General features: G+C 45.8%; 42 protein-coding genes, 2 tRNA genes, 1 other RNA gene and 2 pseudogenes. 35 read left to right on the top strand and 12 right to left on the bottom strand.

Translation table 11 applies throughout. From position 1 onward, the window contains the following. The first annotated feature begins 470 nt into the window (after window positions 1–470). Together GJV44_RS00920 and GJV44_RS00915 are read left to right on the top strand one after the other, a co-directional pair. Window positions 471–546, top strand: a tRNA-Glu gene (locus tag GJV44_RS00920). Between the two features lie 63 nt (window positions 547–609). Beyond that, window positions 610–686, top strand: a tRNA-Asp gene (locus GJV44_RS00915). A gap of 1,008 nt (window positions 687–1,694) precedes the next feature. Here the strand turns inward: GJV44_RS00915 and GJV44_RS00910 are convergent. The 3 genes from GJV44_RS00910 to trxA all read right to left on the bottom strand — a co-directional run bounded on the left by GJV44_RS00910 (window position 1,695) and on the right by trxA (window position 4,444). Then, window positions 1,695–1,961 (bottom strand): type B 50S ribosomal protein L31, encoded by a 267-nt coding sequence (locus tag GJV44_RS00910; RefSeq protein WP_226806650.1) that lies wholly within the window; start codon window positions 1,959–1,961, stop codon window positions 1,695–1,697. 722 nt (window positions 1,962–2,683) lie between these two features. After that, window positions 2,684–3,946, bottom strand: coding sequence for a transcription termination factor Rho (rho, locus tag GJV44_RS00905; RefSeq protein ID WP_226806649.1), 1,263 nt, complete (start codon window positions 3,944–3,946; stop codon window positions 2,684–2,686). A 171-nt stretch (window positions 3,947–4,117) separates the two neighbouring features. Then, the gene (trxA, locus tag GJV44_RS00900; RefSeq protein ID WP_226806648.1) at window positions 4,118–4,444 is read right to left on the bottom strand and encodes a thioredoxin TrxA; all 327 of its coding nucleotides are present in this window, start codon (window positions 4,442–4,444) and stop codon (window positions 4,118–4,120) included. A 238-nt stretch (window positions 4,445–4,682) separates the two neighbouring features. On the opposite strand from trxA, the gene ffs reads away from it, so the two are divergent. The 6 genes and pseudogenes from ffs to GJV44_RS04530 form a co-directional block, all read left to right on the top strand. Further along, an RNA gene (gene ffs, locus GJV44_RS00895) (signal recognition particle sRNA small type) lies at window positions 4,683–4,781 on the top strand. Window positions 4,782–4,971: 190 nt separating this feature from the next. Further along, a pseudogene (gene dnaX, locus GJV44_RS00890) lies at window positions 4,972–7,128 on the top strand (DNA polymerase III subunit gamma/tau); the annotation flags it as partial. Window positions 7,129–7,260: 132 nt separating this feature from the next. Continuing rightward, complete coding sequence (locus GJV44_RS00885; protein WP_226806646.1) at window positions 7,261–7,587, top strand: YbaB/EbfC family nucleoid-associated protein; 327 nt, start codon at window positions 7,261–7,263, stop codon at window positions 7,585–7,587. A gap of 75 nt (window positions 7,588–7,662) precedes the next feature. Further along, a complete protein-coding gene (gene recR, locus GJV44_RS00880; protein WP_226806846.1) occupies window positions 7,663–8,259 on the top strand; it encodes a recombination mediator RecR in 597 nt (198 codons plus the stop codon). Window positions 8,260–9,052: 793 nt separating this feature from the next. Next, on the top strand, window positions 9,053–9,820 hold the full coding sequence (gene surE / locus GJV44_RS00875; RefSeq protein WP_226806645.1) for a 5'/3'-nucleotidase SurE: 768 nt from the start codon (window positions 9,053–9,055) through the stop codon (window positions 9,818–9,820). Between the two features lie 517 nt (window positions 9,821–10,337). Continuing rightward, window positions 10,338–10,460 (top strand): annotated as a pseudogene (locus GJV44_RS04530) (LysM peptidoglycan-binding domain-containing protein); the annotation flags it as partial. 331 nt (window positions 10,461–10,791) lie between these two features. Here GJV44_RS04530 and GJV44_RS00865 read toward each other — a convergent pair. Beyond that, a complete protein-coding gene (locus GJV44_RS00865; protein WP_226806643.1) occupies window positions 10,792–11,499 on the bottom strand; it encodes a Bax inhibitor-1 family protein in 708 nt (235 codons plus the stop codon). 147 nt (window positions 11,500–11,646) lie between these two features. On the opposite strand from GJV44_RS00865, the gene ndk reads away from it, so the two are divergent. The 13 genes from ndk (at window position 11,647) to GJV44_RS00800 (ending at window position 27,642) form a co-directional block, all read left to right on the top strand. Beyond that, window positions 11,647–12,072, top strand: a complete 426-nt coding sequence (ndk, locus tag GJV44_RS00860) for a nucleoside-diphosphate kinase (RefSeq protein ID WP_226806642.1) — start codon at window positions 11,647–11,649, stop codon at window positions 12,070–12,072. 57 nt (window positions 12,073–12,129) lie between these two features. Then, the gene (gene rlmN, locus GJV44_RS00855; protein ID WP_226806641.1) at window positions 12,130–13,260 is read left to right on the top strand and encodes a dual-specificity RNA methyltransferase RlmN; all 1,131 of its coding nucleotides are present in this window, start codon (window positions 12,130–12,132) and stop codon (window positions 13,258–13,260) included. Window positions 13,261–13,443: 183 nt separating this feature from the next. Then, on the top strand, window positions 13,444–14,178 hold the full coding sequence (locus GJV44_RS00850) for a helix-turn-helix domain-containing protein (protein WP_226806640.1): 735 nt from the start codon (window positions 13,444–13,446) through the stop codon (window positions 14,176–14,178). Window positions 14,179–14,561: 383 nt separating this feature from the next. After that, on the top strand, window positions 14,562–15,881 hold the full coding sequence (gene ispG / locus GJV44_RS00845) for a flavodoxin-dependent (E)-4-hydroxy-3-methylbut-2-enyl-diphosphate synthase (RefSeq protein WP_226806639.1): 1,320 nt from the start codon (window positions 14,562–14,564) through the stop codon (window positions 15,879–15,881). A gap of 43 nt (window positions 15,882–15,924) precedes the next feature. Next, window positions 15,925–17,262 carry a histidine--tRNA ligase gene (gene hisS / locus GJV44_RS00840; protein WP_226806638.1) on the top strand — a complete coding sequence of 446 codons (1,338 nt, stop codon included), beginning with the start codon at window positions 15,925–15,927 and terminating at the stop codon, window positions 17,260–17,262. 1,221 nt (window positions 17,263–18,483) lie between these two features. Further along, window positions 18,484–19,818 carry a ribosome biogenesis GTPase Der gene (gene der / locus GJV44_RS00835; protein ID WP_226806637.1) on the top strand — a complete coding sequence of 445 codons (1,335 nt, stop codon included), beginning with the start codon at window positions 18,484–18,486 and terminating at the stop codon, window positions 19,816–19,818. Between the two features lie 126 nt (window positions 19,819–19,944). After that, window positions 19,945–20,181 carry an RNA chaperone Hfq gene (gene hfq / locus GJV44_RS00830; protein WP_226806636.1) on the top strand — a complete coding sequence of 79 codons (237 nt, stop codon included), beginning with the start codon at window positions 19,945–19,947 and terminating at the stop codon, window positions 20,179–20,181. A 74-nt stretch (window positions 20,182–20,255) separates the two neighbouring features. Further along, window positions 20,256–21,368, top strand: coding sequence for a GTPase HflX (gene hflX / locus GJV44_RS00825; RefSeq protein ID WP_226806635.1), 1,113 nt, complete (start codon window positions 20,256–20,258; stop codon window positions 21,366–21,368). Window positions 21,369–21,551: 183 nt separating this feature from the next. Then, window positions 21,552–22,877 (top strand): FtsH protease activity modulator HflK, encoded by a 1,326-nt coding sequence (gene hflK, locus GJV44_RS00820; RefSeq protein WP_226806634.1) that lies wholly within the window; start codon window positions 21,552–21,554, stop codon window positions 22,875–22,877. An 11-nt stretch (window positions 22,878–22,888) separates the two neighbouring features. Beyond that, a complete protein-coding gene (gene hflC, locus GJV44_RS00815; RefSeq protein ID WP_226806633.1) occupies window positions 22,889–23,788 on the top strand; it encodes a protease modulator HflC in 900 nt (299 codons plus the stop codon). Window positions 23,789–24,002: 214 nt separating this feature from the next. Continuing rightward, the gene (locus GJV44_RS00810; protein ID WP_226806632.1) at window positions 24,003–25,151 is read left to right on the top strand and encodes an ATP phosphoribosyltransferase regulatory subunit; all 1,149 of its coding nucleotides are present in this window, start codon (window positions 24,003–24,005) and stop codon (window positions 25,149–25,151) included. A gap of 78 nt (window positions 25,152–25,229) precedes the next feature. Further along, window positions 25,230–26,594: an adenylosuccinate synthase gene (locus GJV44_RS00805; RefSeq protein WP_226806631.1), complete on the top strand. Its 1,365-nt coding sequence runs from the start codon at window positions 25,230–25,232 to the stop codon at window positions 26,592–26,594. Window positions 26,595–26,994: 400 nt separating this feature from the next. Beyond that, complete coding sequence (locus tag GJV44_RS00800) at window positions 26,995–27,642, top strand: hypothetical protein (protein ID WP_226806630.1); 648 nt, start codon at window positions 26,995–26,997, stop codon at window positions 27,640–27,642. Between the two features lie 586 nt (window positions 27,643–28,228). On the opposite strand, the gene GJV44_RS00795 is transcribed toward GJV44_RS00800, so the two are convergent. Further along, complete coding sequence (locus tag GJV44_RS00795) at window positions 28,229–29,029, bottom strand: outer membrane protein assembly factor BamD (protein WP_226806629.1); 801 nt, start codon at window positions 29,027–29,029, stop codon at window positions 28,229–28,231. 17 nt (window positions 29,030–29,046) lie between these two features. Between GJV44_RS00795 and GJV44_RS00790 the strand changes: the two genes are divergently transcribed. The 10 genes from GJV44_RS00790 to GJV44_RS00745 all read left to right on the top strand — a co-directional run bounded on the left by GJV44_RS00790 (window position 29,047) and on the right by GJV44_RS00745 (window position 42,117). Continuing rightward, window positions 29,047–30,087: an RluA family pseudouridine synthase gene (locus GJV44_RS00790; protein ID WP_226806628.1), complete on the top strand. Its 1,041-nt coding sequence runs from the start codon at window positions 29,047–29,049 to the stop codon at window positions 30,085–30,087. A 2,513-nt stretch (window positions 30,088–32,600) separates the two neighbouring features. Next, window positions 32,601–34,199, top strand: coding sequence for an ABC-F family ATPase (locus GJV44_RS00785; RefSeq protein WP_226806627.1), 1,599 nt, complete (start codon window positions 32,601–32,603; stop codon window positions 34,197–34,199). After that, window positions 34,196–35,224 (top strand): asparaginase, encoded by a 1,029-nt coding sequence (locus GJV44_RS00780; protein ID WP_226806626.1) that lies wholly within the window; start codon window positions 34,196–34,198, stop codon window positions 35,222–35,224. Before GJV44_RS00785 ends, GJV44_RS00780 begins: the two co-directional genes overlap by 4 nt. Window positions 35,225–37,315: 2,091 nt before the next feature. Continuing rightward, a complete protein-coding gene (rpsF, locus tag GJV44_RS00775; protein ID WP_226806625.1) occupies window positions 37,316–37,699 on the top strand; it encodes a 30S ribosomal protein S6 in 384 nt (127 codons plus the stop codon). Between the two features lie 42 nt (window positions 37,700–37,741). After that, a complete protein-coding gene (gene priB / locus GJV44_RS00770; protein WP_226806624.1) occupies window positions 37,742–38,071 on the top strand; it encodes a primosomal replication protein N in 330 nt (109 codons plus the stop codon). Further along, on the top strand, window positions 38,052–38,327 hold the full coding sequence (gene rpsR / locus GJV44_RS00765) for a 30S ribosomal protein S18 (protein ID WP_226806623.1): 276 nt from the start codon (window positions 38,052–38,054) through the stop codon (window positions 38,325–38,327). Before priB ends, rpsR begins: the two co-directional genes overlap by 20 nt. Window positions 38,328–38,353: 26 nt before the next feature. Beyond that, complete coding sequence (gene rplI / locus GJV44_RS00760; RefSeq protein WP_226806622.1) at window positions 38,354–38,806, top strand: 50S ribosomal protein L9; 453 nt, start codon at window positions 38,354–38,356, stop codon at window positions 38,804–38,806. Between the two features lie 116 nt (window positions 38,807–38,922). Then, window positions 38,923–40,302: a replicative DNA helicase gene (locus GJV44_RS00755; RefSeq protein ID WP_226806621.1), complete on the top strand. Its 1,380-nt coding sequence runs from the start codon at window positions 38,923–38,925 to the stop codon at window positions 40,300–40,302. 165 nt (window positions 40,303–40,467) lie between these two features. Beyond that, window positions 40,468–41,094, top strand: a complete 627-nt coding sequence (locus GJV44_RS00750; RefSeq protein ID WP_226806620.1) for a DUF47 domain-containing protein — start codon at window positions 40,468–40,470, stop codon at window positions 41,092–41,094. Between the two features lie 12 nt (window positions 41,095–41,106). Then, a complete protein-coding gene (locus tag GJV44_RS00745) occupies window positions 41,107–42,117 on the top strand; it encodes an inorganic phosphate transporter (RefSeq protein WP_226806619.1) in 1,011 nt (336 codons plus the stop codon). 600 nt (window positions 42,118–42,717) lie between these two features. Here the strand turns inward: GJV44_RS00745 and GJV44_RS00740 are convergent. Genes GJV44_RS00740 through GJV44_RS00710 form a run of 7 tightly spaced genes read right to left on the bottom strand, consistent with a single transcriptional unit; the run spans window position 42,718 to window position 49,836 of the window. Continuing rightward, a complete protein-coding gene (locus GJV44_RS00740; RefSeq protein WP_226806618.1) occupies window positions 42,718–43,608 on the bottom strand; it encodes a polysaccharide deacetylase family protein in 891 nt (296 codons plus the stop codon). 20 nt (window positions 43,609–43,628) lie between these two features. After that, window positions 43,629–44,669 (bottom strand): bifunctional UDP-4-keto-pentose/UDP-xylose synthase, encoded by a 1,041-nt coding sequence (locus GJV44_RS00735; RefSeq protein WP_226806617.1) that lies wholly within the window; start codon window positions 44,667–44,669, stop codon window positions 43,629–43,631. Next, window positions 44,666–45,622, bottom strand: coding sequence for a formyltransferase (locus GJV44_RS00730; RefSeq protein ID WP_226806616.1), 957 nt, complete (start codon window positions 45,620–45,622; stop codon window positions 44,666–44,668). The genes GJV44_RS00735 and GJV44_RS00730 overlap by 4 nt, the downstream gene beginning before the upstream one ends. After that, window positions 45,619–46,578 (bottom strand): glycosyltransferase, encoded by a 960-nt coding sequence (locus GJV44_RS00725; RefSeq protein WP_226806615.1) that lies wholly within the window; start codon window positions 46,576–46,578, stop codon window positions 45,619–45,621. The genes GJV44_RS00730 and GJV44_RS00725 overlap by 4 nt, the downstream gene beginning before the upstream one ends. Continuing rightward, entirely contained in the window at window positions 46,575–47,714 is a 1,140-nt protein-coding gene (locus GJV44_RS00720) for a DegT/DnrJ/EryC1/StrS family aminotransferase (protein WP_226806614.1), read from the bottom strand. Before GJV44_RS00720 ends, GJV44_RS00725 begins: the two co-directional genes overlap by 4 nt. Window positions 47,715–47,753: 39 nt before the next feature. Continuing rightward, on the bottom strand, window positions 47,754–48,125 hold the full coding sequence (locus GJV44_RS00715; protein WP_226806613.1) for an SMR family transporter: 372 nt from the start codon (window positions 48,123–48,125) through the stop codon (window positions 47,754–47,756). A 19-nt stretch (window positions 48,126–48,144) separates the two neighbouring features. Then, window positions 48,145–49,836, bottom strand: coding sequence for a glycosyltransferase family 39 protein (locus GJV44_RS00710; protein ID WP_226806845.1), 1,692 nt, complete (start codon window positions 49,834–49,836; stop codon window positions 48,145–48,147). 372 nt (window positions 49,837–50,208) lie between these two features. On the opposite strand from GJV44_RS00710, the gene GJV44_RS00705 reads away from it, so the two are divergent. From GJV44_RS00705 to GJV44_RS00690, 4 genes are all read left to right on the top strand, one after another. Beyond that, window positions 50,209–50,415 (top strand): hypothetical protein, encoded by a 207-nt coding sequence (locus GJV44_RS00705; RefSeq protein ID WP_226806612.1) that lies wholly within the window; start codon window positions 50,209–50,211, stop codon window positions 50,413–50,415. A gap of 1,367 nt (window positions 50,416–51,782) precedes the next feature. Further along, window positions 51,783–53,114 carry a homoserine dehydrogenase gene (locus GJV44_RS00700; RefSeq protein ID WP_226806844.1) on the top strand — a complete coding sequence of 444 codons (1,332 nt, stop codon included), beginning with the start codon at window positions 51,783–51,785 and terminating at the stop codon, window positions 53,112–53,114. 54 nt (window positions 53,115–53,168) lie between these two features. Further along, a complete protein-coding gene (thrC, locus tag GJV44_RS00695; RefSeq protein WP_226806610.1) occupies window positions 53,169–54,620 on the top strand; it encodes a threonine synthase in 1,452 nt (483 codons plus the stop codon). A 1,359-nt stretch (window positions 54,621–55,979) separates the two neighbouring features. Beyond that, on the top strand, window positions 55,980–56,267 hold the full coding sequence (locus GJV44_RS00690) for a hypothetical protein (protein ID WP_226806608.1): 288 nt from the start codon (window positions 55,980–55,982) through the stop codon (window positions 56,265–56,267). The last annotated feature ends 1,404 nt before the right edge of the window (window positions 56,268–57,671 follow it).

Here is a 57,671-nt window from a genome sequence, read left to right as displayed (position 1 = left end):
TACGGTTAAGTAAATATAGTATATTGCGTTAAATATACTGATTTTAGTATAATGTAGATAAAAACGATGGTACGATATATATATTAGAAATATATATATTTTTTATAAAACCACATGATATAATAATTTATATTATCGACGAATGCGGTGTAGTACTTCTACTGAAGTAGACGTGATAAACCGACTTCAGTAGAAGTAAATTGAGCAGTCTATAGTTAACAAAATACATGACGCGCCTCGACATGCGCAATAATTAAATTTATTTAAAATTACGCTAAAAAAATTCTTGTAGATTATGAAGTAGATTTCTGAGTGTACTCTCAGTTTTTATTGAAAACAACAGTAGATTTTTTAGAAGTAAAAAAAATTATTATGTTCATAAATAAATAAAATCATCATTAAAAATGATAAAAAACTTTACAAAAAAACAAAAAATCGTTATAATTCAGCTGTTCTTAATGTAAAAATTTGTCCCCTTCGTCTAGAGGCCTAGGACATCACCCTTTCACGGTGAGTACAGGGGTTCAAATCCCCTAGGGGACGCCAAATTTCTAGCACATCATTAAGCAAACGTGTTTAGAAAAAACAAGAGCTATATAGCATTACATTGGAGTGGTAGTTCAGTTGGTTAGAATACCGGCCTGTCACGCCGGGGGTCGCGGGTTCGAGTCCCGTCCACTCCGCCAAAGTTAAAAAAATCTCTTGTTTATTCGGTATTTATTTTTTATTTCCAAGACTCTAAATTTAGGCTTAACTACCTCAGTTCTATCTTGCTCCTATTTTCTCGATAAGTACGAAATATCAGAGCATTCACACTCAAGCAGGTCGAAGAGTGTTCTAATTATCTAATACAGTAGAGTTAGTCGGATATGTTGCGGAAACCTAACTTCAGATTAATTGAATTCACACCTGTGCATATTGATGGCGCTATTACATATACTATCAGCCGAATGACAGCTAGGTACACATAAACGCGTTTCTAAACCAAAATTGTCTTGCTTATATCGGTTAATAGAGTTAACAAGTTTTAAAGCTTAGTGTCTATATTTTACCAATATTTTATTACAGCGTGCGCTCTGGATTTCCCTTTAGTACACTTCAATGCAAACAAGAAAAATAATTTAGCGGGTAGCGATAATGTATCGAGAGTACCATAAGAAAAAAGCGTAGTTTATCTACCGATGGAGCCTGGGTAATTTACTCATATCGGGGGTCGTATTATCGATATGTAATTCATGCAGGCAGCCCTAAACTTCCTTTAAGGAATCGGTCTCCTTATAGAGGAATAACTTACCGACTATGTTCGGTAGTTGTTAATCTGAATACCAAGTAACGCTCTCTATCATTTGTATAGCACTAAAGCTAGTCTATATAGACTGCTTCTTCTTTTTGAAGAATTATATTTGAATAAGCTGTATGCTCATATAAGCGTCATCAATTATTGGCATAGCTAACTCCGTGTGGTTCGTTAGTAGCACAGAAGGCCATGAGTAAAAGACAGGCTGATACGTGTCGATTCACAACCGAATGTATGATCGGCCATCTAGCCGGACTCTTAATAGCATCGCGAACCGACATTAAGGAAGAAAAAGGCAGTTTCGGCTGATTTTAATGAAAAAAATATTCTAGTTTTTAGCACTGCGACGAAGAGCTGGCACTCAGCACTAGAGCAACCACCCCCCCCGATCGCTGCGCTACTTTGTAATCTTTATACCTGCACGGCTACCAAATTTCTGACGAAACTTTTCAACGCGTCCGGTTGTATCGATAAACTTATTCTGCTCACCTGTGTAGAAGGGGTGCGATTCAGAGGATACCTCAACTTTCGCGAGAGGGTACGTCTTTCCGTCAAGATCGATCGTCTCACGCGTCTGGATTGTTGAACTGATAATGAATGTTTTACCATTAGACATGTCCTGGAATACGACCTCGCGGATATCCGGATGAATGTTTTTCTTCATAATACGTTCCTTAGTTTTAAGCGACGGTCTTATTGCACTACGTTACTCTGTTAACAGTTTACTATCAATGCGCGAGTTATTTTGATAAAAATAGTAGAATTATTAATTAAAATCAGTGAATTGATAAATTTTTTAAGCAGCTTAATGTTGGCTCAATTATCAAATAATAGCGCACAAGCAGCTGATACAGCTTTCGGATGCTGCTTAGAGAAAGCATAAAACTCCAGGGGTACGCAGGGAGGGGCAAGCTGGAGCTTCTTCGTACGCATATACGTGACTTACTCATTGGTATCTAGCAAAGAATACCAATGATGCATTAGCGACAAATCAGCATGTTGCTTTTTTAAAAATTTGTAAATCAGGATCTGGAGGTAGATACGTTTATTCCGATGCGCAAACTATGCTCTACGTCACTAGTAAAGCTCGACTTTAGTTGAGTGAAGACTCTCATTAGCCAATCTACACGAATAAGACGAATAAGACGATCGAGATTAGCCTTGCCGCACAGCTTCTCTTCTCTCCTCTCTTAGCCAATATCTCTTGCTACGCTCTAGTATTGCTAACTCTCATTTCCTGCAGTACTTCAGAGTTCGGGTGTCCTTGTGTTACCGCTGGATGAAATCTGCGCTGATAATTAATAAAAATATTGTGCTCGGTTCATAAATAGAACGTTTATGCACATAACAGCGATTTGTGGATTGACAAGCGGTGAGAGGCTATTTTTAACCGCCTCGGCGCATCATATCAAAAAACTCCGAATTACTCTTAGTCTGTTTCAGCTTGTCAAGCAGAAACTCCATAGCTTCAATTTCATCCATATCATGGATAAACTTGCGTAACACCCAAATCTTCTGCAGGATTTCCGGCTTGATTAGTAATTCCTCGCGACGGGTACCTGATTTATTTAGGTTAATCGACGGATAGACCCGCTTCTCCGCGAGCCGTCTCTCTAGATGAACTTCCATATTTCCGGTTCCCTTAAACTCTTCATAGATCACATCATCCATTCGACTGCCAGTTTCAATCAGCGCAGTGCCAATAATTGTTAGCGAACCGCCTTCTTCTACGTTGCGCGCCGCACCAAAAAAGCGTTTCGGGCGTTGTAGCGCATTAGCGTCGACTCCTCCGGTCAAGACCTTGCCCGACGCAGGAACGACTGTGTTGTAAGCGCGTGCGAGCCGCGTGATTGAATCTAATAGAATTACCACGTCGTGCTTCATCTCGATTAGTCGCTTAGCCTTCTCAATTACCATCTCAGCAACCTGCACATGGCGCGAGGCTGGTTCATCGAATGTAGATGCAATTACCTCGCCGGCCACTGAGCGCTGCATTTCAGTCACTTCTTCCGGGCGCTCATCAATAAGTAGAACAAATAATGTCACATCTGGATGATTCGATTGAATCGAATGCGCGATGTGTTGCAGCATAACAGTCTTGCCAGATTTAGGCGACGCAACTAGCAGTCCGCGTTGGCCTTTACCGATTGGTGCAATCATGTCGATAATTCGACTTGTAATATTTTCCTCGCTACGCATATCACGCTCGAGCAACAGCGGCTTATTTGGATGCAGCGGCGTAAGGTTCTCAAACATACTTTTGTGTTTCGAGGCCTCGGGCGGCTGTCTATTGACTTTGTCAACTTTAACCAGCGCGAAATACCGTTCGCCATCTTTCGGTGTACGTACCTCGCCTTCGATAGTGTCGCCGGTGTGTAGGTTAAAGCGGCGGATTTGCGATGGACTAATGTAGATATCGTCGGTACTCGCCAAATATGATGTCTCGGGCGAGCGCAAAAAACCAAAACCATCTGGTAATACTTCCAGGGTGCCGTCGCCAAAGATTGTTTCGCCAGTTTTGGCACGTTTTTTTAGAATTGCGAACATTAACTCCTGTTTGCGCAGGCGATTCGCGTTTTCGATTTCTAAGGCATTAGCCATTTCAATCAAAGCGGATACGTGTTGCGACTTGAGCTCGGATAGATGCATACAAGAGTCCCGCCAGGGAGAGAGGAGAAGCGACAGAAGGGGAGGAGGTCGTCGGGCGACAAGCTTGATTAGAGCGCTATACGTTTTGCAATGTATCACGCTTTTCTAGTTCTAGAATAGCATAGCATTGCTAACGCGAGCACTGTCACTGTACGCGCGCTATCGAAAGTCTTAGATATGGCTATCGATCAGCGCTGTAATTTGGGCTTTCGACAGCGCGCCGACCTTCATTTGGGCTACCACGCCGTTCTTGAATAAGACCAAGGTCGGGATACCCCGTACACTAAACTTGACTGGTGTCGACGGATTTTGATCGACATCGATCTTCGCGATCTGCAGGCGGTCACCGTAGTCACGTGCTACCTCGTCTAGTAGCGGTGCGATTATCTTGCACGGGCCGCACCACTCTGCCCAGAAGTCAAGTAGAACAGGCTTTTCTGCCTTGAGCACATCATTCTCGAAAGAAGCATCAGTAATGTGCTTGATTTGTTCGCTCATTATCGTGTTATCTCTAAAAGTCCGGGGGGATCGGCTTCAATGATAGCCTGTGCCCGCCCTAATCTCTAAAAATCTACTCGGCAGGCATATCACTGCCTAGTAGTAGTTTTTCGCGAAACGCAATAGCCGGAACTACCCTCGCTTATTCGCGCAGGTTTTTCCATGCTCATATTAACGTAATTCGCCCCTCATCGTGCGCAGTAGCGCTGAAATACAATCCAGTGCTATAATAGCTTATGACGGGCCTCCTCGCATGGAGGAGCAGTGAACCTGGTCAGGTCGGGAACGAAGCAGCCATAGCCGCTTTCCGCCAGTGCCGAGGGTTGGGCTCGTCACCTGCCTCCCCCTTTTTTTGTGATCACTAGATCTAGTGCTTTTAATTCCATATTTTCTGGTGCTAAGAGGATACACAGAATTTATTGGTATTATGCGCTAATGTTCGCATACGAACTTTGTTCTCTAGCGGACATATCCATAACCAATAGTAGTTAGCCGATAATCTCGCGTATTGCTGATATAATTTTACAATGACTTATCAAGTTCTCGCACGAAAATGGCGACCTAAGAATTTTGCCTCGATTATCGGTCAAGAGCATGTTGTGCACGCCCTCACCTATGCATTAAAAGTACAACGAGTGCATCAAGCGTATTTTTTTACTGGAACGCGCGGCGTTGGCAAGACGACTCTATCGCGCATTTTAGCCAAAGCGCTTAATTGCGAGACCGGTATCACCGCCATTCCGTGCGGTCTATGTGCGGCGTGTCATGAAATCGACGAAGGACGCTTCGTTGACTATGTTGAAATGGATGCGGCTAGCAACCGAGGTGTTGACGAGATGGCGGTACTGCTTGAGCGTGCTGTTTACACACCCGTTAATGCGCGATTCAAGATCTATATGATCGACGAAGTGCACATGTTAACCAATCACGCGTTCAACTCAATGCTTAAAACGCTTGAAGAACCGCCAGAGCATGTAAAGTTTATTCTCGCAACGACAGACCCACAGAAGATTCCTGCCACTGTGTTATCTCGCTGTTTGCAGTTTAACCTCAAACAGATGCAAGCCGGTCATATCGCCTCACACCTAGAATATATTCTAGTCGAAGAAGGCATCAGTTTCGAGGTGCAAGCCTTAAAATTATTATCGCGGGCCGCGGCTGGTAGCATGCGCGATGCGCTGTCGTTGACCGATCAAGCAATTGCATATTCAGCAGGCGCTGTAACCGAGCGGGTTGTTCGAGATATGCTAGGGTTGCTAGACCAAACCCATCTAGTGCGTCTGCTAGACGCTATCATTGCGCGTGATGGTGCTACTGTGCGCTCGGTAGCTGACGAGATGGCGTCTTGCAGCTTGTCGTTCTCAACTGCGCTGCAGGATTTATCTAGCCTGCTACATCGGATTGCGTGGGCGCATGTAGTACCTGATTCGGTGTTGGATGAATCGCCGGAAGAGGCCGAGGTTCGGCGTTTTTCGAAAAAATTAACGCCTGAAGCTGTACAGCTTTATTATCAGATCGCAACGATTGGTCGTTCCGAATTAAAGCTAGCCCCAGACGAGTATGCTGGTTTTACGATGGCGCTGTTGCGCATGCTTGCATTTGGTACTATCGATACAACGCGTAGGTATTCGCCAAAAATCGACTCGTCTGGGGCTGGCTCTGGGGCTGGCTCTGGGACTGGCGGCAGCCCAATAGCAAATAATGTACACGCCTTCGGCGACGCGCGACATCAATCTGCTCAAAGCTTATATAGCACTGAAGCAGTGCTATCCCCCACTATTTCTTCTAACAATACTGGGTCACTGAAAACAGCCGTACGTTCGAACGACCTATCTTTATCTGCGAATGACCAAACTGACACAGATCAAATTATGCAAGCAGAAAAAGCTTACACAGCAATGAAGCTGTGTACGCAATCTACACAAATGAGCAGTGTTAGCACTAATGTAACTGACATAGGGGCCGTCCTTGGAATTCTGATAGACAACAAAGAAACCCGAATCTTAAGCAAGCGCTCCTGTATATCAGAAGCCGCATTAGTAGAAATTCAATCTGAGGCGATAGAGTCAGCTGCTATAAAAGCGTTATCCGTGTCAGAACGGCTCTTTATAGCTGAGCATCAGTCAACTAGCAGCAAGGACTTGCAGCGAGACGCTGCAAGTCCTTGCAATGCAGCTTTCAGCGCAAGTGCTGCGCAAACCACTGTTCGCTCGCCGGTAATATCAGTGACACCTTGGGATGACGTGCCGCCGGATGACACGTATGTTTCGCTATCTGTGCATGAAGACAACTTCAATGTAAGCAGACTTAATTCTTCTGCGCTGACGGATAATTTGTCGATTAGCGCTCCGGATATGTCTCTTACACCGCTCGGATACGACGGCGACTGGCCAACATTAGCTGAATCGCTACCACTCCGTGGTATTTCTTACCAACTTGCGCTTCACAGTGAGCTTGTAGCATGTAATAGTAACGAGTTAGTATTGTGCGTATCGGTGCCACAATATGCTGATATGGCAAACGCTGAAAAGTTACAGCTCTCCATCGAGAGAGTCTTAGATAGGATAGTTCGTGTAATTATATCAGTTGGCCCTACACGATACACAGCTGCGGCTGTAGTGATTGCGCGACGCGCAGAGCAACAGCAGAAAGCCGAGCATGAGATTAATACTCACCCGTTCATACAGACGCTAATCCGCGAATTTGACGCGACGATTGTACCGGGTTCGATTCGCCCGCTTAACGCTGACTACCACGCATCTGCTATATGATCGGCTAATGTAGCATTCCCCCTCTCTATTTGAAGGATTTTGATCATGATGACAAGCCAACTCGCCGGCTTAATGAAGCAAGCGCAGCAAATGCAGGAAAATATGAAGAAACTACAAGAACAGCTCGCGCAGATCGAAATCGAAGGCCAGTCCGGCGCTGGCCTCGTGAAAGTAACAATGGCTTGCAAAAACGAAGTGCGTCGTGTCACGATCGATCCAAGCCTGTTAGCTGATGACAAGGATATGCTGGAAGACTTAGTAGCCGCCGCGTTTAATGACGGGGTGCGCAAAGCAGAGGCGACAGCACAAGAGAAAATGTCTGGTATGACTGCCGGGCTTCCCCTACCACCTGGTCTTAAGCTACCATTCTAAGCCTAGGCGGGCTATCGATAAAAGATATATTCTATTTAAATTCTAAGCATGCGTTAGTTTTCGATGCATATAAATATAAAGCCGTTGTCCGCCCTAGCGGCACTAATCGCAGGGCTGCGAATATTACCTGGTGTAGGACCAAAGTCCGCACAGCGCATCGCCTATCACTTAATACAGCGCGACCGAGACGGAGCGAGGAAGCTTGGGCAGTCTCTACTGCATGCGACACAAGTTCTTAAGCATTGTACCCGATGTAACTCATTTACTGAAAGTGATGTATGTGAGCTATGTAGCAACCAGCAGCGCGATCCAATGTTGCTATGCGTGGTTGAAACACCTGCCGATCAAATCATGCTCGAGCAAACACTCGCATATTGTGGCCTGTATTTTGTGTTAATGGGACGATTGAGCCCACTCGACGGAATTGGGCCACATGAGATCCACTTTAATCGATTAATGGACCGGGCAACTGATGGAATAGTCAGTGAGGTTGTGCTAGCCACTAACTTTACAAATGAAGGCGAGGCAACTGCCCATTACTTAGGTCAGATACTCAAGGCACGTGGATTAAAAGTCTCGCGACTAGCTCGTGGTGTACCTGTTGGCGGTGAGCTCGAATATGTCGACGCCGGCACGATAGCACGTGCCGTATTGGATCGCCACTCGGTCTAATTCAACTATCTGCTCAATAACAGAGCATGCTTTAATTTAACGCATAAGCAGCGCTTTATTTGTTGTGCATACGGCTGCGCAGCATAAAGATGCGATCTATAATGCAATTTTCTAGTGTGCAGTCGAGTACATATCTTTTCGACTACCGCAGTATGATTTAATAGATCGTGCGGTATAAATATCCTCCAGAATATAGGTCTGCTTAATAAGCAGCACAGAAATAATGCTGTAACTTTAGGATTTTGATTGCTAATAAAATCCAAACGAGGGCTGGCTGCCCATGCAATGCTGTAAAGCATTCGCTCAGCATGAATGCTGGCCATCAGTTCAATACTTGGATGGTGTATTTAGCAGATTTTCTACTTTCATTGGCACCGTACGTGTAGAGTGTTGTCAGCCTGTCTCGGGATTACCCGAGCGTTAGCTCCTCGCTACCGCTTTTAATAATTGCGAGGGGTAAGCCGCTGTTAGTGTTTAGTACTTACTATTGTTTAGATATGCCGCAGCACTTCTGAGTTTGCTAATGTATGGCGGGGATTATCCTATAGGTCAGTATAAGTACAGCAGACAATATGAAGTTGATGATATGTGGGCAGGTCATGCGGGTACGACTATCTATAAAGTCGCAGGAATCAAAAAGGCATCGATATTGCAATATATGCCACAACAATTTTTTAGTTTAAAGCGCGTGCTTATTATTAACTATTTAGAACGCTCTTTCATACAATCTATGATTGAGTTATGTGCCCAATAGGCTATTCGTTAGCAAAACATCCTCGGTTTCAATAACTTGATGAAAATCCTGCTTAGTAATGATGATGGTTATCTAGCGCCTGGGCTCACGGCGCTACATCAGGCGCTTATTCCCTTCAGCGATGTAGTCATAGTTGCACCGGAGCATAACTGCAGTGGCGCATCAAGCTCGCTAACACTGTGGCGACCCCTGTCCGTCTTCACTGCTGGAAATGGATCGCGATATGTGAACGGCACACCAACTGATTGTATCCATATAGCACTTACCTCTTTAATTGATGGAAAGCCAGATTTAGTGATTTCTGGTATTAACAATGGGCAGAATATGGGGGAAGATACGCTATATTCGGGTACTGTTGCGGCAGCTATTGAGGGATTTTTATTCGGCATACCGTCAATCGCGTTCTCGCTGGCGGAAAAAGATTGGGCACATCTGGATTCAGCAGCACGCGTAGCATCGGATATCGTTCAATATTGGTCACGTATTCAATTACCTGAGCATATGTTACTCAATGTAAATATCCCGAGCCGGATGTATGCTGGAATGGGTAGTTGGTGTGTCACGCGGCTTGGTAAACGACATCCATCAAATCCAGTAATCCGGACAAGAAATCCACGCGGAAATCTAGTCTACTGGATTGGGGAAGCCGGGGCCGTGTTTGATGCGAGCGAAGGAACAGACTTTCACGCGGTAGCGGCTGGTAATATCTCTCTTACGCCGCTGCAATTAGATTTAACTGACACGAGATTGCTTCCGTCGCTACGTGCATGGACAGAAGGTTGGCGACAACCTAGGCAGATGACATAAGCAATGTGGGTGTAATCGTGCCCCCTGGGGGGCTTTAAGCGACTACTACATTCAGATATTAGGCAGTATTGTGATCTTACTCTACTTTATAGGTAATATATTTTGATTGAATGGAAAAAATATTATTTTTCTCGAAAAATAATCCACTATGCCTTCAAAATATATCCACTGTTACAGATATCATCAGTTTGGCCTGCTAAAGACTCAACCTGTTTTATGCTATCTTATAGCCTCGAAAAGCTCCTGAGAAATATGTTACTACTGCACGCGCAGTAGTAATTGCAATCAGAGTTGCATGTTTTTTTATTCCCCTAACATTAGGGGTCATTTGATGCTAAATAGTCTATTACAGAATAAAAGTATGGATGTGAGTCCAGCAATAATCCAGCGCATGCTTTATATATTTTCCGCACTACTAGTTCTAACATCTTGTTCAACTCGGCTGGATCCCGCTTTTATTACAGAGCACAGTTCTATGCCGATTTTTACTAATAGTACTGCAGTACTGTCTGCACTATTAGATCAGCCTCCTCCAGGATACTACCGCGTAAAGTCAGGTCAGACGTTGTACAGCATCGCGCTCGAAAATGGGAAAAACTATCGCGATATCGCAGCGTGGAACAATCTGACGAACCCGAACTAGATTAAAGTTGACTAGATGTTGTCAGTAAGCCCACCGTATACTTTACCAGTCCACGAAAGAAGACCTTACAAAGCCGAGGGCGGCGGTTTCGAAGTTTAATCTAAACGATTTTTTGACAAAACGTTTCTAGACAACATCATGTTGAATTCTGGCTCCTCTTCCTAAGAGGAGCCAGAGAGCGGCGAAAATTATTAAAATTTTTTAGAGTCGATAGCGATAATTTTCGCGCGCTCTGTTTATTATTATGGTAATTAATTTATTAATCTACGCACTTTAGTTTCGATATACGCTGTATACGCGCTCGTGCTGTATCTAGAATTTCAATAGTTTAGTCACGATTGTCACTAAAAATACCAAGCATCGCTACTAGATTCGTAAACACATTGTATAAATCTAAATAAATCATTAGCGTCGCGCTGATATAGTTTAATTCGCCGCCATTAACTACGCGTTGCACGTCACACAGCATGTAAGCCGAAAAAATAATAATTGCTAAAGCTGACACCGTGAGCATCAATGCTGGTAGGTGCATAAATATATTCGCAACTGTAGCTAGAAGTAAAACAAGTACACCGACAAACAACCACTTCCCCCATAATAAAGAAAAATCACGCTTGCTTAATGTAGCCACTGTTGCAATAACAGCAAAAGTTAGGCTAGTTCCACCGAAAGCAAGCATAATCAGCGACACGCCGTTTGTGAAGCCGAGAATAAAGCTCAGCAGACGCGACAGCATTAGTCCCATAAAAAAGGTGAAGCTCAGTAGAACGAGTACACCTATTCTACTGTTCTTGGTCTGCTGAATCGCAGACATAAAGCCAAATGAGATTGCAAGGAAGGCTAGTGCGCTCATTATCGGCGAAGTGGTAGCGAATAAAGTAAAGCCAGTTGTAACTCCGACCCACGCGCCGAAAACGGTCGGAACCATCGACAGCGAAAGTAGCCAGTACGTATTGCGGAGTACACTATTTCGTTTTTTAGTCGACACAGGCGAGTCGGTAGTAAGTGCAGGCTCGTAATTACGAGAGTCAGCCATATTTTTCCTTGGGTGAGTTGACTTGCAGACGCGTTTTAGTACAGCTACGGTGACGGTGTTTATAAGAGTTTAGTATGATGATACACTGGCTCGTGCTAGAATCAAATATTGTATTAATTTCGTAACATCTTATTTTTCAGAGCTTTTATGGCGATCGAGCGTACCCTGTCAATTATCAAGCCCGATGCCGTTGCAAAGAATGTAATCGGTCAAGTCTATAGCCGGTTCGAGAATGCCGGGCTCAAAATAATAGCCGCTCGCATGGTCCATTTATCGAACTCGGATGCGGAAAAGTTTTATGCAGCGCACAAATATCGACCTTTCTTCAAAGATCTAATCAGCTTTATGGTATCGGGGCCGGTTATGATTCAGGTGCTCGAAGGTGAAGGTGCCATCGCTAAAAATCGTTATCTGATGGGTGCAACAGATCCGAATAAAGCAGAAAAAGGTACGATCCGTTCGGATTTCGCAGACAGTATTAATGCCAATGCAATGCATGGCTCCGATTCGCTAGAAACAGCAGCTATCGAGGTCGCCTTCTTTTTTTCGGAAGTAGATGTCTATTCGCGCTAAGCGGCAGTAAGTTGAGCTGCGCCGGCTGGGCTACAGGCGCTATCTGAGATGGTAGACATGGCAACCACTGATACGGTCAATCTTCTGGATTTTGATCCTGCGGCACTTGTCGCGTATTGTGCACGTCTCGGCGAGAAACCATTTCGCGCCCGACAGTTACAAAAGTGCATCCATTACAGCGGTATCAATGATTTTAACGCGATGACCGTTCTCGCGAAATCGTTACGTAACAAACTCAAGACTTGTGCAGTAATCCGTCATTCCGCAGTGCTACAAGACCACGAGTCCGTAGACGGCACGCGAAAATGGCTGCTCGATGTGGGTGCGGGCAATGCTGTAGAAACTGTGTATATCCCGCATCAAGAGCGCGGCACGCTATGTTTGTCATCGCAGGCCGGCTGTACGGTGAACTGTCGATTCTGCTCGACAGGCAGACAAGGTTTTTCACGTAATCTTAGTGTTAGTGAAATTATTGGCCAGTTGTGGATGGCTGAATTTGCGCTACGAGCTACGCGCGGTGGTCGTTGTCCCAGTGAACGAGTGATTACAAATGTTGTGATGATGGGTATGGGCGAGCCGCTGTTAAATTTCGATTCAGTGGTACCCGCTATGCGACTTATGCTAGATAACAATGCATACGCATTGTCACGTCGCCGGGTGACACTGTCTACATCGGGCGTCGTGCCGATGATCGATCGACTGGCAGCTGAATTGCCAGTATCGCTAGCCGTTTCGCTACATGCACCTAACGACGCTTTACGCGACGAATTAGTGCCCCTAAACCGAAAGTACCCGCTTTCGGAATTGATGGCGGCATGTAGTCGGTATCTGCGCGTTGCGCCGCGCAATTTTATTACATTCGAGTACTGCATGCTAGACGGTATCAATGATAGCGATGAACATGCACGGCAGCTGCTTGCACTGACGCGTGCTGTGCCATGTAAATTTAATCTAATACCATTTAATCCATTTCCTAAATCCAGGCTGTTGTGCGCTAGTCCAGAGCGGATTAAGCGGTTTGCCCAGATTCTGATCGATGCAGGTTTCGTGACAACCGTTCGTAGAACTCGCGGCAGCGATATCAATGCGGCCTGCGGACAGTTAGCTGGCGAGGTCTTGAACCGTACCCGAATAGCAGAGCGGGAGCGTAGGCGGTACCACGCGGGCACTGGTCTCGTATCCATCTAGAGTGCTTGTAGCATAAAGTATAGTGGCGCAAGAGCAGGGCAGAAAAAAGCATGAATGCCTACTATAAAAACGCTTTCGCATTAATCGTGACCCGATTCAGGCTCAGCAATATACGCGATTAAGTGATTCCGATACCAGTGAATGACAGTTTTCCGGCCTTGTTTTTTTTGGGGATCATTTTGGATGCAATTCGCTTACGGCGCCGCCGAGAGCAACGAAAAAAATTCCAGTGAGGAATTGGGAATGAGTAACCAGCAGAATCCAGCACCGCAAGACTTGAGTGGTGCTACAGACAAGCAGCTGGATCCAGCTGCTGCTGTAAAATCCGCGCAGCAGGTCGGTGAGCAGCTCAAAAATCTGCGCGAAATCAAAAAATGGTCAATCGAAGATGTATCCGCACGACTGAAGGTTGCTCCATACAAGTTGCGGGAATTAGAATTAGGTGATTACAGTCACTTACCAGATACAACGTTTGCAATTGGGGTGGTGCGTAGCTATGCGAAGATGCTCGGGGCCGATCCAACGCCATTGACCGATACACTTCGTCGTACAAATAAGCAAATCGAACACGATTTTTCACTGCCGTCGAATAGTGGTGTTGGGCTTCCTCGAGGCCGTGTAGCAATGAATTGGGGGAACACTCACAGACGAGGTACATGGGTGTGGATCATTGCTTTCGTGATTGCTTTAGCGGCAGTTATAGCGGTATGGCGCACAGGCGGAGAGGCCAGCACAAGCTGGGTTACCCGCTTAAAGACCAGTGATATACATGCGTTTCAGGATGACGTTTTTGCGCCGCTGGTAACTGTGCAACCAGCACTAGAGACTAGCCCTCCTCTCGCAGAGCTGAGATCAGTGCTGAGAACTACAGATTCTAGTGAGTTGAGCAGAGAATTACCGACGTCTGGCCGCCACTAATTCTGGCCGACAGCGAGGCGTTGTTAAAAATCAAGCGGTTGCTAAAATAATTTGTTTCGCATATAGAAATATGCATAGAAAGCCGTTAATTTTCTGATTTTCGCTTGCAGGAAATAAAAAATAAATATACAGCATTACGCCCGTTTATATGGCCATAGATAATAGGGTGTACACTAAGTCAGTTATGCTAAGCGGTAAGCTGTTTCTATCTTTGCAAGATGCTAGTGCATAAAATAATGAACCTCAATTTAGTCTGATATACACGAAAGATATAGCAAAATGCCAAAATATCCTAAAATTGGGCCTTGTGAGCTGTATATCTGTACTACCGTTCGACCTAAGATGCTATATAGCGTTAGTCTGTCATTCAATTAGATCATTCAATGCAGCCTAATATTCTGTTTGAAGCTAATACTGCGCCGGCAGTAAGTCGGGTTGTGTCGGACGAACCAATATTTTGTATCTCTTCGCCAAGGCGCCGAACGCATATGGTTACGGTACGTTGGCAGGATAATACAGTGACGATTGGCGGTAGCGCCCCGGTGCGCATACAGTCGATGACGAGCACCGATACTGCTGATCCGATCGGAACTGCAATCGAGATCAAGGATCTCGCACATGCGGGCTCCGAGTTAGTGCGAATTACAGTTAATACGCCGGAGGCCGCAGCCTCGGTGCCAGCAATCCGAGCACACCTGGATCGCATGGGAGTGGATGTGCCGCTGATCGGTGACTTTCACTATAACGGCCATTTACTGCTACGCGACTATCCGGATTGCGCACAGGCGCTGTCAAAATATCGAATTAACCCGGGCAACGTCGGTCAAGGCGCCAAACGCAGCATGCAATTTTCACAGATGATCGAGGCAGCGATTCGCCATAATAAGCCGGTACGCATTGGTGTAAATTGGGGAAGCTTAGACCAGGACCTGCTTACGCGGATCATGGACGAAAATGCACGGCGCACTAGACCATGGAACACATCAAATGTAATGTACGAGGCACTCATCCAGTCTGCTATAGGCTCAGCTGAGCGAGCTATTGAGCTAGGCTTAGAGCCTAACCTCATCGTTCTTTCATGCAAGGTCAGCGGCGTACAGGACTTGATTGCGGTCTACCAAGCATTATCTCTACGCTGTAGCTTTTCTCTTCACCTTGGGTTGACCGAGGCAGGTATAGGTTCGAGGGGCATTATCGCGTCGACCACCGCACTATCGATACTACTGCAGCAGGGAATCGGCGATACAATCCGTGTTTCCATTACACCAGAGCCGGGTGCTTCGCGTACTGGTGAAGTTATTGTTTCCCAGGAAATCTTGCAGGCAATAGGGCTACGCTCATTTGTGCCAACGGTCATTGCGTGTCCGGGTTGCGGTCGAACAACGAGTATTGTATTCCAGGAGTTAGCATCGCGTATTCGAGACTATTTACACATACAAATGCCGATGTGGAGAAAACAGTATCCAGGCGTAGAGGCAATGAATGTAGCGGTAATGGGCTGTATCGTCAATGGTCCTGGCGAGTCTAAACATGCGAATATTGGCATTAGCCTTCCGGGAAATGGTGAAAATTTAGCCGCACCTGTATTTATCAACGGGGTTAAAAAAACCACGCTACGTGGTACAGGTATAGCAGAAAAATTTCAGGGTATGATCCATGATTATGTCCAGCATACCTATGGTGCAATAGCACAAGAAAGGTAGATTGCACAAAAAAAGTTCTATCCCCGATCATCGTTGAATCGAAATGACAGAACGGACAAATAAGCCAGGGAAGCTAACCAGCGTCAAGGGAATGAATGATATTCTGCCGCAAGACGCTAGTCTATGGCAATTTTTCGAGGATACAGTCAAAACGATGCTGAGCGCGTACGGATACCAGAATATCCGTACGCCTATTGTTGAGCATACATCATTATTTACCCGCGGCATTGGTGAAGTCACCGATATTGTCGAAAAAGAAATATATAGCTTTGTCGATTCACTAAATGGTGAGAAATTGACAATGCGTCCCGAAAACACTGCTGCTGTTGTGCGCGCAGTCATCGAACATAATCTGTTATACGATGGTCCGAAGCGACTCTGGTATATGGGTCCGATGTTTCGACATGAGAGACCACAGCGAGGTCGCTACCGGCAGTTTCACCAAGTCGGTGTCGAAGCTCTCGGGTTTGCAGGTCCAGATGCCGACGCAGAGATTATCCTGATGTGTCAAAGGCTTTGGGACGCTTTGGGCCTTACTACGGGGCTTCGACTTGAGCTTAATTCACTTGGGAATGCGCAGGAACGCGCTGCTCACCGCCATGAGTTAATTTCGTACCTAGAATGCCATATCGAATTACTCGATCATAACGCAAAACGTCGGCTGTATACGAACCCATTGCGCGTGCTCGATACGAAGAACCCAGCAATGCTGGATATTTCGGTACATATGCCGAAGCTTATCGATTTTCTCGGGGATACGTCGCGTGCACACTTCGAGGGCGTGCAACGCTTGCTAACCGCGAACAAAATCTTGTTTACAATTAATCCTCGGCTAGTTCGTGGGCTAGATTACTATAATCTGACTGTATTTGAATGGGTAACCGATAAGCTCGGCGCACAAGGTACTATTGCTGGCGGAGGCCGATATGATTCTCTAATCAAACAACTCGGCGGAAAACCGGCACCAGCATGCGGTTGGGCTCTTGGTATCGAACGCATTTTAGAGCTACTGCGTGAGAATCAGAGGGTACCGCCTAACGCAGTCTGTGACGTATATGTCGTGTACAGTGGTGGCAACGTGGTATGCGAACGTGCATTTATAATTGCCGAGCAGTTGCGTGATACGGGGATTAATGTAATCCTGCACTGTAGCACTAATGGTGTGCCATCAAGCTTTAAATCGCAGATGCGGAGAGCAAATGCAAGTGGTGCCGCGTATGCTGTGATACTCGGCAATGACGAAGTGCAGCGCAACGAAGTTTTAATAAAAGCATTACGTCTTAATCCAACAAATATAAATGGCTCGCAAAAACGGATGCAAACTGAACACTTAAACGAATTTCTAATGAATGCGATAGTGCGCTCGTCGAGCAATACATAATTGGGTAAATGTCGACTATATCTATTGCTATACAAAAAAACTCTCGCCACAATCTAATGGCCTGGTAAGCAAAATAGAGAAATATACAGCCTTGTTGGGCTGTGCTTTCTTCTGCCGCTGCTGGCCGTAGTGTTCTATCACACGATTTAGAAAGCGGTATCCTGAGGGGATAAGGAGAAGATTGCGCATGTTACATGCGAATAGTTATGATTCCGGATGAAGCTATTGGCTTTGACCACCTCCTGAGGTGTTCAGTGGCTAGTGAAGCTAGCAGATTGCCTCTGCAATCTGCTAGCTTCACTAGCCACTGAACAATATAACGAGCAGGCGCTGCATGCCTGCATTGCTGTGTTTACAATAAGTAGAATAATTGATCTCGGTAGATAAAATCCCATAGATTCATGTCCGATTAGCCCGTTAATGCGTTGCTACTCCAGATTTTTTATCTGCTATATTTAGCAGAGAGCGTGATGGATTTTTCTAACTGTGTGGGTTCCGCGTTTATCTTCAAGAATAAATATTTCATTTTAACCGAGCTGACTCCGATTAAGGCTGTACTTAAGATGTGCCGAATAGAAAGGATAGAGGGTAATGCGTTAGCAGGTTTGAACCCTACTTATTCGATCACCACCACAGTTTCCGATTATGTATGCGCAGCCCCTACAAATAGCCTAGACAGTATTATGTAGGATAAATACAACTAGTGAGATCTTTATGCAGCTGACGGTGGAGTACGACTTTATAATAGTGCGCACTATAAAATAGTACGTATTACGGCATGTAATATGTAGACCGATAAGCACAAAAAATTTACATAAACAGAGTAGCATCTCTGATGCTTACGGACAGAGGCGAATATGACATTCGTTGGAAATATGGCGGTGATAGCTGAGTGCTTTGGCATTTTATTTGCCAAAAATAATTTGCAGGGCAGCTTTATATAAGTCTAATGGCAGAACACACATATGAAGAGCCGCGACGTCAATGCTCTAGTGAGCAACGGTCGTACGGCGGTAGTTAGTGCCTAAAAAAAGATTCATGCATTTCCTCTGGCATAATCTTAGTGAATTTTTCACACGGGTAAGAGTTTCGGGCATAACCAGCTCGAAACCAGTTGTTTCCAGCAATATTTTGCTTGTTGCAAGCCGTGATAATAACCCGTTCCGTTTCAAGCTGCAATAAGCTAGAGAGCCAAGCCGTGTATGCGTTTTTAGAAAAAATATGAAGCCCGTAATCACGCTCGTTGGGCGTCCTAATGTAGGAAAATCTACCCTGTTTAACCGATTGACACGCTCTCGTGATGCGCTTGTGACAAATTTACCCGGACTTACGCGTGATCGTCATTATGGGGAAGGCCGCGTCGGTGAACTCCCATATCTGGTTGTCGATACAGGCGGTTTCGAGCCGATCGCCAAGGCCGGTATCTTGCATGAGATGGCTCGGCAGACTCGCCAAGCAGTTGAGGAGGCTGATGTAGTCGTATTTGTGGTCGATGGCCGTAACGGCTTATCAGCACAGGACAAGACAATCGCCGAATATCTGCGCAAGACAGGCCGCCCGATCTTTCTGGTCGTTAATAAAGCTGAGGGAATGAAGTATAGTGCGGTAGCCACAGATTTCTATGAACTGGGTTTGGGTGACCCACTCGCAACCTCCGCTACACACGGCGATGGTGTTAGTGACATGATTGAACAGGCACTTACTATTGCTTATATAGGTCGCGTGCCGAATGACATAGTCTATTCAAAACGCGGCATAAAAATCGCTGTCGTCGGTCGACCTAATGTCGGTAAGTCGACATTAGTCAACACGCTGCTCGGCGAGGAGCGTGTAATTGTATTCGATCTTCCTGGTACAACGCGAGATTCGATCTACGTCGACTTCGAACGGCAGGGACGTCAGTACACGCTGATCGATACAGCGGGGCTGCGTAAGCGTGGCAAAGTATTCGAGACGGTCGAGAAGTTCTCGGTAGTTAAGACGTTGCAATCGATTGCTGATGCCAATGTAGTGATCATACTGCTCGACGCTCAGCAGAACATTTCAGAGCAGGATGCGCATATTGCTGGCTTTGTAGTCGAGCAAGGCCGTGCGCTAGTAATTGGCGTGAATAAATGGGACAGCGTGGATGAACACATGCGCGGACGCGCTAAGGCTAACTTAGCTCGCCAGCTCAAATTCCTCGATTTTGCAAAGTCACATTATATCTCGGCGGCTAAAAAGACTGGGATAAACGCGTTGATGCGCTCTGTAGATATAGCTTATGCCGCTGCGATGGCTAAACTACCGACGCCAAAACTCACGCGGGCGATGATCGACGCTGTACAGTTCCAGCAATCCCGCCGCTGTGGTCTGGTCCGCCCAAAGCTGCGCTATGCCCACCAAGGAGGGCAAAATCCACCGATCATTATAATCCATGGTAACGCGTTGAATGCAATAACCGATACCTATAAACGTTACCTCGAAAATCGGTTTCGCCAAGCCTTTAATCTCATTGGAACCCCATTACGCATCGAGTTTCGTTCAAGCCGGAACCCTTATACACACAAAGAGTAAATGTATCGAGATGATCTGGTGATCGGCTTTACGGCCTTGAAAATTCGGCTATAGTATAGCGATTGGCGGCGTTCTTTTTCTCTTTGCCAATATTATTAACCCGCAAGAAACAACTCGGAGTTTGTTATGAGTAACAAAGGGCCGCTATTGCAGGACCCGTTCCTAAACGCACTGCGTAAGGAGCATGTACCGGTGTCGATTTATCTTGTCAACGGCATTAAGCTGCAAGGTAATATTGAGTCGTTCGATCAATATGTGGTATTGCTTCGCAATACTGTCACGCAAATGGTGTACAAGCATGCGATCTCAACTGTTGTGCCTGCACGACCAGTAAACTTTCATCCTAATTTAGAAGAGTCCTAATTCCTAACCTGATTGTCTGGCACGTATAGTTAGCCGGCTTAGTGCTTGTTTTTTACTTTCATTGTTTTATCACTTTGATCAACGCAGCTCTTGTAAATATAGATTTCGGAAATATTGATTTCCAAGCTAGTCTTAAAGAATTAAGACTACTGGCTATCAGTGCTGGAGCTCATCCAGTACTAACACTGACGGGTCGTCGCTCAAGACTGTCTGCTACATATTTTATCGGCAGCGGTAAGCTCGAGGAACTTAGGCGCGGCGTGCAGGATAACAATATCAATATTGTTATTTTTAACCATATATTGTCCCCTTCTCAGCAGAGCAATCTCGAGCGCGCTCTCGAGCGGCGTGTGGTTGATCGAACCAGCTTAATTCTTGATATCTTTGCGCAACGCGCACGCAGCCATGAAGGTAAGCTGCAAGTTGAACTAGCTCAGCTGCAATATCTGTCTACACGCCTAATTCGAGCGTGGACTCACTTAGAGCGGCAGAAAGGCGGTATCGGCTTACGCGGCCCAGGCGAAACGCAGCTAGAAACCGACCGGCGTTTAATTAATGAACGCATAAAGATATTACGCCGCAAATTGCGAAAGCTGCAAAATCAACATAGCATGCAGCGTCGCCAGCGCAAGGAAAATTGCACACTGTCAGTATCATTGATCGGCTATACAAACGCCGGTAAGTCAACACTATTCAACGCTCTAACCAAGGTGCAAGCCCATGCTGCTGACCAGTTATTTGCGACATTGGATACAATGTCCCGACGCGTTTATTTTCGCGGCGCTGGCAATGTTGTGATTTCTGATACAGTCGGCTTTATTCGCGCCCTGCCTCACCAATTAATTGCAGCTTTTTTTGCAACCCTAGAGGAAATTACGCATGCAGATCTTCTGTTGCATGTTGTCGATGCGTCTAGTTCGGTGTTCGTAGCTCAGATCGAGCAAGTTAACAACGTGTTACACGAAATTGGAGCTGCATCAATTCCACAACTTCTTATCTTCAATAAGATTGACCAAAAATCTGAGTTAGAAAACAGTGCCAACCTGGTTGAAAGGGACAAGTATGGTAATATCACGCGAGTTTTTTTAAGTGCACAAACCGGTCAGGGACTTGACGCGTTGCGCGAAGCGGTGACTGAGGTGGCGATTAATTCAGAGGCATTCAAGTTAAATCAGAATCAGCATTAACGATACAATCTGCACCGCGATACTGATAATTTAAACCCAGATAAGGCTAGGTAATGGCCGGCGTCAATGTATTTGGTAAAAAGTGCGAGTCGAGGGAGTCGCAGTGTTGCACAGCAGCATATTTAATAGCTGTATTCCTCAATAACCGGCTGTAACATAGTGAATAACAAGAACATCCGAAGTATGTGGCAGTATACGCGTATCTTATTTTCAATCAATGATCCGCGCTGGGGTAGAAATCAAGAAAGCAACGATTCCGCGCGGCAACCGCAGGATCGACGAAATAGCCGAAAAGATAGTCAGAGTCTACCGGATCTAGATAAGATATGGCATGACTTTAATCGCCGGATCAAGCGAATATTAGGTCGTAGAGGCAGCAGCCTAGACCCGGGAAACGTAAATAATAGCCGAGGTAGACATCTTGGCATGGGGATTGTCATTAGCGTGCTAGTCGCAATTTACCTAGCCAATGGTATATATATCGTTCAAGAAGGGCAGGCCGGTGTTGTTCTGCAGTTTGGAAAATATCAGTATACAACCGGCTCAGGAATCCAATGGCGTTTACCCTATCCATTCCAGAGTAATGAGATTGTCAATATGTCGCAGGTACGATCGATCGAAATTGGTCGCGATAATATGATCCACTCAACCAATCTGAAGGATATGTCGATGCTAACCAAAGACGAGAATATTATTGACGTATGTTTCGCGGTCCAGTATCACGTAAAAGATCCGGCTGCATTCTTATTTAACAACGCTAACGCAGAAAGTACCGTGACACAAGCTGCTGAAACTGCAGTACGCGAGATCGTCGGTAAAAATACTATGGACTACGTCCTATATGAGGGACGCGAGCAGATTGGGCTGCAATTGTTGCAACAGATTCAGGGAATTCTAGATCAGTATAAGACAGGCATTATCGTAAGCAGTGTAACAATGCAAAATGTGCAACCACCACAGCAGGTGCAATCCGCGTTCGATGACGCAGTAAAAGCCGGACAGGATCGCGAGCGTTCAAAAAGCGAAGCGCTGGCATATGCTAACAATGTTGTGCCGCTCGCGCAGGGAACGACTGCGCGGATGGTGGCTGATGCGCACGGCTATCGCGCGCGCACTATAGCTAAAGCCGAGGGGGATGCCGAACGCTTTAAAAGCGTACAAGCTGAGTACATTAAAGCGCCAGCTGTCACACGCGAACGGATGTATCTCGATACGATGCAACAAATCTACTCGAACATCACGAAGGTGATCGTAGATAGCAAAACCGGCAGCCATATTATATACCTACCGCTAGACAAAATAATGTCGCAACATCACGCCTGCCCACAAACTAGCATAAGTCAGAGCACTTCAGATAATAGTTTACAGGAGGGAGTATCGCTAGTTGGCAGTTCGTCTAGTGGACTAGCTGTACCAGCTCAAACGATGCCGAGCGTGTTCGTAGGCGACGATTTGAGCCGGTCACGTGACTTGTTGTTCCGCAGTCGCAGCCGCAACTACGATCAATAAAGGGTTATATCATGAATAAAATGATTACCCTTTTCATTTCTATACTTATATTATTGTGTATCGGAACTTCGATGGTTTTTGTCGTAGATCAGCGGCAGTATGCCATTGTGTTCTCGTTTGGCGAAGTTAAAAACATCATTTCAGCGCCCGGATTACATCTCAAGATACCGCCGCCATTCCAGAATGTTATCTATATAGATAAGCGAATTCAGACAATCGATAATCCGGAAGCGGGCCGCTACATCACTGCGGAAAAGAAAAATCTGATGGTTGACTTGTTTGTTAAATGGCGCATTATCGAGCCACGTAAATTCTATATTAGTTTTCGCGGCGAAGCGTCACTCGCGCAAAGTCGATTGACTCAAGTTATCTGCGCGGCATTAAATGAAGAGTTCACAAAACGAACTGTTTCGGAAGTAGTCTCTAATGAGCGCGAGGTTGTGATGCAAGCGGTACGAAAGAAGGTTGAGCGCGATGCATCAAACCTAGGTATTGAGATCGTCGACGTCAGGCTGCGGCGCGTCGATTTTCTCGAGAACGTCAGTGAATCTGTCTATCAGAGAATGAAAGCAGAGCGGCAGAAAGTCGCTAACGAGCAGCGTTCGACTGGTTCCGCTGAAGCCGAGAATATTCGTGCTGACGCAGACAAACAGCGCGAAGTAGTGATCGCTGCTGCATATAAGCAGGCTCAAGAGATTAAAGGAGATGGAGATGCCCAAGCTGCAGCGATCTATGCGAATGCATTTAGCCGTGACCCTCAATTTTATGCATTTTACCAAAGTCTAGAGGTTTATCGAAGTAGTATTAATAACGGAGATATAATGGTTTCAGATTCGAACAGTGAGTTTTTTCGCTTCATGCAGAATCCCGCCGGTTTAGCTACTCCTACTGTGCTGAATCGCGGGCACTAAAAAGATAACTCGCTTCGCCGACATTGAATATATTGCTCATAAAAAATTTTCTTACCATTGTGCGTGTTGTTTATCCAAAAGACTGTCTTGTTTAAGTTGACTTTACTGTAGCTGTATACGTTTTATTATTGAAGGCAAGCTAATCGCAATTAATTTTGGGTTACTTCTGCTGATGCTGGCAGCCTAATCGCGCCGCGCTACTGGATTTAAGCTGATGCCGACCTGGTTATTGCCTGAAAATATCGCTGATGTGTTGCCATCTGGAGCACGTAAACTCGAGGAGTTACGTCGCGTGCTGCTTGACCGTTTCCGTTCGTATGGCTACGAGATGGTTATGCCGCCGCTGCTGGAATACCTTAAGTCATTGCTGACAGGAAGTGGTAGTGACTTAGCATTACGAACGTTCCAACTAGTTGATCAGTTGTCCGGCCATACACTGGGACTACGTGCAGATATAACACCGCAGGTGTCCCGTATCGATGCACATTTGCTGAATCGACAGGGCGTAACGCGTTTATGCTATGCAGGACATGTGTTACATACGCGCCCCCGCGGATTACATGCAACCCGCGATCAGATCCAAATCGGAGCTGAAATATATGGCCATGCGGGCTTAGAAGCCGATGTAGAGATCCAGCAACTAATGCTAGACAGCCTTCGACTTGCTGGTCTTGGATTAGTGCGACTAGACTTGTGTCATGCGGGCGTACTAGCCGCGATTCTGGGTGCTGACGAACGCGCGGTTGAGCTAGGTCCTTTGCTATATGCAGCCTTAGCCAGTAAGGATGTACCCCGACTCAATGAGCTTACGCATAACTTAGCGAAGCCAGTGCGTGATGCGCTGCTCGCATTACCAATGCTGTACGGAGATGCATCAGTGATTAGTGAAGCACGCGCGCGACTTCCTGCATGGCCAGTACTTACTCACGCGCTTAATGAGCTGGCATTTCTTGCCGCACAGATCGATAATGCTCATATAACAATCGACTTAGCTGATTTACGCGGCTACGCTTATCACAGCGGTATAATGTTTTGCGCGTATGTTGATGGAGTGCCAAACGCCGTGGCACGCGGCGGACGCTATGATCATGTAGGCCTCGCATACGGACGCGCGAGAGCGGCAACTGGCTTTTCTTTAGACTTGCGTGAAGTGGCACGAATTTCGCCGCGGCAAGCAAGGTCCAGCGCCATTTTAGCTCCGTGGAATCACGACGCTGCATTGCGAGCCACCGTGGCAGACTTACGCGATAACGGTGAGACAGTAATTCAGGCGTTGCCTGGCCACGAGCATACGCTAGATGAATTCGCATGCGACCGTGTACTAGTGCAGCGCGGGGATTCCTGGATAGTTGAGCTGTGCTGAAAACGAAGATACTCTCTACATGCTAGCTATCTAAATAAGTACAATACATTTTTAATCCTCTTATATAATACTAATAAGATGTCTGACAGCGTAGCTCAATCCGGTCAAACAGCAGTTCAGCCTGGACGTAATGTCGTCGTAGTTGGCACCCAGTGGGGTGACGAAGGAAAAGGCAAGATCGTTGACTGGCTGACCGATCACACCCAAGGTGTCGTGCGTTTTCAAGGCGGCCATAACGCTGGCCATACGCTGATTATCGGTGGCAAGAAAACTATTCTACGCATGATCCCATCTGGCATCATGCGTAATGACGTCACATGCTATATTGGCAATGGTGTTGTATTATCACCTCAAGCGCTATTCAAAGAGATTGACGAGCTTGAGGATGCTGGTATTGACGTGCTCAATCGATTGTTCATCTCCGAATCAGCTACACTGATCGTACCATATCATACTGCGATCGATCAGGCGCGCGAGGCGAGGCGCGGCTCTGGCAAGATTGGAACTACAGGTCGAGGCATCGGACCCGCTTACGAAGACAAAGTCGGACGGCGAGCTCAACGCGTGCAAGACTTGTTCGATGCAAAGACTTTTGCAGCTCAACTTTTTGAAAACCTGGATTTCCATAATTTTGTGCTTACCCGATATTTGGGCGCGCAAGCGGTGGATTTTCACAAAACGCTAGATACGATGCTTAGTTACGCGGATCGGCTTGCACCGATGGTTATCGATGTATCGCGGCGATTATATGCTGAGAACAGCGCTGGGCACAACTTGCTATTCGAGGGTGCACAAGGTACATTGCTAGATATTGATCATGGTACATATCCGTTTGTTACATCGAGCAATTGTGTTGCAGGTGCTGCAGCAGCTGGTTCTGGTATTGGACCACAAAAACTACACTACATTCTCGGTATTACAAAATCTTATTGTACGCGTGTTGGCGCTGGACCATTCCCGAGCGAGTTATACGATACAGATAATCCGAAGCACCAAGACCAGATTGGCTTAACATTGGCCAATGTCGGCAAAGAATTTGGTTCGGTAACAGGCCGTCCGCGCCGTACCGGTTGGCTAGATGTAGCCGCGCTAAAGCGTTCGATTCAAATCAATGGCGTGACAGGATTGTGCATCACAAAGCTCGATGTGCTCGACTCGCTTGAAGAAGTTCGACTGTGCACGGGATATAAAGTAGATGGATTAGACATAGATATCCTACCGAACGGTACGACGAAAGTAAGTCGCTGTAAACCTCTATATGAGACTTTTCCGGGTTGGCGGGAGAGCACAGTCGGCATTAATTCTTGGGATGCACTGCCCACTAATGCGCGCGCCTATCTGATGCGCGTACAGCAAGTAGCGGGCGTGCCAATTGATATAGTGTCGACTGGGCCAGATCGCGGCGAGACAATTCTCATTCGCCATCCATTCAAGTCGACTTGATGACACCGGAATTCCAATTTTTATTATAAATACAATAAACTTAGACTATATGAAGCAAGTGCATATAGCGCAATCTATAAGTCTAATCAGACTATATTGACACAATATCTCTGTATTGTCATTTAATACGTATAACTCCCCCTTTACTTTAGCTATAACCTCGTTAACCGCAGAAATTTATACTTAGAATACCTGTTGTAAATTGTTGCAGTTCAATATTGAACGCGGTAAAAATAATCTGTATGATTTTTAGCGTCATTCCATCTGTTATATAAAGAGCTTATACTTATCTGACCCGAACATTCTCTTAAAGAATAATATAGAGCGGTTGTAATATAAAAGCATGATGCTAAAGTTTTCATATATATGAATGCCTGTTTGCATTTTTTACCATGCCAGCATGTTCAAGAATCAATTACGCCAAGCAGATGTAGTACGACAGAATCTTCATGGAGCAGCAGTAGCCCTGACCGCAAGACACGATTACATCCGGCCAATGGCCAGATTGCTTCTTGCGTGTATGGTTAGTAATGTGCTGGCTATGTCATTGCATTTACATCCTAGTACGCTGACCATGTTTCATGCAGGCTATAGAATTTCTAAGATGACGGTAGTTAATTCGGAGATATCGGCTATGCCGACTATCATGCCATACGAACCTCTAGTATCGATTGCGCTAAATAACAATAGCGCCAGTGTATACACAGCAATTTCTAGCAGTCTAGAAGAGCATATCGTAGATAGGAAGGACCCCGATCTACGAGCACAAAGTACAGGATTCAGTGACCGACAAGCACAGCTCAATCGTCGCACTGAGCTAAATAAATACGAATATGCTGTCGCACAACATAATTGCTATAACACCATTCTAATCAACTATTGTTTGCAGAAAGCGCGCGATCGCATGATCGACAACAAGATGCAGATTCGCACCGACCAAATAGCATTGGACGACGAGCGTCGGGCTATGCATGCACGGAAACACGTACCGAGCAAGTTTTACTACAGCGAGAAGTGCTACAACGCACGGCGCGCTAGTAGCGAATAAGGTAAAAGCAAATTGTCCTGAACGTAAGTCTAATCAGGAACAGTAGAGGGGAAGATGTGCGTACAGGGTTATGTGCAAGTAAGAAGATGATAGAAATTTTAGCAGAAAAGACAGCACACAGCTCGGCAAGATTTTTATATAAACCCAAAATTTTAAAAGTGCATTAAAATTTTGTGATAATTAACGCAACGTAGAGCTGAGCGCAATGTTGGGTTAGTATTTTGCAGCACCCCTCGAATCTCGCGAGCTGGTATATATAGCACTATAAGAGGATCAACCAAATTTCCAACCGGTTGCACGATGTAGCCTTTGTTCGGAAATAGTTGTATCTCTTTCCGGTTAAGCAGGGCTCACTACACTGAATAGCCAAACCATTCTGTTTCCGTCAAATCTGCTATTTCTTCTGCTAGATAAATCCTATTACACTTGATCGACAATCCGTACGGTAAGTGGGTGGTGTATTTATCAACATCAGCCTACTATTCCATCGAAACTCCCTAGAAATACTATGATAGGGCTAGTATAACCCCCCGCCTAGCATCACAATCAGTATGTGTAATTTGACTCTGGTTCATCAGAATTAATACTATAGATTTTCATCTTTGCGCAGAGCATAAGAATGATCAGTCACGTATAGGCTATTCGGAAAAGTTGATGTGAGAATTCGCTGGGCATCATTGGCAAGCTGCGGTAGATTTAATGCATGATACGACAATATCATCAGATGCAACGCATCCTCGGTAGCCGGAGAATTTTTATATTCTTGAAGAACTATTTTCGCTCGGTTGATTGCAGCAATGTACGCACCACGACGATAGTAGTAGTCGGCAGTGTGTGCCTCATGCGAGGCTAGTGCGTTGACAATATAACGCATGCGCTGTGCAGCGTCCGGCGCGTACTTACTGCTTGGGTGCTGCTCGACGATAACTCGAAAAGCATTGTGGGAGTCACGCAACGCCTGTGGGTCGAGTTCGGTTATATCTTGACCGGTGAGCCGGCTGAACAGATCTAAGTTTGCGTTAAAACTCATGAGACCTTTTAAGTAGTACGCATACGCGATGTCCGGATGGTCCGGATGTAATTGAATAAATCGATTGATTACTTGTTTTGCTGACGCTATTTTATTGTCTTTCCATTCGCAATACGCAACGTTAATTTGCGCTTGTTGCGCGCAATGACCGAACGAATCGCGCCCCTGCAGCAATTCGAAGTACTCTGAACACTTTCTCCAGTTACCAGTAGTAAAAGCGTTTTGGGCCTCCGCGTATAATGTTTCGTTGGTCCAAACTGCTGTTTCATCTAATTTCTTAGGAAAGCCGTGGCAACCGGCGATGATCGTCGCTGCGATGGTTATAGCAGCGATCCTTAGTTTATTTAGCACCCGCATTTTCAGTGAAGTTTAGGATGAAGCGTTTCAATCACCGGCCTAGCGCCGAGAATAATGCTTATGATTATAGCTCAAGCGTAATCCAGAACAGCTTAGATGAGCAGATAGCATGGGTGCCCCCGTCGTTGGCAGGCGAGCGGCTGGATAAGGCTCTTGCTCGACTATTCCCCGACTTTTCGCGTAGCCGCCTACAGATGTGGATTGATGCAGGGCGCGTAACGCTAGATGGCGCTCCGGCGCGGCTGCGCCAGCCCGTACTATCTGGTTCGACTGTGCGGCTTGTACCGGATCAATTGCCGGAAGTATCAGCTTGTATTCCGGAACCAGTGCCATTGCCAATCGTCTATGAAGACGATACTCTGCTTGTAATAGACAAGCCGGCTGGACTAGTCGTGCACCCAGCTGCAGGTAATTGGTGTGGCACGCTTCTCAACGGTTTACTGCATCGCTATCCGCATGCCGCTGAACTGCCGCGTGCGGGCATTGTGCACCGTCTAGACAAAGATACCTCAGGTGTGATGGTAGTTGCGCGTACATTAGCCGCACAAACAAATTTGGTGAGACAGTTGCAGGCGCGTACGGTTAAGCGTTACTACATCGCACTTTCCTGGGGTATCACGCCGCTGAGCGGATGTATCGATGCGCCGATCGGACGTGATCCGCGTGAGCGTACACGCATGGCAGTACTCACTGGGGGTGCCGGTAAGGCTGCGCGTACGCGCTTCAAGACCGTAGCCACTGGTGTATGGTCCCAGCAATCTATATCGAAACTGCACTGTGATCTTGATACCGGACGTACACATCAGATCCGTGTACATCTAGCCCACATAGGCCATCCGCTTCTTGGCGACTTATTGTATAGCCGTGGGCTCAACGCGCAGAAAATACCTGCACTGCCGGCTGGCTTTGCGCGACAGGCACTGCATGCGCGGATGCTCGAGCTGGTTCATCCAGCCACTCACATGCAGGTAGCCTGGCGTTCAACGATACCGCAAGACCTAGCGCAATTAGTGTCTGCGCTTAAGCTAGCTGATACGGATGAGAGTGCGTTTACATGAGTCTCATCAATGAATCGATTTCCCAGCATTTTGCCGGGTTAACATAGTTAGGACTATATCGTGCTGGATGGGTGCGTAAATGTCTGTGCTGTCTAAAATCTTCTGATTTTAAAAGATCATCATGCGATAAAATCGGTTCTATGATTAACATAGAATTATGGTAATGTAATCAAAAAATAATATGTAGAGATAAACGATCTGCAACAGCCTTGTGCTGTTCGGTTGCGCTCTCGATATGCTTCTTCTGAAAGTACTCGTTAGTCTATATAGATATTTCCAACTTATTTAGAGTATAGCAGCACTTAAACTCACTGGAACTGCGTCTATCAGAGATTCAGGTTGACAATATTCGGCTCCCACCCCTCCTCTTTACCCCTATCTACGACTAGTTAAGAAACTTCTACCAGCCTGTAGAGTGCTACTGGACTAAAACAGATAATAGTTATACAGCCGGCTATGGCAAAACAACCTCCATAATTAATGGAGAAAATGCATAGCATGAGCCATGGTTATGCAAATCCATTACATGACAGCTGTGTAACTGTCTAACAGTGTATTGTCTCGATCGAAGGGGCGTTATGCATTGCTACAGTCTTCTGGACTCTTTTCGATTTGAACGTCTTTTCCCAATCGAGAAGCCTCGTGTTCCAGCCACGCGAACATGGGGTCGACATCTCGGCGCAAGCCTTAACCAAACAAGTCCGGCGGCAGCGACGTTCTCATAGGTCCGACAATTACAGCAGACTACGATTTATATCGATCGATGAAGCAGGCGTGGATGCGCCGCGACCTCAACGTGCATGAGCGAAGTGCATCGGTGATTGCTGCTTAGCCTAGGCGCTGCCCGGCGGCCTTAGTGGTGCTACATCAAGCATGTTATGATTGCGCGAGCCTCGCATACTAGGAGGGGGGTTATTTCTATGTAGCGTTCAACCCATGCCACATGAGCCGCTCGAGTCTACGCATTCGTTGGGGGACCTCAAGCTATTTTTGCTTGGCTGGAACTGTGGCAGTGCGCATAGTCTTACGATGCCGGCAATGCGTATATGTGACTGCATCGCGGCGTTATTGACCTAGATCGAGAGGATAATCTGCGTGCCGATATTGAGAAGCCTGAAAAACTAATGCAGCATCTTTGATGCTATCGGTTAGCACGTAAGGCTGCTCTAACCAACATAGCACTGCCTTAGTCAAAGCATCTGCATTGCAGATGACGTACATGCATCACGGTAACTACACAAATATTTGGGAATGTCAGGTAAATGCACATCACTAGTGGTAAGAGATAGATAACCGCATGGAGCGCGTACCCGCTTCTTAGCGTACTATAGAATCTATATTGCGCTCTACTCCCAGTCTCCTGCATAACACATACATATGTGAGAACTAGTTTATCTAAACAGCGCACTAACAGCGCTATAGCGGGTAGTGTCGTAGGCAATTTCCGTATACGAATGGCTTGATCGTCGCTATCTCCGTACGATTCGACAAATGTTAATAAGGTTTTGATTTTATATTTTTTAGCTTTAGCTAGGCCGATTTTCGGTTCTAATTAGGCTGTTGTTGTAGTCATTAGGCTGCGGTGTGGCGAATGAGTATAATTCGTTAAATGTCTAGTTATTACGATAATGTTCTTACTATGGGCTACGTTGGAACAAAATGTACACAATTATTTCGGAGACCTCTTTTTTAATCGTTTTTCTGTTGAATATCGGAATAAATTCATTTGATTTATAGCTCTAGCTAATAAGCTATAAGGCATACATCGCACAAGCTTGTAGTTAGGCATATGACTCTTATCTTTGAGCGTGTTGCGCCCTATTTTCACCTGCGTCGCCACTTATTGTATAAGTGCTTATTATTCTCGGAAAGAGTTCAATACTGGGGGAATATTCTTACTGCACTGAGTGCGGCTATTGCAGCAGTGCATAGACGTACTCGTCACTAACTAGGCACGATATAGCCGATATTACAACAGACCTGTGCAATAGCTGGCCGTAGCTTTTACTAGTCATCTGCAGTGTAGCACTAGCCAGTATATTTATGTTAACCAGTAGGGTTCATCAGAACTCGTGCTAATTTTCAGACTGACTATCAGTCAGTCTGAAAAAATATTGGTAACTAGTAGCTCTCAAAGGAAAAATAGATTGTTTGCTATTCGTTTCGACTATTGACGGTGTTTTTTTTCGATTAACCAGTTGGTCGACATTAGTATCAAGCTCTCCGAGCCCATAATTATATACCACGACAACTATCATCTCTCAGCTTTCGAAAAGACGTGTTATATGCGGTGTGCGTACCACTCACTCGTGACCTAGCTAACTAGACCAGGTAACGCTGCTTATTAATGTAGAGTAGATAAACTGTATTGATCGGGCTGTACTCAACATTTTCAGATATAGATTAGCGCTAAGCTACGACGCGGGCAGCGCAAGGCTTATCTGATCCCTGTCGTAGGCTCTAGGATGGTAAAATAATGCATTTCTCCCGAATCTTGCCACGAGGACATTTTTGTGCTGTCTACTGCGAACATTACGATGCAATTTGGGCCTAGACCCTTGTTCGAAAATATCTCTGTTAAGTTCGGCGAGGGCAACCGCTATGGGCTAATCGGCGCCAACGGCTGCGGAAAGTCGACATTTATGAAGATCCTCGGGAATGACCTGGAGCCCAGTTCCGGTACGGTTGTTCTTGATTTGAGTATACGTTTGGGTAAGCTGAATCAAGATCAGTTTTCTTATGAGAATATGCGGGTACTCGACGTAGTCATGATGGGCCACGTCGAGATGTGGCAGGCCATGAGTGAGCGTGACGCGATCTACGCGAATCCAGAGGCCACTGATGACAACTATATGCGCGCAGCAGAGTTAGAAGCAAAGTTTGCTGAATATGACGGCTACACGGCCGAGGCGCGTGCTGGTGAGTTATTAATTGGCATCGGTATTGCGATTGAAGACCATCATGGACCGATGAGTAACATCGCGCCTGGGTGGAAGCTGCGCGTTCTGTTGGCTCAAGCGTTGTTCTCTAACCCAGACGTTCTATTACTAGACGAGCCAACAAATAATCTAGACATCCATTCGATCCGCTGGCTTGAAAACATCCTAAATGATCGAGATTCAACGATGATTATCATCTCGCACGATCGGCACTTCCTTAATCAGGTGTGCACGCATATGGCAGACATGGACTATGGCACACTGAAGATCTATCCGGGAAACTATGACGATTATATGCTTGCGGCAGCCCAAGCGCGAGCGCGGCAAGCCGCCGCAAATTCGAAGGCCAAGGATCGTATTATAGACTTACATGATTTCGTGCGTCGTTTCTCCGCTAATAAGTCCAAGGCGCGTCAGGCAACAAGTCGACTAAGACAGATCGACAAGATCAAGATCAAGATAGAGGAACTCAAACCTTCGTCACGACAACATCCATTCATTCGCTTCGAGTTTGATAAAAAGCTATACAACATTGCGGTGAGTACTGAGCAGATTACTAAGAAATATGAGAGAACAATCTTCCAAAACTTAAACCTATGCATTCGGCCAGGCGAGAAAATTGCCATCGTTGGTGCGAATGGTGCCGGCAAGACTACATTGCTGCGTTCATTATTTGGTAACTTAGCTCTAGATCATGGGCAAATAAAGTGGGCCGAGAACGCGAATATTGGTTACATGCCGCAAGATACATCCGAGGTTTTTCCAGATGAGGTATCGTTGACAGATTGGATTAATCAATTTCGCCGGGATGGAGATAACGAAACTATAGTTCGCGGCACGCTCGGGCGTTTGCTATTTTCTAGCGACGAGGTTCACAAGTCGGTTAAAGTGCTCTCTGGAGGTGAAAAGGCGCGTCTATTATGGGGCAAGCTGATGCTTGGACGGCACAACGTGTTGCTAATGGATGAGCCCACTAATCACATGGATATGGAATCGATCGAGTCGCTACAGATCGCGCTAGAGAAATATGAAGGCACTTTAGTTTTTGTGTCGCATGACCGAGAATTTGTGAATGGCCTAGCGAACCGAGTTATCGAAGTCCATATGGATAGCATAATCGTAGACTTTAGCGGCCGCTACGACGAATTTCTTGCCAACCAAGGTCTTGAATGAGCGCAGACGCAACGCACCAGAAACGGCCAACAGTTGCGGTGCTAGCGACTGGCGGCACAATTGCCGGAGATACAGCCGACGCAACCCAGACCGCTAGCTATAAAGCTGGCGTGTTTAGCGTGGAGCGACTGCTGTCTGCTATACCAGCACTGGACGGTATTGCAGAAATCTACGCGGAGCAGATTGCAAGTATCGATAGTAAGGATCTCGACGATGCACTATGGATAACGTTGACTCATCGCGTTAATACATTGCTTATGCAAAATAATATCGACGGGCTTGTGATCGCACACGGTACTGATACTTTAGAGGAAACGGCATATTGGCTGCACTTAACAGTAGCAAGCATAAAACCAGTTGTGCTAACTGCGGCAATGCGGCCATTCACTGCGTTGTCTGCTGACGGCTCGCTAAACTTACTTAATGCAGTGACGCTTGCAGCGCATCCGGATGCGGTGGCACGTGGTGTGCTAGTCGCGTTTGCAAATCGCATTCATGGCGCACGTGACATTACAAAGATCAGTACGTATGCGGTCGATGCCTTTGCATCGCCGGAAAGTGGTATCCTAGGTTGGATACAAGACGGGCGGGTTGAATTTCAGCGGCTCGTGACGCGCGCACATACAATGCAATCTGTTTTTAAGATTAACGCTATCGATACGCAGTACGCGCTGCCGGCAGTTCAGATAGTTGTTAGTCATGCCGGTGCATCTCGGCTAGTTGTCGACACCCTAGTTAACGCCAGAATATGTGGAATTGTTGTCGCTGGGACTGGAAATGGTTCGGTGCATGTGAGATTGCAGCAAGCCCTTGCCGATGCTCGAGCACGTGGCGTTGCAGTGGTGCGCTCGTCGCGTGTGGGTTCTGGACATGTGATGCGTAACGGCGCTGCACCAGACGACGCGCTTGGCTTAGTTAGTGCCGGCACACTAAATCCCTATAAAGCACGCGTTTTACTTATACTCGCGCTTACTCACGGATGGGGAGAGCCTGTAATGTTACAGAGCCTGTTTGATCAGTACTGATTGCTAGATATAGCTTTGCGGATCAATAAATATTTCTGTATAGGATACTACGATAGCTCTACTGATTTCTTATTAGAACTGTTAGCAGTGTCTGACGTATCGCGCTTTTTATTCTAAGGGGGGTCAGCCTTATAGGATGCATTTTAATCTACCCCAATTGTTGCAGTCAACATAAGTAAGTAGAATGCGCGCAATGAGATAAAATAAACCGAGAAAGTCGCTCGTCACTACCGAAGAATAGTGAATCGCATTGTAGTGTATAAGTTGTTATTTATGCTGCTTTCGTCGCTACTCTATCGATAGAAGCGTACGATAAGCAGTACTATTAATCAATAATTAGTTTCAAAATACTGTAGGTAGAAGCTATTCTCTTGCTATTGTTAAAAACAGAGTACAGATATTAGCACGGGACTAAGTGCTTTTTTATACGAATGTGTTGCCGCATACCGACAAAAAGTCTAAAAAGTGCAGTGTATTCAGCGAATCAGGAGCGATAGCAAGGTAAGGCGCGTCGAGGATGTTTCGGGGAGATCTAGCAATGTTGAACTAACGATGATTCTCGAAGAGTGATTGATAAGCGGATTAAACAGTAAAATTACGGGTAAATTAGAGCGTTTATTTTTAGTTAATAGCTAAATTATTTTAGTTAATTTTAGTTAAATATAAATTAGTGTAAAATTGCACAGTATATAAATACTAAATTACGTTATTTAAATTAATAACGCACGTTATTAGTCTTAACTAATTTTATTTTTTTAATAAAAAATTAATCATAGTTAGATGATTTCTAGTAAATAAAAAAGTTTATATGGTTTTTATAAAAAATATAAAAATTTATAAAATTAAAATTTATTAAATCGGTTTACTCGTCGGAAACCCTCTGTACTAAAAAGTAAAGAGTAATTAATCTGTATATAAAAGATAATTTTAATATTATATATCATATTTTGTATAAAATGAGAAAATGTAGCTTGTATTTTGATACAAATTATTTTAGTTCCGAAATTCTAATTATAGTCACTAAAATTGCTAGTAGCATTTAAGTCTTTTTATAGTAATTAATAAATCTAGCTGCAGTATTACTGGGTCTATTTTTAGAAATATCTATATTATTAAGAGAAGTATTTACTTTATAGTAAACTTCAATCTCGAAGCCATCAGTCTAGTATAGACTAGAATATTTTAATAATAGCATTCTATCTATTTTTCAAAAATTAATTAATGTAAAAATTACGTTAATAAACATCGGGTGCTATATATAGATTGCAATATACATAATACTGCAATTGTGCACTATGGAAGGAAATTCATTAACTCTCCGCGTAGAGTCCGAATGACAATAGAGTCAGTATTGATGGTACTAAGAACTATAATAATCTGTTGCATGATTGTAACAAAAGCTAGTATCTCCTACAATCGCATGCAATCCAATTAGTGAAGATATTTTTATCTATAAACCAAGATTTATCGCACTCATGTGTCAATGTTATTTGATCTTCTAGATTTATCGACGCGAAGGATACCAAATTCTTACACTTACTATTGGGGGCTTATGATTTTAGATCTTGGGATTAAGGTTAGAGGCTAGATAGATGTAAGGATAAGCGACGAATATAGATTACGTTCAATAAACGTGCTGTGTATACATGACTATATAATGGTTTCGTTAGGCATAGCGTACAACCTATTAATGATCTATAAGGTCTATCTGATTTTAGGTCATAAGTAATACTATAGGCCACGTTGTTATTTAGGCTTGTAATCGCATGTATAAATTAGCTGGAGTAGACTCGCTTTTTTAGATAAAGATGGTGAGTATTTGTACGCTGATTACAAGAACAATACAGAAGACGTTAGTATGTTTAAGAAATTAAACAGTGACATTCAATCGGGAGTAAAGTTGCCGCTGGATATGCATGATCTTGACCAATGATAATGGTTAAAGTAGCATTAAAGGAACAGATAACATATTAAATTTTTTTAGAAACGTAAGAGAAAATTGCGAATATAGAGTAATTGAGCTAGAATAACTTACTCGTACTTGCCATACTAATTCCGACGCTAGGGTGGCTTTATCCATAAGGAATATATATGCGTCATTATGAAATAACGCTCATTGTACACCCTGACCAAAGTAAGCAGGTGCCTGCAATGATCGAAAAATATAAGTCAATGATCACCAGTCACGGTAGTTTAATCTACCGTATCGAGGACTGGGGCCGCCGTCAGTTAGCTTATATGATCGAAAAGCTAGCGAAAGCGCATTATGTTTGCATAAATATCAAATCTGACCAGGCTACGCTCGACGAGCTAGAACATGCATTTAAATTTAATGACGCGGTGCTTCGCTACCTAGTTGTCAGGATACATAAAGCCGAGACAGGACCATCGCCGATGATGAAAGAAGTGCATCGCGAAGAAGCAAAAAAATTAACTGCGCAGCCGCAGATTTCCGAACTCCAATCAGTAACGTAAGTAGGTAATATCAGTAAACAGGCGAAAGCCAGTCGAGCGCGTATGTTAAACCGGTTTCAGCTTATAGCAAATATCATCGAGCGAGATCCGGTGCGTTATACACCATCTGGTGTGCCAATCGTTAATTTTGTGTTACAGAGTAAATCTGAAGTTATAGAGGCTGGTGTTAGCCGCCGCATCGAGCTAATAATCCCAGCGCTTGCGGCTGGTGATATCAGCAAGAAAGTAGTGAAATTTGGGTTAGGTACCCCGGCCCCGGCGTATTTCGATGGTTTTTTAGCTCGAAAACACCGTAACGGAAAAAATTTAATATTTCACATTACTGCATTACAGGGTATAGAAAAAACTAATCATGGCTCGTCCAACTGGTAAAAAATTTGATAAGCGTCGCCAACAACAGAATCCGCTATTTAAGCGCAAAAAGTTCTGCCGCTTCACGGCGGCTAGCGTCGAGTATATTGACTATAAAGATATCGAGACGCTGAAAGATTTTATTAGCGAAAACGGTAAGATCACGCCAGCGCGTCTAACTGGCACGAAAGCTCATTATCAGCGCCAGCTCGACACAGCAATTAAGAGGGCACGCTTCCTTGCGCTGCTGCCATACACAGACTTGCATAAAGCTTAGGCCGGTATCTATTACAGGGAATTCACATGCAAGTTATTTTATTAGAAAAAATTGTCAACCTCGGTAATCTTGGTGACATTATCGGGGTCAAGAACGGCTATGCACGTAACTTCCTAATTCCACAGCGTAAGGCTCGCCGTGCCACGAAAAATACGATTGCAGAATTCGAAACACGCCGCTCAGAACTTGAGAAGGCGGCAGCTAACAAGTTACTTTTTCTGCAAGCTCAAAGCGAAAAACTGACTAGCCTGACACTGCAGATTACTCAAAAGTCCGGTGTAGATGGCCGTCTGTTCGGCTCCGTTACGAATCAAGATATCGTCGACGCGCTTAAGCTGCAGGGATTTGATATCGAGAAGGCACAAATTCGTTTATCCCACGGTCCTTTGAAGACTATTGGTGAGCATTTAGTGCAAGTGGTACTGCACGCCGATATTGTCAGAGATATTACAGTATTAGTGCTTAGCGAACGTGCCTAAAGTCGCTACCGCACCTTCGCATATCGCGGTGCAAGCAGGATCCGGAAGATAACCGGCTCCTGTTTTTTTTGTGCCATACCATTTGCGTGAATAGCTAAATAACTGAATCAGCGCATATGAACGTTTTGAACCACGATCCGCAACTTGAGTCATTGAAAGTTCCACCACACTCAGTCGAGGCTGAGCAGTCAGTTCTTGGCGGTCTGCTGCTTGATAATGGCGCATGGGACCGGATTGCAGATTTTTTAAGTCACCAAGATTTCTATCGATTTGATCACCAGCTAATCTACGACCATATCGGTAAGCTGATTATGACGTCTCGGCCTGCCGATGTCATTACAGTATTTGAGTCTCTCTCTGCCTTAGGTAAGGCAAGCGATATTGGAGGCCTTACCTATCTAAACGCACTTGCACAAAATACACCAAGCGCGGCAAACATACGACGATATGCCGAAATCGTGCGTGATCGTGCCGTATTACGCAAGCTCGTGACTGTTGCAGACGAGATTGCTGGCGATGCATTCAATCCAAAGGGCAGGGAGGTTCGTCAGCTACTCGATGAGGCAGAAGCCAAGGTTTTCGCGATTGCGGAGCAAGGGCAGCGTGGAATACAAGGATTTCTCGAAATCGGGCCACTGTTAACGCAAGTAGTTGAGCGGATTGATTCACTGTACCACACAGCAAATTCAAGTGATGTAACCGGCACACCAACTGGCTTCATTGACTTAGACCGAATCACTTCCGGTATGCACGGAGGTGAATTAATTATTGTTGCTGGGCGGCCATCAATGGGAAAAACTGCATTTTCTATGAATATCGGTGAATACGTCGCAGTTGAATACGGGTTGCCAGTCGCAGTTTTTTCGATGGAAATGCCCGGTACGCAGCTTGTAATACGAATGCTAGGCTCAATTGGGCGGCTTGATCAGCATCGGATGCGTACTGGTCGGCTAACTGATGAAGATTGGCCTAAGCTTACGCACGCAGTGCAGAAAATGAGTGAAGCGCAGATCTTCATTGATGAGACGGGCGGTCTGAATCCAATGGAATTACGCGCTCGGGCACGTAGACTAGCCCGTCAGTGTGGCAAGCTAGGTTTAATTATTGTCGATTACCTACAACTGATGACCAGTGCATCGCACAACGAAAACCGTGCGACAGAGATCTCTGAAATTTCGCGTTCGCTGAAAAGTCTAGCTAAGGAACTTGACGTGCCGCTTATCGCGCTGTCTCAGCTAAATCGTGGCTTGGAGCAGAGGCCAAATAAACATCCAGTCATGTCTGACCTGCGTGAGTCTGGTGCAATTGAACAAGATGCGGATGTAATCCTTTTTATTTATCGCGATGAAGTCTATAACCCAGACAGTCCTGACAGGGGGACGGCGGAGATTATTATTGGTAAACAGCGGAATGGCCCAATTGGCCTGGTTCGTTTGACATTCCTTGGATCGTACACAAAATTCGATAATTTTTCTGGCGTTGCCATGCCTTACTAAGGTAAATACCTGAGCTTATCTTGAATATCTCTCATTTATATAGCGGCTAGATCGCATTCGTCACCCTTCCCCATTCCTGTGCTGTGCTGCGATAAAATGTATATCGCAGCAGTTGCTGAAATAATATGACGCTTTGTGTCGGCGCCCATTACTTCCGAGGGATCCATGTTTGGACGCTTTATACCAAAAGAAGGCAAGTTTTTTGAAATCTTCAATGCTCATGCACAATGTATTGTCGATACTAGCCTGGAACTCGAGCGCTTAATTGAAGACCTGCCTCATGCGGAAGTGCATAGGCAAAATGTACAAGCTAACGAGAAACGTGCTGATAAGCTAACGCACGAATGCATTGATTTGCTGCATAAAACTTTTATTACTCCGCTAGACCGCGATGAAGTCCATAAACTAATTACAACGATGGATGACATCCTTGACTTGATGGAGAATGTTGCGACTGCAGTGTCACTATATGACGTGCGTTCGGTAACCTCTGAGGCAAATGAACTAACGCATATTTGTCGACTAACGTGCGAACATGTACAAACGGCGGTTGGCCTGCTGCACAATATGAAACGTGCTAGCGCTATCCTAAAAGCTTGCGAGGAGATCGACCGTTACGAATCAGAGGCCGACAGCCTTCTACGTTCGGCAATGTCCAAGCTATTTCGAGAGGAGGACAACGTGAAGACACTGATTAAGTTAAAGGCAATTTTCGAATTACTTGAAGCTGTGACGGATAAGTGTGAAGATGTTGCAAACATTATAGAAGGCATTGTGCTTGAGAACGCATAGACAGGTCAGCTGATGCATCCGATCCAACTTGCTCTATGGCCGGTCGCTCTTTTAGTTGCCATCGCCTTAATATTTGATTTTATGAATGGCTTTCACGACGCGGCAAACTCGATTGCAACCGTGGTGTCAACTGGTGTACTTAAGCCTCACCAGGCTGTAGCGTTTTCTGCTAGTTTTAATATTGTTGCATATTTTATCTTTCATTTAAAAGTAGCGGCTACTGTCGGCAAGGGTACTATTGATATCGGTATTATCGATCACTATGTTATATTCGGTGCCCTAGTAGGAGCGATTAGCTGGAATATTGTGACTTGGTACTACAGTATCCCATCCAGTTCATCGCATGCGCTGATTGGTGGTTTAGTTGGTTCAGCGCTTGCTAAGTCTGGGTGGGGCGCGCTGAACATAGATGGATTAGTAAGGACGATCTCCTTCATTTTCATATCGCCGTTGCTTGGATTTGTGCTGGGATCCCTGTTTATGCTGCTTGTATCCTGGTTCTTCTTTCGCACTCCCCCAAGTCGCATTGATCGGCATTTCCGTCGGCTTCAACTTGTCTCTGCGTCGCTGTATAGTTTAGGGCATGGAGGAAACGACGCCCAAAAAACGATCGGCATTATTTGGGTTCTGCTGATTGCGACCGGCTACTCATCAGTAAACATCAATGCTCCACCAATATGGGTTATTACCGGTTGCTACATGTCAATGGGCCTGGGTACGTTGTTCGGCGGTTGGCGGATTGTGCGTACAATGGGGCAGCGCATCACACGGCTTAAGCCAGTCGGTGGTTTCTGTGCCGAGACTGGTGGAGCAATTACGCTGTTTATAGCATCTTGGCTTGGCATTCCTGTTTCGACGACGCATACGATTACTGGTGCAATCGTTGGTGTTGGAGCTACGCAAAAACTGTCGGCTGTACGCTGGGGTGTTGCCGGCAATATCGTGTGGGCCTGGATTCTAACGATTCCAGCATCCGCTATGCTAGCTGCTTTCAGCTGGTGGCTCGGTCAGCAGCTGCTATAAATACGTGAGTGGTATTAACACTGGAAGCAGCAGCTGACTTGTGTCTTTGATAAAGTTGATACTACTGCCCTGACTTTCAGAGGAATTATTATGGTTTCGCTCAGTGAAGATGCTCTTAGCTATCTTCACTTTAGCCCTGTATTTGTTGGGTGAAAATAGATTTTCTAGCTTACTGGGGATAGTGGGCAAAAGCATCGTTCACTTTGCGGAACAAGTCTGACGATACTCCTTGTAGGGGGAGAGGAGTGGAGCAAAGCTGACTCCGCCCCCTACAGGAGCGCGATTATCAGTTGTAACGATACGATGAGTGGCAGTTGGTATAAGTCCGTTCAGCTCTAAAAGAAAAAGTACTATCCTAGATGGGAAAGGCAGCGGTTAGATCAGTTGTCACAACTTATTACAGACCACTATAACCTGCAACGTTTACATCAAAAAAACAAATGTGTTTTAGAGCATAGAGCCGTTTTACAGTGCCTGCCTAGCGCGGCTAGCACCTAAGCAATATTGTTAACGGAGCAATTGATCGCAAGGTTCTCAGAATAATTTCTTCCGTGAATCAGCGCAGTTGCATCTATGTGGATCGAAAACCGCTCTTATTATTTAGTTAGGCTGAATAATCAATTCACCAGATCGACCCGGCACCTTGCCCCATACGATAGGGTGCAATGGAAGGGAGTCCAGGTGTAGTGTCGAATAGTAGTCAGCCATAGATACTAGTGCATGTCCTTGTGCGCGCCAGCCTGCTAGCAGACGTTCAAGCACAGGAGCGAGCTTCTGCCCTTCTAGTTCCGCGTGTAGTGTAAATACGTGATCAATGCTACTATACCGCGTCAACGACAATAGATAATCAGCGACGTTGTCAACGTTCAATCCGTCTAGCCGAAGTACTTCGTCTAATGTCGGTAGAGTAGTCGGCAGCTGCACGTGAGTAAGCGGAAAACCATTGATAGTCGGCCGGTATGGGCCATAGCCGCGTCCGTCGGATGCATATCGAATACCCCAAGCGTCAAGCTGATGAAATGCATAGTTATTCATCTGCCAGCCCGCCGCTCCATGAGTACATGCAGCGTTGCCGAATATCTCAATAAAGCGTGCTTGGCTTTGCGCCATTTGTGCAATAGTCCATTCGCGCTCCCGCGTTCGAACATTATCCTGCCAATACACGTGATCCCATGTATGGATACCTACCTCGAATCCAGCATTGCGTGTAGCACGCATCTGTTCAGCCGCGCATGCACCGATATCTGGGCCGGGCAGCAAAACGCCATAAGCGAGCGTTTTAAGACCGTAGTGTTTGAGCACTGATGTACGAGACACTTTACGAAGGAAGCCCGGCCGGAATATCCGGCGTAATGCCCAACCCGTATGGTCTTTTCCTAAACTAAACAGGAATGTCGCTCCGGCGTTCCGGAGCATCTTTATGAGATTCGGCACTCCCTCACAGGTCCCGCGCAGCGTATCTACGTCGATCTTTAGTACAATATAAGTCATTATTCTACTAACGTACATCGTTAATCAATTAGCGCGCGGACTTCGGAGACCTGCGATCGATATGCCTCAAAGATATTGCGCAGTGCGTCATCCATTGACGTCGTCGGCGACCAAGCTAGATCTTTCTTTGTATTATTAATCTTCGGAATGCGATTTTGTACGTCTTGATAACCACTGCCGTAATAAGCTATCGATGAAGTTTCTACTAATTTTACCTGTTGTGCGAGCTGCGCATATTCAGTGTACTCTGCTGCCAGCAACAGCATCTTATTAGCCAGCTCATACACCGAAAAATTGTTATGTGGATTGCCGATATTATAGATCTTGCCGGTTGCGATACTGCCGGGATTCTTAATAATTTGCATTAGTGCCGAAATGCCGTCGTCAATATCAGTAAACGTGCGTTTTTGCGCGCCGCCGTCGACTAAGCTGATATTCTCGCCCCGAACGATATGGCCAAGAAACTGCGTAACCACACGCGATGACCCCTCCTTTGGAGTATGGATGTTGTCTAGCCCTGGGCCAATCCAATTGAAAGGGCGAAATAGCGTGAAATTTAGACCTTCCATACCGTAGCCCCAAATTACGCGATCCATTAACTGTTTCGAGCATGCATAGATCCATCGCGGCTTATTAATCGGGCCGTAAATTAACGGCGAGGTTTCTGGGTCGAACTCGCTATCGCTGCACATACCGTACACTTCGGAAGTAGACGGAAAAACCAGGTGTTTTTCATACTTGACCGCTGATCGTACAATCGGCATGTTTGCCTCAAAATCAAGCTCAAACACGCGTAGTGGCTGCTTTACATAGGTAGCTGGCGTGGCAATCGCAACCAACGGCAAAATCACATCACACTTGCGGATGTGATACTCTCCCCATTCTTTATTAATCGTGATATCTCCATCGAAGAAGTGCATGCGAGAATGATGTATTAGATCGCCTAGACGATCTGTCTGTATATCCATTCCGTATACTTCCCAATCGGTGGTCTCTAGGATGCGCTTAGAAAGATGATGCCCGATGAAACCGTTAATTCCGAGAATAAGAACTTTTTTCATGAATTCGATAAGGATTGAGTAAGGCGTAGGAATGCTGCTGCGTCAATTACGCGCTCGCCGTACCCAGGATAGGAAGCATCGCGCCGAACGTGGCGCAGTTCACTGATCGCCAGTGCGCGGCCATCGCCGCATACGCCCAACAGCGCATTATTGAAAACCCGTAATCCTGGCATGAATTTCTCAGTGATGACCACATCATGACGCGCAAGCCGGGCTGCAGCAATGATAAAGCGCTCGTCGCCATCATCAGTAAATGCGCCTGGATAGGGCGGCGCAACTGCACGCACGAGGTTGTAAACCTTCTGTGCGGGTAGGGACCAGTCGATGCGACCATCCTCTGGTCTGCGCCGGCCAAAGTAGCTTCCGGCCGCTAAATCATTTGGTAGCTGTGGCGCCTGGCCGGCTAGTAAGGCTGGAAGAATTCTCCATAGCGTCTGCTCGGCAGCTACTGTTACTTTATTAAATACCTGGACTGCAGTATCATCCGGCAAGATAGGTACTGACGTTTGCGCAATAATCTCTCCAGCATCTGGCTTAGCCGTCATCGTATGCAGAGTGACGCCAGTCTCAGTTTCTCCATTGAGAACAGCCCAGTTGATTGGCACGCGTCCACGATACTTAGGCAGTAGCGATCCGTGTAAGTTAAATGTGCCACGAGGCGCTAGCGCGAGTATGTCAGCTGACAGCATATATCGATAATAAAATGAAAATAAGAAATCTGGTCGTGCCATACGCACAGCCTCAATCAACTCTGGCGAGTTCGGATCAGCTGGTGTAATTACCAGCAATCCGTGGTCTTCCGCAACCGCGGCTACGCTTTCAAACCAGATACGCTCTTTCGGATTATTTTGCTGCGTAACAATGAGTGCAATGTCTACGCTACCCGCGAGTAATACGCGCAAGCAGCGCGCCCCGATATTGTGATATGCGAAGACGACAGCGCGTGCGTTCATCGACTGTGCTCCGCCCTATTGTCACGCTGCTGTAGTAGAGCCCGCACTAAATATCGTGGTCGGGCCCGCACTTTCTGATAAATACGACCGATATATTCGCCGAGCAGCCCGAGCGCGAAAATAATTACGCCAAGCAAAAAGAATGTAATTGCAAATAGCGTAAACACACCCTGAACTTCTGCGCCAATGATGAACCGCCGCACTAGAAGTAGTATGAACAGCGCTGCAGATCCGCTAGCTAGAACCACTCCGACGAACGATAGCCATTGCAATGGCACCACAGAGAAGCCAGTGACTAAATCAAAGTTTAGTCGGATCAAGCTATATAGCGAGTATTTCGATTGGCCAGCGAAACGCTCTTCATGTGATACTTCAATTTCGACCGGGTTCTGCGCGAACGTATAGGCAAGGGCTGGAATAAACGTGTTAATCTCGCCGCATAGGTTAATTATGTCGATGATTCGACGGCTGTACACACGCAGCATACAACCTTGGTCGGCCATCCGGATCCGTGTGATGCGCTCACGTAACTGGTTCATAGCCGCCGAGGCTTTTCGGCGGAACAGACTGTCTCGCCGCTTCAGTCGGAATGTGCCAACATAATCGTGGCCTTCGCGCATTTTTGCTACTAGTTTACCAATTTCCTCGGGTGGATTCTGTAGGTCTGCATCGAGTGTAATGACTATATCGCCACGCGTATGCTCAAACCCGGCGAGGATAGCCATGTGTTGCCCATAGTTGCCGTTCAGCAGTACAACACAGGTAGCATCTGGGCGTGCACGCCACTGCTCAGCTAACATCGCAGCTGAGCGATCACGACTACCGTCATTAATAAAAATTACTTCGTAGGTTAAGCCTAGCGAATCTAGCGCAGGATAGAGCCTCGTAAACAACGCAGTTAAGCCTGCCTCCTCATTGTAGACAGGGATCACGACAGAAATTTCAGGCTTATTCATTTTTGGTGACGGCGAATAATTTCATTCACAGCTTGCACAACACGCCACACGTCAGCCAGTGTCATTTGCGGAAATAGGGGTAGCGTAACGATCGCTTGCCCAATTCGCTCCGCACATGGAAATATTCCTGGGTGGAAGCCTCGTTCTCGGTACAGTTTAAATAGATGGATTGGCGGATAGTGCGCACCCGTTTCGATATGGCGCTCCTTCATCTGTGCCATAAAAGTAGCGCGATTGATTGTAAGCTGCTCTAACGGCAGCACGATCTGGAACATGTGCCAGTTTGAGTTTGTAAAGTCTGCAAGCGGCAACTCGATACCGGCGGCTATAGCTGTACTATCGGCGAAATACGTAAAATAGGCGCGCGCTAGCGCGCGTCGCTTCGCGGTAATTTCGTCTAAATGAGCTAGCGAGCCTAACCCGACACGGGCAGCGACATCGGTTAAATTGTACTTACCACCGAGCACGTCGCACTCCATTCCATCAAATCCGGTACGCGTAATGCCCTGCAGCCGGTATTTTTCAGCAAGTCGCACTTCTGCATCATGATTCATAACTAGCGCACCACCCTCGATCGAGGTAATATTTTTATTCGCATGAAAGCTAAATGATACGAAGTCTCCGCAGGCACCGATTCGTTGGCCTTTCCAGCTTGAGCCAAGCGCCTGCGCGGCGTCTTCAACCACGCGTAACCGATGCGTAAACGCAAGTGCATAGAGCTGCTCCAGATCTATCGGCATACCAGCTAAATGCACCGGAATAATTGCGCGCGTATACGGCGTGATAGCAGGCTCGATCTTATCCAGATCTAGGTTTCTAGTGACCGGGTCAATGTCGACGAATACTGGAGTTGCGCCTACCTTGCAGATGACATTACTGGTCGACACCCATGATAGCGGTGTAGTAATCACTTCATCGCCTGGCCCAATTCCAGCGATACGCAGTGCGATTTCCATCGTGCAAGTACCCGAATTAAACGTTCGCACTAGCCGCCCACAGTACTCAGACAGTGCCGCTTCAAAACGAGCATTTTGTGGGCCAGTCGTAATCCAACCGCTACGTAGCACGTCTACGACGCCAGCAATCGTTTCTTCATCGACATATGGCCGCATAAATGGCAAAGAAATTTCGCCCATGGTTTATCTAATCCGGTTTTCTGAAGAGGCTGATGAGGTTCAACTATGTACTAGCACAACTACGCCGAGCAAAATGATAGCAATGCCGACGAGCTTCTGTGACGAAATGGTTTCGCTGAATAGGTACCAGGCCACTGCTGCATTAATGATATAACCGAGCGACAACATTGGGTAAGCGATTGACACATCCACGCGAGATAGTCCAAGGATCCAGACAATGACGCTCACGGAATAGCATGCTAACCCGCCAATGATTGGCCACTGTGAGACCAGCCGCAAACTAATCGGCACGATGTTGGTCACCGAGAACTCAAAATAGCCAACTGCATTAATACCGGCTTTAAGCAGTAACTGCGCGCTGGCGTTTAGTATCACACTAGAAAGAATGCATGTAAGAGAAATGAGATCCATTATCCGGTCTAGATTACAGTTAGGGTTTAGCTACAATGACACGCCACCTATCGTGAGCAATCATCTTCATGGGCACGCCGGAAACAGCTAGCTGTTCGTATAATGATGGCGGTAACAGCGCCAGTGCTGATTCGGCCCTATACCACCGAGCACGCCACTGTTCAATCGTAGGAATCCACTTAGTCGGCTCAATCGTTGCTCCGAACCACAGCTCATCCGTATGCCGAACCATAATAGTCGTATGTTGAACATAAAACGGCAGGGTATGATCAAGCATATCTACCGAGTAGAATGGCGTATCGGCTGGAAGCTTCGAAAATTCTGCTCGAATTGCCGGTGCGAGTAAGGCACCGCTGCGTTGTTGTCCAAATACCTCATGGCCATTGCCGACGATAGTACTGAGCAAGAACCAGCCGATACTGAATATAACTATACTTTCTGTAGTTTTTTCTAACTGACGTGCGATCCAGTAGGCGAGCAGAGTTAAAAAGAAGCCAACGCCGATAGCAACCTCAACCCAAACGACAAATTCGCGATACAGTGCGTTTGGCGTTTTTGCATCGCCGTGCCTAATTAGAGCAAAGTGCGCTATCAAGGCCGCTATAACCAGGAACGCTGCATAGCTAAGCAGGTGCCGCTTCCATTGCGAATTTGTTACCCCGGACAAGTACAAGCCGATTACCAAAGCTAGTGCTGGCGCCACGGGCAGCGTATACGATACTAACTTTGAATGCGACGCACTGAAGAATAAAAAAATAACTGTAGACCATATCAACAGCAATATGACTGGCGTAAAGCCGTTCTGCTGGCGTGGTATTTGCCAGCCCCGGTAAACGCTTTGTGCGGCAATTGAGACCCAAGGCAGAAAACCTACAAACAGCACGCCTACGAAATAGTAAAATGGCCCAGGCCGATGCTGGGCGGGTGTCAGGTAGCGCTCGAACTGTTGAACAATAAAAAAGTAATGGAAAAACTCCGGGTTGTTTCGTTGTACAAGCACGAACCATGGCAGCACTATCGTGCTAAATACCAGCCCGCCACTAATCAGGTTAAGTCGTTTCCAGGTCGCCCAGTCACGCGTCACTACGTTGTAGCTCACCAGTGTAACGCTAGGCAGAATCAGCCCAACTAGTCCCTTTGATAAAACCGCTAGCGCCATCGACGCCCAGCACAGCCACATCCAGCTACATCGTGTTCGGTCCGGTAAGTGCTCGCGTTGGGCCAGCAGCAGAGAGCACAGCGTCAGCGCCATCCAAAATGCCAAACCAGTGTCCAGGACATTAAGATGGCCCATTATATTCCAGTATGGAGACGCAGCTAGCACTAGTGCTGCCATCAGCCCAGCAGCCGGATTGAACACACGTACACCAGTGTAGCCCACCAATAAGATGCCAGCAAAACCACATAGCGCTGTATAGAGCCGAGGCTGCCAATCACCTAGTCCGAACCACGCGAATGTCATAGCATTGAACCAAGTCTGTAGTGGTGGCTTTTCAAAATACTTGTATCCATTATATCGAGGGGTAATCCAGTCGCCAGTAATAAGCATCTCGCGTGCTATTTCTGCATAACGTCCCTCATCGCTTGGGATCAGATGGCGCCAGTTCAACTGCATAAACCATACAAGCACAAACAACAGCATAAGTGTCAGCAGGGCTACGGGCGAAATCGGCAACATGCGCAACGCCGCGCTGTTAGCGGTGTTGCGCATGACTGTTGAGTGGGTTGTTATTTCCATCGGGGCAAGCGAGTCTTGCATCAGCTATCCGTTTGTCAGGAAAAGTGGTAATCGTATTAAAAGATGTTGTTATAAACAAACTAACGCGTCGGCGCGTCTAGCCTACTACAGGCTATATCTAATGGGTCGACTGTATAGTATTCGTATTCATATTTTTAATCGGAAACACACGCGCGACTGTGCAGCCCTCAAGCATCAGACTGATATAACTGAGACACATAACGCGGAAATCTATTGACTAGATGCCGATATAGGCGAGGTCTTATACCTCAGTTAGCTGCGAATGTGCACCGCGAAGCGGTGCTCTAATTCTAAAAATCACTACATCAACCGCCGGACTAATTGGTGAATTTAACCCATACATCAAAATACGTGTGTGTCAGCACATCACACTCGGGTGCTGGCCAAGACCCGCGCGTCACCTGGGGGCAGAATGCTGCATTCGCAGTGTTGCAGATTGACGTTGACATAGCTAGTGTTGTAAAAACGGGTGACAGTATCGGAACATCGACGAAGTACTCGTGTAACCTTAGTGCAATATTTGATCTGTAGCTGCCGCATACGATATATGAATAACGGTCTTTGCGGACGATAGAAAAATAGCCCAAACTGTCTGGGATCGAGCAAGTTTCGTACAGGATTGCGTGATGCATTGCGGAATTAGGTCAAAATCCGATAAATTATGTCTTTTATTACTATTAGAATTGCCAGTTCGTGCGAACAGCGCCGCTCCCTAGCAGCTGGTTGTAGTAATGCACGCGTTCCAGCGTGCTCGCTGATTATGCTTACTAAATATGTTAGCCGTGACGCCAAAACCGAAATCGAATAAGCTATCAATTATTTGTTACGACATACACGGGTCTATCCTCATGGAAAGCTAAACCCTCCCCTCTCTGAAGAGAGTTTTTAGATCATGAAGTTGAGCATAAGAAATTGTGCTGTATTCAGTTTTATCGCGCCTGATTCAATTATCAACCATATAAACCTATAACCTACTGGAGTTGTCCGACTATTCGGATTTAAGGAGTGTGTTATCGGCGCATAAATTTATCGTGCACCATACCCTAAAAAGATATTACCGGCACCAAGACCGATAACGTTTTTATCGGAAATAGCCCATCCGAGTCCATTGTAATATCAATGCACACCATGAAAAATAACGGCGATAGGGTATTGTTGCTAATATTAGATTATGTGTTGTGGGCATCGGTAGTAAGCTGGTCTGGCAGCATACCAGCTTACTACCGATGCAACGAGTACAACAGTTGGGCTGCCGGATTTCAACGAAATGCGTACCCTGTTGATTACCAACCTGAACCATCTGACTAATCTGTTATGTCAAGAAAATTCTGTTCGGACAATACTGAAGCTGGCAAACCGATGCTAGTTTATTATGGCTTTTCATCCGATCTACTACAAGATCGTCTACGTCGGTGGCATTCATGTGTTACTGGAGGAGCTGGGAATTTTCGTATTGATTTGTTATACGCGAATGTTCTGATCTAGCGTACGATCCAGACTGAGCTGAGCGGGCTACCAGCGCATCAATTACTTGATTCGGGCAGGCAGATAGCAATACAAACAGCGCGAGCTTGCCTATAAGATGCTCAGCACAATTCTGAGCGTGTCAAACATCAGACCAAATGCTGCCTGATATAGGCTTTCAAGATTGAATGCAACCGTCTATAACAGTGCTTGATAATCAGGAACCGATTCTAATCTGTTTTAGAAAGAGCGGGTGCTGCTAGCGTAGGATCTAGGATTTATCTGGCTCGCTACTAGCAATTTCTAGATTGCATACCCACTCAATATCAGTAACCTAAGTGATTTTCTAAGCCGTGTCCGTATGGTTTTTTAGCTATCTCACCGTAAGCACATACGCCGCGCACTTTTTTAACTACTATGACACACGCGGGATGATGGAACCGATCAAAGTAGGATTACTGGGCTTTGGCACGGTCGGCAGCGGCACTTTTGATGTATTATGCCGTAATCAGCAAGAAATTAGCCGCCGGGCCGGCCGTGGAATCGAAATCACGCGCATCGCAGTGCGCAATCGAGCCAAGGCGGAGCAGAGATTAGGCGATGCGCTTAGAACTGTAGAATTGACTGCAGACTTTGCTTCAGTGGTAAACGATCCGTCGTTGGATATTGTCGCCGAAATGATTGGTGGCACTGACATCGCCCGTGAACTTGTCCTGTGCGCGATAAAAAACGGAAAGCATGTAGTAACAGCCAATAAAGCGTTGCTCGCAGTGCATGGAACAGAAATTTTTGAGGCGGCAGACGCTCATGGCGTAATAGTCGCATTTGAGGCTGCTGTAGCTGGGGGCATCCCAATCATCAAGGTATTGCGAGAGGGTCTAACAGCGAACCGCATCCAGTATATCGCTGGCATAATCAACGGTACCACTAATTTCATTCTGTCTGAGATGCGCGAGCGCGGTCTAGATTTCGAGACAGCGCTCGCCAACGCACAGCAACTCGGCTATGCGGAGGCTGATCCAACATTCGATATCGAAGGAATCGACGCTGCACATAAAGCTACAATTATGGCCGCGATTGCATTTGGTATACCGGTGCAGTTCGAGAGCGCTTATATAGAGGGGATTACTCATCTAGATATACTAGATATTTACTACGCAGAAGAGCTTGGCTACCGAATTAAGCTGCTCGGCATTGTGCGTCGAACCAAGAAGGGAATTGAGTTACGTGTACATCCGACGCTAATTCCAGCTCAACGATTAATCGCGAATGTACAAGGCGCGATGAACGCTGTACTGGTCTACGGTGATGCGGTGGGTGCAACCCTGTACTATGGTACAGGTGCGGGTGCTGAGCCGACAGCGTCAGCTGTCGTCGCTGATTTAGTGGATGTTACGCGGCTGAACGCAGTTCATCCGAACAATCGCGTGCCGCACCTGGCATTCCAACCCGATCTGTTGGTGAACACACCAATTATTCCAATTAACGATATTATCAGTAGCTACTACCTGCGACTGCGCGTCGCAGGCCAGATCGGCGTGCTTGCTGACATTACACGCATTCTTGCGACTCTGTGTATCTCGATCGATGTGCTACTACAAAAGAAGTCGGAGGCTGTCGATGCAAACCAGGAAGGTGAGATTGATATTATCGTGATCACACACAAAACTTTAGAAAAAAATATCAATACGGTAATTTCTCATATTGAAGCGTTGTCTACAGTACGCTCGCGCGTAACCAGATTGCGCATGGAAGCGTTGAACTGATCTGCTTAATCGAATCGCTTTGTGCCGTAGCTAAAGCGCCAGGAGTATTTCCGGATGAACTATATTTCTACACGTGGCGCCGGGTTTGGCGCGCACTATTCGTTTTCGAACATCTTGTTAGGTGGTCTTGCGAAGGATGGTGGCCTATATTTGCCCGAGCAGTATCCGCAAGTTTCCGATTCTGAATTATCTCACTGGCGTACGATGTCATATGCGGATTTAGCATTCGAAATCTTCTCGAAATTCTGCGACGACATATCGGTTGATAATTTGCGGGCACTGATACGAAAAACCTATCGTGCAGACGTGTACGCAAACGTGCGCGATGGTAGCAATGCGCAGCGCATAACGCCACTCAAGATGCTGGGCATCGAAGGTGGCGCACCGCTCGCTCTACTCGAGCTATCCAATGGCCCAACGCTTGCCTTCAAAGATATAGCGATGCAGCTTCTTGGCAACTTGTTTGAGTACTCATTGATGCGCTGCGGTCAGCAATTGAATATCCTTGGCGCGACGTCTGGCGATACTGGAAGTGCGGCCGAATACGCGATGCGTGGCAAGCAGGGTGTGCGAGTCTTCATGTTATCGCCGTATCGCAAGATGAGTGTATTCCAGACCGCACAGATGTTCTGTATGCAGGATCCAAACATCTTTAATATCGCTATAGAAGGGGTTTTTGATAATTGCCAAGATATTATTAAGACTATTTCCAATGACCATGCCTTTAAGACTCGCTATCAAATCGGCACCGTTAATTCAATTAACTGGGCTAGAATTGTTGCCCAGATTGTCTACTACTTTCGAGGTTATTTCGATGCGACGCAAGACAATAACCAGCGCGTGTCGTTTGCAGTCCCATCAGGCAACTTCGGAAATGCGTGTGCCGGTCACATCGCGCGAATGATGGGCTTGCCAATTAACAAGCTGGTGGTTGCTACCAACGAGAACAACGTGCTCGATGAGTTCTTCCGAACAGGTAATTATCGTGTACGCTCTGCCGCTGAAACCTACCATACCAGCAGTCCGAGTATGGATATCTCAAAAGCATCAAACTTTGAGCGCTTCGTCTTCGACTTGCTAGGCCGCGACCCAACACGTGTATCACAATTATTCCGTGATATCGAGGATAGAGGGGAGTTCGATTTAGTTGCGTCAGGTGATTTTATCCGCGTGCGCGAGTTTGGTTTCGTGTCTGGTCATAGTACGCACGCGGATCGGATCGCGACGATCCGCGATATCTACCGTCGATACCGAGTGATAGTCGACACACATACAGCAGACGGCATAAAGGTAGCTCGCGAACATCTGGAGCTCAATGTGCCAATAATCGTGCTCGAGACTGCGCAACCGATTAAGTTCGGAGATACAATTCGCGAGGCGTTGGATCGAGATCCTCCACGACCACCGAACTTTGATGACCTAGAGGTGTTGCCACAGCGCTTTACTGTATTACCTGCCGACGTTGAGCGCGTCAAAGACTTTATTCGCTCGCAGAGCGATGTCTAGGCGGTGTCGTACTACGGGGCCGCAGTACTCAGGCACCCCTGTCCAAAAAATTCAGTCTGAATCGGTTTTTCCTAAGCAATTACTGCACCGAGAGGTATATATATACTAGATAAACAACTTGCATTGCAGCGCGCCTTTTAGTGGTACGAAATCATCCGAAGGTACTAATACCGCATTCATATAAAAGACAACATACGGCAAGATAGTCATTTCGCAGATGCTGAGGCTAATAAGCGCGTCTATTAACCGGGATCAACTTAGATATCGGATATCCAAGTTGATAAATGCTTTTTCTGGCCGATTAAGAGTTAAACGACACGCTTGACTATGACTATCAAATCATGCTTTAAAAGCGAAATCTGTAATTTGACAGATTATATTTTCCTGTCGACTAATCATGAGCTACAGGCGGAAACAAGATTTTTAACGGGGCAAGAATAAGCACGTAATTCTTTATATTAGGATGGGTATCAATGGATATGTGTAATGCCATTAGGGCATAGGTAGCTTGAGGCAATTTTAAGATATACCGTTTACGGCCTAGAAACGCACTTTTTTCAAAAAAGTGCGTACAGCAAATGAAGTACAAAGTAATGCGTATACTATTAACGATGCAGAGCTCATACGTTGGAATATCCCATTACACTCCTATGGCAGTGTATTCTAAGATTTACTGCGTACTCTTTACAAGAGTAACCAAGAATGTATTCTTCTATTTGCCCACTGATCGACTGAATTGACTACTACTATTATTAGTATATGGGAATTTTTCAAGCTATTGGGATGGCCTAGAAGGCTGGAGTGTACTCTTCGTTGGTAGCTATCCCCCCCCCACAAGCGATATTAGATACAATTGACGGGTAGACTCCATTTTTGTATTTGCTAAGGAGATTGCTGCTCGCTATGCATTAGCAAGTACTGCATGCACTGCCCCGGGCATGACGTAAATTGGGCATCTACAGCGTCGATGCACCACTAAGTATAAATATAGATAATTAATCGATGTGTATCATTACATTCTATGATCACCTATCTAACATCGCACGATCGAAACGATACCGAGGTAACGCGGAAAACTCGCGATCTAATACACGAGTTTTCTCGTATATACAATGCCGCTTCATCGAGTAAGCAGTCAATATGCGAATCATTCCTGATATACCGCGGATAGTATCGTGATAATGGTGCAATGTCTCAAGTGTAAAGAGTTAGGGGAATGCAATAAATACAACAAATATATGACAGTGTTATTCCGGAGTAAGGCATGACTAATGGCACTTAACCAATTAGAACATGTGATTATGAGCGGATATCTAGGTCGCACCGGCCACCCTAGCCGGTATTAACGTGGAGGGTGAAATGAATTATACGAATGAGGCCGTACTGGAGAGTCTACGACGCGCGCAATACCGGCAGGTGCCATGGCCGCGTCGTCCACGAGTATTTGAGTTTCTTCGAGAGCGGGGGCTAATCAGTACCGCACGACAACCTTCACTGCTTTTACCGGGCTACCATGCACCTGTAGATATTGCAGTACTGAGTACTCAAGGTAAAACGGAGTTAGGTCGACTAGAGCGCCGTGCGCTCTTACCGGAATGGCCCGTCGAGCGTGAGCTTCGCTATACGTGTGACGAGGCCGGATCTTAGGCGTAAAAGAGTAGATAGAAGCGCGTATAGTAGGTCGCTTGCGGGAGCAAGCAAAGGAGGGAAAGCCCATGCCCGCTTAGGCATGGGAAAATGTAATATTTATCTATTGTCAAGCCCTACTTATACATAAGCGTTCATCTAGAAAATTTCCACTAGAAAAATAGTCTAAGCTAGACATAGCGAAACCTAATAAGAGCTCTATACAGTAGATGGCTGGCAACTTGCGTTTATTATTGCTCTTTCTAGTCTATTGAGATATCGTATATCACATCCATCCGGATGATAAGTGCGGAGAAACAATCTGCTGTCAATAAATACATTTTTTGTTCCAGCCTTTCAATAGGCTTATAACTTTAATTAGTATTCTGTTGCTCTGGGTTAGACGGTTGTTGCAGCGTTAGCGGATAGGCCAGCAGTAAAAAAGATCGAGAAACTCTGGACCATCTCTATAGTAAGACTATAGAGATGGCATTAAATATAGTGCATAGGTGCACATATATCCGGCTGCATCTTCGAATGTACCCCCCTTCCTTGTAAATAATACTTATTAACTATCTACTCTATCCTTGCATAAAATTATTACACCTTACTTAACAAAGTAATCTATATACATATAGCTGCGTACCGAGCAACTTAATTACGCTATTAATACTGACTTAGTAACCTTCTTCAAGAGGTGAGGACTTAAGTCCTCGCTTTTATCTCAAGGTCATACCGCATGACAGAAATTTAAAAGCGGGCCTATTAGGCCCGCATACTGGTACCGGCCGAGAATACAGAATACTTCCATAAGAAATTAGGACGATGGACAGTCGTGTTCGTATACTAAACATCAGGATAAATAAATAACTCTCAAGATTCGCTATATTACACGTGTTATGAAGATGGGTTTTCTACGTTGAGAGTGTGACGATATCATGGCATCACGCTCATGATATTTCTAAAGATCCAGATCTTCATCGAAATTCATGATTGCGAGGCTTTTGGTTAGAAGTTCATTAAATAAGCTTGATGAAAACGGTTGTTATCCATCATGATTGGTTGCTATTACTACTGGAGGTAACTAAGCGGAAAGAAAACTAATGAGCGCACTACCAGACTAGTCTCAAGGTCTAGAATATGAGGAGACTTCGCAATATGCATAATATAGTACACGGCATCTTGCGAACATGATTTGATCTTTACGAATTGTATTTTTTTGCGTACAATATCCTAAATTTACTAAATCTCCCTTCCCCCTAATTGGGAGTAGTCTTTAGCAATCCCGACAACGTTAAGGACGTTCTTAAATCAATATGATCAATTAAAATTCTTTAGCTGAGGTGTGCATCATTAAATGCTATTCATATGCGCATTTAATCCAGTTGATTGACCAAACAAGTCTAGTCTAAATAGATGAATATT

The sequence above is a fragment of the Candidatus Vallotiella adelgis genome (assembly GCF_020541305.1).
GTDB classification, from domain to species: domain Bacteria; phylum Pseudomonadota; class Gammaproteobacteria; order Burkholderiales; family Burkholderiaceae; genus Mycetohabitans; species Mycetohabitans adelgis.
This window is presented reverse-complemented; position numbering and strand designations above follow the sequence as displayed.

Excerpts from the sequence above, each read along its gene's own strand:
- GJV44_RS00745 (WP_226806619.1), top strand. The coding sequence starts at position 41,107 with ATGCATCCGATCCAACTTGCTCTATGGCCGGTCGCTCTTTTAGTTGCC.
- ispG (WP_226806639.1), top strand. The coding sequence starts at position 14,562 with ATGCAGCCTAATATTCTGTTTGAAGCTAATACTGCGCCGGCAGTAAGT.
- der (WP_226806637.1), top strand. The coding sequence starts at position 18,484 with ATGAAGCCCGTAATCACGCTCGTTGGGCGTCCTAATGTAGGAAAATCT.
- hflC (WP_226806633.1), top strand. The coding sequence starts at position 22,889 with ATGAATAAAATGATTACCCTTTTCATTTCTATACTTATATTATTGTGT.
- hisS (WP_226806638.1), top strand. The coding sequence starts at position 15,925 with ATGACAGAACGGACAAATAAGCCAGGGAAGCTAACCAGCGTCAAGGGA.
- GJV44_RS00750 (WP_226806620.1), top strand. The coding sequence starts at position 40,468 with ATGTTTGGACGCTTTATACCAAAAGAAGGCAAGTTTTTTGAAATCTTC.
- thrC (WP_226806610.1), top strand. The coding sequence starts at position 53,169 with ATGAACTATATTTCTACACGTGGCGCCGGGTTTGGCGCGCACTATTCG.
- GJV44_RS00755 (WP_226806621.1), top strand. The coding sequence starts at position 38,923 with ATGAACGTTTTGAACCACGATCCGCAACTTGAGTCATTGAAAGTTCCA.
- GJV44_RS00700 (WP_226806844.1), top strand. The coding sequence starts at position 51,783 with ATGGAACCGATCAAAGTAGGATTACTGGGCTTTGGCACGGTCGGCAGC.
- hflK (WP_226806634.1), top strand. The coding sequence starts at position 21,552 with ATGTGGCAGTATACGCGTATCTTATTTTCAATCAATGATCCGCGCTGG.
- GJV44_RS00850 (WP_226806640.1), top strand. The coding sequence starts at position 13,444 with ATGCAATTCGCTTACGGCGCCGCCGAGAGCAACGAAAAAAATTCCAGT.
- rlmN (WP_226806641.1), top strand. The coding sequence starts at position 12,130 with ATGGCAACCACTGATACGGTCAATCTTCTGGATTTTGATCCTGCGGCA.
- GJV44_RS00800 (WP_226806630.1), top strand. The coding sequence starts at position 26,995 with ATGTTCAAGAATCAATTACGCCAAGCAGATGTAGTACGACAGAATCTT.
- hfq (WP_226806636.1), top strand. The coding sequence starts at position 19,945 with ATGAGTAACAAAGGGCCGCTATTGCAGGACCCGTTCCTAAACGCACTG.
- trxA (WP_226806648.1), bottom strand. The coding sequence starts at position 4,444 with ATGAGCGAACAAATCAAGCACATTACTGATGCTTCTTTCGAGAATGAT.
- GJV44_RS00885 (WP_226806646.1), top strand. The coding sequence starts at position 7,261 with ATGATGACAAGCCAACTCGCCGGCTTAATGAAGCAAGCGCAGCAAATG.
- priB (WP_226806624.1), top strand. The coding sequence starts at position 37,742 with ATGTTAAACCGGTTTCAGCTTATAGCAAATATCATCGAGCGAGATCCG.
- GJV44_RS00720 (WP_226806614.1), bottom strand. The coding sequence starts at position 47,714 with ATGGGCGAAATTTCTTTGCCATTTATGCGGCCATATGTCGATGAAGAA.
- GJV44_RS00910 (WP_226806650.1), bottom strand. The coding sequence starts at position 1,961 with ATGAAGAAAAACATTCATCCGGATATCCGCGAGGTCGTATTCCAGGAC.
- rpsF (WP_226806625.1), top strand. The coding sequence starts at position 37,316 with ATGCGTCATTATGAAATAACGCTCATTGTACACCCTGACCAAAGTAAG.
- GJV44_RS00810 (WP_226806632.1), top strand. The coding sequence starts at position 24,003 with ATGCCGACCTGGTTATTGCCTGAAAATATCGCTGATGTGTTGCCATCT.
- GJV44_RS00865 (WP_226806643.1), bottom strand. The coding sequence starts at position 11,499 with ATGGCTGACTCTCGTAATTACGAGCCTGCACTTACTACCGACTCGCCT.
- ndk (WP_226806642.1), top strand. The coding sequence starts at position 11,647 with ATGGCGATCGAGCGTACCCTGTCAATTATCAAGCCCGATGCCGTTGCA.
- GJV44_RS00805 (WP_226806631.1), top strand. The coding sequence starts at position 25,230 with ATGTCTGACAGCGTAGCTCAATCCGGTCAAACAGCAGTTCAGCCTGGA.
- rpsR (WP_226806623.1), top strand. The coding sequence starts at position 38,052 with ATGGCTCGTCCAACTGGTAAAAAATTTGATAAGCGTCGCCAACAACAG.
- GJV44_RS00730 (WP_226806616.1), bottom strand. The coding sequence starts at position 45,622 with ATGAACGCACGCGCTGTCGTCTTCGCATATCACAATATCGGGGCGCGC.
- GJV44_RS00735 (WP_226806617.1), bottom strand. The coding sequence starts at position 44,669 with ATGAAAAAAGTTCTTATTCTCGGAATTAACGGTTTCATCGGGCATCAT.
- GJV44_RS00710 (WP_226806845.1), bottom strand. The coding sequence starts at position 49,836 with ATGCGCAACACCGCTAACAGCGCGGCGTTGCGCATGTTGCCGATTTCG.
- GJV44_RS00740 (WP_226806618.1), bottom strand. The coding sequence starts at position 43,608 with ATGACTTATATTGTACTAAAGATCGACGTAGATACGCTGCGCGGGACC.
- rplI (WP_226806622.1), top strand. The coding sequence starts at position 38,354 with ATGCAAGTTATTTTATTAGAAAAAATTGTCAACCTCGGTAATCTTGGT.
- GJV44_RS00715 (WP_226806613.1), bottom strand. The coding sequence starts at position 48,125 with ATGGATCTCATTTCTCTTACATGCATTCTTTCTAGTGTGATACTAAAC.
- GJV44_RS00795 (WP_226806629.1), bottom strand. The coding sequence starts at position 29,029 with ATGCGGGTGCTAAATAAACTAAGGATCGCTGCTATAACCATCGCAGCG.
- GJV44_RS00790 (WP_226806628.1), top strand. The coding sequence starts at position 29,047 with ATGAAGCGTTTCAATCACCGGCCTAGCGCCGAGAATAATGCTTATGAT.
- GJV44_RS00725 (WP_226806615.1), bottom strand. The coding sequence starts at position 46,578 with ATGAATAAGCCTGAAATTTCTGTCGTGATCCCTGTCTACAATGAGGAG.
- GJV44_RS00780 (WP_226806626.1), top strand. The coding sequence starts at position 34,196 with ATGAGCGCAGACGCAACGCACCAGAAACGGCCAACAGTTGCGGTGCTA.
- surE (WP_226806645.1), top strand. The coding sequence starts at position 9,053 with ATGAAAATCCTGCTTAGTAATGATGATGGTTATCTAGCGCCTGGGCTC.
- rho (WP_226806649.1), bottom strand. The coding sequence starts at position 3,946 with ATGCATCTATCCGAGCTCAAGTCGCAACACGTATCCGCTTTGATTGAA.
- GJV44_RS00690 (WP_226806608.1), top strand. The coding sequence starts at position 55,980 with ATGAATTATACGAATGAGGCCGTACTGGAGAGTCTACGACGCGCGCAA.